Genomic DNA, 56,227 nt, shown 5'->3' with positions numbered 1-56,227 from the left:
GGGCGATGACGACCGATCGGCCGGGTGCACCGAAGGAACGGGCGGGAGCGACGGGCGCGGGGGGAGACGCGCGAACGGCGGGCGAAGGGCCGGCCAGGACTGTCCGAGTGGTTCCGCTCTGGGCGCGGCCGCGGACGGGGGTGGCCGGATGACGACCGAGGCCATGGACCCGGCGCAGGAGCGGCTGCGGCGCTGGCGGCTCGTGCTCGGGGGCGACACCGCCGACGGCACCGGCTGCGCGCTCGGCGGACGGGACGCTGCGATGGACGGGGCGCTGACCGCGCTCTACGGAAAGGGGGACAGGCAGGGCAAGCAGTCGGGGCGGGAGCGTTCCGCGGGGCTGGGGGCGTCCGCGCCGTCCGTGGCGCGGTGGCTCGGGGACATCCGGACCTACTTCCCGTCCTCCGTCGTACAGGTCATGCAACGCGACGCCATCGACCGGCTCGGCCTCGCCACGCTGTTGCTCGAACCGGAGATGCTGGAGGCGGTCGAGGCCGACGTGCATCTCGTCGGCACGCTGCTCTCCCTCAACAAGGCGATGCCGGAGACGACGAAGGAGACGGCACGTGCCGTCGTCCGCAAGGTCGTCGATGACCTCGAGAAGCGGCTCGCCACCCGCACCCGGGCCACCCTCACCGGCGCCCTCGACCGCAGTGCCCGCGTCAGCCGGCCGCGGCACCACGACATCGACTGGAACCGCACGATCGCGGCCAACCTCAAGCACTACCTGCCGGAGTACCGGACGATCGTGCCGGAGCGGCTCATCGGGTACGGGCGGGCCTCGCAGTCGGTGAAGAAGGAGGTCGTGCTCTGCATCGACCAGTCGGGATCGATGGCGGCGTCGGTGGTCTACGCGTCCGTGTTCGGCGCGGTGCTCGCCTCCATGCGGTCCATCGACACCCGGCTCGTCGTCTTCGACACCGCGGTCGTCGACCTCACCGACCAGCTCGACGACCCCGTCGACGTCCTGTTCGGCACCCAGCTGGGCGGCGGTACCGACATCAATCGGGCGCTGGCGTACTGCCAGTCGCAGATCACCCGGCCCGCGGAGACGGTCGTCGTGCTGATCAGCGACCTCTACGAGGGCGGCATACGCGACGAGATGCTGAAGCGGGTGGCGGCGATGAAGGCGTCGGGGGTGCAGTTCGTGGCGCTGCTCGCGCTCTCCGACGAGGGGGCGCCCGCGTACGACAGGGAGCACGCGGCCGCGCTCGCCGCCCTCGGCGCACCGGCCTTCGCCTGTACGCCCGATCTGTTCCCGGAGGTGATGGCCGCGGCGATCGAGAAGCGGCCGATACCGATCCCGGACACGGTGTAAGCGGGCGGGCGGACGGGCGGGTGTGCGGGTGTGCGGGGACTGGAACGGCGGGCCGTGACGAGGATCGAGCCCCATCGGGCAACGAACCCGGTCAGGCAACGAACCCGATCCGGCAACGAGCCCGGTCGGGCGGTGATTTGTCGATCCGGCGACATCCGGATGCGGCCGGCAAAAGGGACATGAGGTGCATCGGTAACGGGGGGCTTGCGTAACCTCCGCACTCCCGTGCGAGTATCGGTGCCGCGTCAGCGGTGCCCCGCGCACCGCCCGTCCCCACTGCACGTCCGAACCGCTCGCTCGTACCGCGTCGCACCGACTGGTTGCTCGACACGCGTGATGCGTTGCGCCCCACGGGAGGACCCGTCCCCTTGACCTGGCCGGCCACACTGCCTGGTGCCGCTCTGCGCAGTCTGCGCACCGCGGCTGGGCGGCGTGCGCTGCACCTGGTGCTGCTGGTGGGCGGGTTGTGCGCACTCGGGTTCCTCTGCGGAGGACAGGCGAGTGCGGCGGATGGCCTGACGGCAACCGCGACGGTGAGGTCGGGGACGACGGGGACGGTTGCCGCCACGCCGACGAAGGCGACCTCGGCCAAGCCCGCTCCCGCGGTCCCTGTTGTTCCGATCAGCCCGACCGTTCCGACGGGCCGGGCGGACACGTCGCTGTCGGCGAGCCCGGAGAACGACCTCGTCGAGGACGTGGTCGGCGCCGTGGACGGAGCTGTGCTGCGACCGGTCGGCGATCTCGTGGAGACGGTGACCGAGGAACTCGCGCAGCCGCACGCCCAGACGCCGCCGCTGCCGAGCCTGCCGCCCCTGCCCGCGCCCGAACTCCCCGACACCCCCGAACTCCCCGACGCCCCCGAACTGCCCGGAGCCCCTGGCCTGCCCGAGCTTCCGGGGCTGCCGAACCTGCCGTCCGGGTCCGAACTCCCCGGCCAGACACCGCCGGTCACGGCGGCGCCCGCGCCGAAGTCACCGGCGGCCGGCACGCACCCAGGTGACGACTCCGGGAAGGCCGCGGCGACGGCCACCGCGAGGTTCGCCGGTCCGCGCTCCGTCGCCGGTTCGCCCACGGCGGGTACGGCGACGCGGTCCGGCGGCCACCCTGCCGTGCGGGGCGCGCACGCACCCGTGCAGCAGGTGCCCGGCGATGACACGGATGGGCAGTTGGGCCACCGGTCGGTGGCGGACGGCGGTTCGTCGCGGCACGGGGACGCGCAGGCGGTGTCCCTGAACCACCGGGCGGCGGTGCGGCTCGTGGCCGGTGCCGCCGACCGGGCCGAGGCCTTCGAGACCCGGGACCGGTACCGGGACGTTCCGGTTTCCCCGGCGTAGGGCAGGACCTCCCCCCGCGCTGGATCTGTCGCGCGGGGGCGGAACCGGTCTACCCCTCGTCGAAGCCCTATCCGACGCCGCAGCGCCCGACCCCCGGGCAGCGCGGTCGGACCGGCACCGGAAGTGTCCCCAGCCCTCCGAAAGCACCCGAGTTCCGTCGCGGACGCGCCCCAGAGGCTCAGCCCAGGGGCTCAGCCCAGGGGCTTGCCGCAGAGGCCAGAGCCCCTCGCGGATCTCCCGGGAGCCTCGGACCCCCAGGATTCAAGGATCTGACGTACGCATGAACAAGAACATCCGCCGTTCCATCGTCATAGCCGCCGGCGTCACCGGCGCGTGGGCGCTCGGCTCCAGCGTGGCGAGCGCCGACGAGCTCCCCGCCTCCTCGCTGTCCGCGTCGGACACGACGACCGACGTCTCGGACGCCGTGACGGGCACGGTCGACGGCGTTGTCCCCGATGCGCGGGACACCGTCTCCGGAGTGACCTCGACCGTGGAGGACACCACCGCGGCCGCCGACACCGCAGGCCCCGTCGACCAGGCCGGCCACTACATCGCGGCGAAGGTCACCGCCCCGCAGACCACCACGGTCCCCAAGACCACCCCGGCCCCCAAGACCGTCACCGCCGCCCCCACCACCAACGCCGCCGCGAAGCTCAAGGGCGCCGCAGCCATCCAGGGCGCGAAGGCCGCCCGCGCCGCGCAGGCACAGGCCGGGGCCGCCCACGGGACCGCCGAGACCGCCCGGGTCACCGCCTCCGACGCGATCACCGACCCGACCACCCCGCAGGATGAGGTCGACCACCTCTTCGGCCCCCTCGCCGCTTTCGCCCCGGAGCTCGAGCGGGCCCTCGCCGCCGCCCAGACCAGGCTCCCGGCCGCGCGGTCGGCGGCCCGTACCGCCACCGGAGTCACCGGCGCCGCGCACGTCACCGGCACGATCGACGCCATACGCCGGCAGGTGACCGCCACCGCCTCCGCCGTCCCCGGCACCGTCTCCGCCGTCCCCGGCACCGTCACCCCGATCGTCGACGAGACGGTCGCCGCCGCCGGGCCCCCGGTGGCCGTTGCCGCCGTGGACGGGGTGCGGCCCGTCGCGGACCAGGTGGTGGCCGGGGTCGCCCCGGTCGCGGAGCGCACGGTGGGGGGAGTGGTCCCGGTCGCCACGCACACCGTGCGGGGCGTGGGCCCCGTGGCCACCGGCGCGGTGAGCGGGGTCGTCCCGATCGTCGGCGGCACCGCCGAGGCCGCGACCGCGCTCGCGTACGGCGTCGTGGCCGACGTCCTGCCCGTCGTCACCGCCACCGTCGATGACGCCCACGACCTCGTCGGCGCGGCGGCGCATGGCGTGACCCCCGTCGCCACCGGTGCCGTGGCCGGGCTGCACCCCGTCGTGGACGGGGTCGCCGCCGACGTGCCCGCGTACGGCGCCGGTCTGGCCGGACGGGTCGCCGTCGATGCCACGGGTGCCGTGCTGCCGCCTGTCGCGAACGCGGCGGTGCAGGGCGTGGTCCCGGTCGCGGGGCGGGCCGTCGCGGACGCGGGTGGTCTGGCGTACGGCGTGACCACCGGCGTCCGGCCTGTCGTAGGTGCCGTGCCGCCGCTCGCGTCCGGCGTGGGAGGGCACACCGCGGATCTGGCGTACGGCGTGACGGACGAGGTCGGGCCCTTCGCGGACGGTGTCACCGGCGCCGTCCGGCCCGTCGTCGGCACCGTGGCCCGGACGGTCCAGCCGGTGTCCGAGGGCGCCGGGGACCTCGCGTACGGCGTGACGGGCGAGGTCGCCCCCTTCGCGTACGGCGTGGTCGGCGATGTGCGGCCCGTCGTCGGCGGGGTCGCGCCGGTCGTCGGTCACACGGTCGACGGCGTGACCCCCCTGGCCCACAACGCCGTCACCGGTGCGTGGGGCGTCACCGAGGCGGTCACGCCCGCCTACGCCCAGCCGTACGGCATCTCGTACGACGCATGACCCCACCCCGTCGCAGCCGCGGCGGACAACAGACTCCGTGAGGACGTAGGACCCGGACGGCCGAAAGCCGTCGGTCTGTCCGGTCGAAGCCTCACGGTCGGGGAGGCGCGGTCCCCATTGGGGTGGGGACCGACCGCCCCGCGCCCCCAAAGGGGCTGTTCAAGGGGCCTCACCGGGTCAACCCCAGCCCGGTGAGGCCCTTCCCTCTGTGGCCCCCGACCCCTCACACCTGGCACACCGTGCCGGTGAGGGCGGCATCATGTGACAGGTATCACCGCTCAGGTGTGACCCTCGATTTAGGGGCCCTCCGCAACCAGCGATAACCTGCGAGACGGACATGCCGCGCGCTCGGACACCGTGTGCGCCTCCCTTGTGACAGACACGGTCGGACGTCACGTTGCCCTCGCGGCACGCCCACGCAGACAACGAACCGCGAGATCACTGATAGGGACGGAAGCGCGTGGACCTGTTCGAGTACCAGGCGAGGGACCTCTTCGCCAAGCACGATGTACCGGTGCTGGCCGGTGAAGTCATCGACACGCCTGAGGCGGCCCGCGCAGCCACCGAGCGTCTTGGTGGCAAGTCCGTCGTCAAGGCCCAGGTGAAGGTCGGCGGCCGTGGCAAGGCCGGTGGCGTGAAGCTGGCCGCCACCCCGGACGAGGCGGTCGAGCACGCGACCAACATCCTCGGCATGGACATCAAGGGCCACACGGTCCACAAGGTGATGATCGCCGAGACGGCGCCCGAGATCGTGGAGGAGTACTACGTCTCCTTCCTCCTCGACCGTGCCAACCGCACCTTCCTCTCCATCGCGTCCGTCGAGGGCGGCATGGAGATCGAGGAGGTGGCGGAGACCCGCCCCGAGGCCGTCGCCAAGACGCCGATCGACGCCAACGAGGGCGTGACCGAGGCCAAGGCCCGCGAGATCGTCGAGGCCGCGAAGTTCCCGGCCGAGGTCGCGGACAAGGTCGTCAACGTCCTCGTCAAGCTGTGGGACACCTTCATCAAGGAGGACGCCCTCCTGGTCGAGGTCAACCCGCTGGCGAAGGTCGCCTCCGGTGACGTCATCGCCCTGGACGGCAAGGTGTCCCTGGACGAGAACGCCGAGTTCCGTCAGCCGGAGCACGAGGCCCTCCAGGACAAGGACGCGGCCAACCCGCTCGAGGCCGCTGCCAAGGCCAAGAACCTCAACTACGTCAAGCTCGACGGTGAGGTCGGCATCATCGGCAACGGCGCGGGTCTCGTCATGAGCACCCTGGACGTCGTCGCGTACGCCGGTGAGAACCACGGTGGCGTCAAGCCGGCCAACTTCCTCGACATCGGCGGTGGCGCCTCCGCCGCCGTCATGGCGAACGGCCTGGAGATCATCCTCGGCGACCCCGACGTCAAGTCGGTCTTCGTCAACGTCTTCGGTGGCATCACCGCCTGTGACGAGGTCGCCAACGGCATCGTGCAGGCGCTGCAGCTGCTCGCGGACAAGGGCGAGGAAGTCACCAAGCCGCTGGTCGTCCGGCTGGACGGCAACAACGCCGAGCTGGGTCGCAAGATCCTCTCCGACGCCAACCACCCGCTGGTCCAGCGCGTGGACACCATGGACGGCGCGGCCGACAAGGCCGCCGAGCTCGCGGCTGCGAAGTAAGGAAGAGGGACAGACACAGCCATGGCTATCTTCCTCAACAAGGACAGCAAGGTCATCGTCCAGGGCATGACCGGTGCCACGGGCATGAAGCACACCAAGCTCATGCTGGCCGACGGCACGAACATCGTCGGTGGCGTGAACCCGCGCAAGGCGGGCACGTCGGTCGACATCGACGGCAACGAGATCCCGGTCTTCGGCACGGTTGCCGAGGCGATCGAGAAGACGGGCGCGAACGTATCCGTCCTCTTCGTCCCGCCGGCCTTCGCCAAGGCCGCCGTGGTCGAGGCGATCGACGCCGAGATCCCGCTCGCGGTCGTCATCACCGAGGGCATCGCGGTCCACGACTCGGCGGCGTTCTACGCCTACGCCGTCTCGAAGGGCAACAAGACCCGGATCATCGGCCCGAACTGCCCCGGTCTCATCACCCCGGGCCAGTCGAACGCCGGCATCATCCCGGGCGACATCACCAAGCCGGGCCGCATCGGTCTGGTCTCGAAGTCCGGCACGCTGACCTACCAGATGATGTACGAGCTGCGGGACATCGGCTTCTCGTCCGCCGTCGGCATCGGTGGCGACCCGGTCATCGGTACGACGCACATCGACGCGCTCGCCGCGTTCGAGGCCGACCCCGACACCGACCTGATCGTGATGATCGGTGAGATCGGCGGCGACGCCGAGGAGCGGGCCGCGGCGTTCATCAAGGAGAACGTGAAGAAGCCGGTCGTCGGCTACGTCGCGGGCTTCACCGCGCCCGAGGGCAAGACCATGGGCCACGCCGGCGCCATCGTCTCCGGCTCCTCCGGCACGGCCGCCGCGAAGCAGGAGGCCCTCGAGGCCGCCGGCGTCAAGGTCGGCAAGACGCCGACCGAGACGGCGAAGCTGGCGCGCGAGATTCTGGCCGGCTGAACAGCCGTTGCCTAACTGAGCGTTTGTGGGCCCGTTCCCCGGAGTGGGGGCGGGCCCACAGTGCGCTCAAGCATCTGCCTCGCGTCGTGGTCTGGCGGCTGCGGGCGCGTCGTGGCCGTTCGCGCGGTTCCCCGCGCCCCTGAGGTGCGTGCACCGGACCCACGCTTTCAGGGGCGCGGGGAACCGCGCGACCAAGCTCCCACCGGCCCGCGGGCTAACGACTCAGCGGTAGCACCCTCTCCGGGCCGCTCGTCATCGCGCCCCGCAGCTTCTCCCGCAGCTCCACCTCCGCCTCCGACAACGCGCCCTGCGCGACCCGCGGCGGCACGCCCTGGATCTCCGCGCCCGGGGCGATCGGTGGCTCGTAGTGCGTCGGAGCGGTCCGCACCGTCAACGCCGTCGTCCCGATCAACGCCACCGTGAACGCGATGGCCGCCCGCGTCCAGAAACGTGCCCGGCGTTCACCGCCCGTGCGCACCGTCGGCGGCTTCGCGGCGCGCAGCCGCTCCGTGGAGGCGAGTTCGGCCAGCCGTCGGTGCAGAGCGGCGGGGTCGGCCACTTCGGGGACGCGCGTGGCGACGACCTCGCGCGCGTGCAGCAGCCGGCCGGCCGCCGCCGGCGTGCTCGCCTCCGTCTCCGCGGCGGTCTCCGGCAGGTCGAGGCCGACACCGTCGTAGAGCAGAAGCGTGCGGCGGTAGGGCGGGGGGAGCTTGAGGAGTACGTCGAGCAGGGCGCGGTCGGAAGCGTCGGCGGGGGGTGGTTCGGGGTGCCGGTAGCGGGGGCGGAAGCGGTGCCAGGGGGAGAGGGCGTACTCGTACGCCGCGGCCCGGACCCAGCCCGCCGGGTCACGGTCGACGGCGACCTCGGGCCAGCGCTGCCAGGCGAGCTGGAAGGCCCGTTCGACGGATTCGCGGGCGAGTTCGCGTCGGCCGGTGAGCAGATAGGCCTGCCGCACGAGGGCGGGCGCGCAGAACGCGTAGAGCGCGTCGAACGCCTGAGCGGGCGTCAGGGGCTTGGCGGGGGGCGACTCGGCCCCGGCGGGAGTCGACTCGGGCTCGGCGGTGAGCGGCTCGCCCCCGCCCGTGGGCCCCATGGGCGCCTCGGGCTCGGGTCCCGCGACCGCCTGCGCGACCGCCACCGCCTGCGCAACCGCCACCGCCTGCGCGACCGCCACCGTCTCCGCGACGGCCGCCTCCCGCGCGCCCGCCCCCTCCTGTGTGACCGTCACCGTCTGCACGCCCGCCACCTCCTGAGGTGCCGTCACCTCGGCCCGCTGCCGCTCCTCCGCCAGGGTGCTCAGCAGGTGGGCGTACGTCTCCCGCTTCCGGCCCCGCGGGTTCGTGCGGCCGGACTCCCACGCTCGGACCGTCTCGGGGGTGACGCCCATCCGCTCCGCGACCTGAGCCCGCGTCAACGACCCGGCCTCGCGCAGGCGTCGGCGTTCCTTGGGTGGCGGCAGCGGGGTGGCAGGGCCCTGAGTCACAGCACGCCCCTTCGTACGAAAAAGTACATAGTCGTATATTGAGCGACACATCGGGGGTTCGCCTGTTACGACGAGAAAGCGCGTGTCGTTGGGAGCATGACGGTCGTGAACCAGATGACCGTTCGCCGATTTCCCCTGTCGTCCGTGCTCACCCGGGTGCGCGACCGCTCGCCCGGACTGGCCGCGGGCCTGCTGGGCGGCGTGTTCGCGGCCGGGCTCGGGCTCGGCTCGCTCGCCGTGCTGGTGATGGTGCTGTGGATCAGTTCGCCGTATCCCGACAGCGGCCCGGACGGGGCGCTGCACGTCGCCGCGGCGCTGTGGCTGCTGGCGCACGGGGCGGAACTGGTGCGCACCGACACGCTGTCCGGGGTCCCGGCACCGGTGGGGGTGACGCCGTTGCTGCTGCTCGCGCTGCCGGTGTGGCTGGTGCACCGGGCCGCGCGGGACGCGGTGGACGACGCCCCCGAGGCCACGGGAGGGGCGGCGTTCACGGGCGTGGTCCTCGGCTATCTCACCGTCGGGACAGGGGCCGCGCTGTATGCGGCCGGCGGCGAGCTGCGACCGGCGTGGGTGTGGACAGTGGTGTGCGTGCCCCTGGTCGTGGTCTCGGCGGCGGGCGCGGGGGTCTGGACGGCGTACGGGCGCCCACGCGAACCCGTGGACGACGTGCTGCTGCCACTGCCCGCGGGGATTCGGCGGCTGCTCCTCGACCCGGACGCCCGGAACCGTCTCGCTGCGGCGGTGCGCGCGGCCGGCGCGGGTGTGGTGGTGCTGGTGGGCGGTGGCACGCTGCTGCTGGGAACGTCCCTGGTGTGGCACGGCAACGCCACCCGGCTCTCCTTCCTCCAGCTGACGGAGGGCTGGTCGGGCCGGTTCGCGGTGCTGCTGCTGTGCGTCGCGCTGCTCCCCAACGCGGCCGTCTGGTCGGCCTCGTACGCGCTGGGGCCGGGCTTCGTGCTCGGGGCGGGGCATGTGGTCGGCCCCCTGTCGTCGGCGCCCGCGCCGCTCCTGCCGCCGTTCCCGCTGCTGGCGGCGGTCCCGGACGCGGGAGCGGGGACATGGCCGAACTGGGCCGCCGCCGGGGTGCCCCTGGTGGCCGGGGTGACGGTGGGCTGCTTCGTGGGACGGGCCGGGAGCCGACGCTCGGCCGGCGCCGGGTCCGGGGTGCCGACGATGAGAGGCGACGAGAAGAGGATGGGGGGAGAGGAGAAAGGGAGCGCCTCGCCTGCGGTCGCTCCCTGGTCCCGAGGTCGGACCGCCGGTACCGCCTGGCTGGCCGGCGTCCTGTGCGCGGCCGCGGTCGCGTTGCTCGCCGCGCTCGCGGGCGGTCCGCTCGGCGTCGCCGCGCTCGCCCGGTTCGGACCGGTGTGGTGGCTGACGGGTGCGGCGGCGCTGGCCTGGGTCTCGCTGGCGGCCATCCCGACGGCCGTGGGGGTACGGGCGTGGCGGTGCCGGGAACGGCGGGAGCGCGGGCCCGGGACGGAGGCGGTGTCCACCGGGCTGACGGCGGTGCCGGTGGTGTCGGTCGGTGCCCTACCGCCGCGGGGGGCCGGCGAGGAGCGGTTCGCGTCGGAGCCCGGCATCCGGGTGCCGCGGACACAGTCCCCCGCACCCGGTGGCTGGTTCTCGCGCAAGAAGGGCGCCCGCCCACCCGTACCGCAGTCCGCGACAGGCGGCGGCCGCCCCACGGCACCGTCGGACGAGGGCGCCACCCCGGCCGCCGCGAGAGCGACCTCTTCGCGCCGCTGGTTCTCCCGCGGCAAGCACGCCCGGCCGGCCCCCGCACCCGCAGCGCCGTACGGCCACGGCGAGGACGACCCCTCCTTCGAGCCGTACGACTTCCTGCCCGCCGACCCGCGGGCCTGGCCCGACGACGCCGAGCGGGACGCCTCCCGGCAGGCCCGGTGGGCGGCGCTCAAAGAGGTGTCGGCGCCTCCCGAGCCGCCGGAGTGAGGGTCAGCCGGTGCCGAAGACGTCCCGCAGCTGCTCCGGCAGCAGACGGTCGCAGGACTGCTTCGCCTCGTTGGTGAGAGCGTCGTTGGTGCAGGTGTAGAAGTCGCTGTAGACGAGCTGAAGCGCGAACGTGCCCGCCACCAGGGCGATCGCCAGCGACGAGGTGACCAGTCCGCTGATGGCCGCCGTCCGCTGCGGGCGGCCCCCCGTCTCAGGCGCCGAGGCGTCCGGGTCGGAGGTGCGCGGCTTGGCGCGCAGGGCGCTGATGCCCCAGTACAGGGCGAGCGCGCCGAGCAGCAGCGCGACGTACGGCCAGCTGAAGAGGGCGAAGAAGAACGCCCACATACCGCTCAGCAGGGAGTACCGCGCGTGGCGCTGGGCCGGGTCGGTCGGGTCCCAGCGCATGCCCCCGCCCTGGCCGGGACCGCCCTGGCCCTCGGGGCCGGAGCCGCTGCCGGGGCGGTCGCCGAAGTTGCCGGAGGAGCGGCCGGGCTGGCGGTCGCTCCACTGGCTGCCCCACGGCGACCGACGCCCCTCGTCGTCGTCGGACGAGTCGCCCGCCGGGCGGCGCGGCTGCCAGGGGCGGTCGGGGGTGCCCTCCGGCGGCGGCGCGAAGGGGTTGTCCTCCTCCGCCTTGCGGTCCGGCTGGTCCGAGGGCGCGTCGGGCGGTGAGGCGGGGCGCTCCCGCAGCAGCACGCCGCGGTGCTCCCCTCCCTGCGCCTGCTGCGGGGGGAGCGAAAGGAGTCGCAGGCTGCGGTCCGGCATCAAGTGAGCGTCTTCCCCTAGGTGATATGACGAGTGACGGCGACGATCGGACGGTGGAACGGCTGTCCGGTGTGGGCCTTCATCCGGGAAACGCACCGCACGACGACCACGTTCCCGACTCGGGCCGTAGCAGACGCTACCTCCCGGCCCCGCCCCCGTCCCGTGGGGGCCGCCCGGAGTGCCGGTATCGTTGCTGGCGTTCGGCCGCTTCGTAGACTTCCCCGTATCCCGGGGCGCGAAGCATTCGTACGAACGTACATAACGCACGTCCGGACGGCCGACCGTACGGAAAACGCTCCCCCGAGAAAGGGCCCCACCGTGGCCGCCAAGCCCGTGGCCAAGCGCCTCGTCGTGCTGGTCTCCGGATCAGGCACCAACCTCCAGGCGCTGCTCGACACCATCGGCCAGGTCGGCACGGACGCCTACGGTGCCGAGATCGTGGCGGTCGGCGCCGACCGCGACGGCATCGAGGGGCTCGCCCGTGCCGAGCGGGCCGGCATCCCGACCTTCGTCCGCAGGGTCAGGGACTACGGGACCCGCGAGGAGTGGGACGCCGCCCTCGCCGAGGCGACCGCCGCGTACGAGCCCGACCTGGTGGTCTCCGCCGGGTTCATGAAGATCGTGGGCAAGGAGTTCCTCGCGCGCTTCGGCGGGCGGTTCGTGAACACCCACCCCGCCCTGCTGCCCAGTTTCCCCGGCGCCCACGGCGTCCGTGACGCGCTCGCGTACGGCGCCCGGGTCACCGGCTGCACCGTCCACTTCGTCGACGACGGCGTCGACACCGGACCGATCATCGCCCAGGGCGTGGTCGAGGTCCGGGACGAGGACGACGAGAACGCTCTGCACGAGCGCATCAAGGAAGTCGAGCGAAGGCTGCTCGTCGATGTCGTGGGGCGGCTCGCCCGCAACGGCTATCGCATTGAGGGACGAAAGGTAGTTATCCAGTGACCGCCGAGAGCAACAAGCGGCCCATCCGACGGGCGCTCGTCAGCGTCTACGACAAGACGGGTCTGGAAGACCTCGCGCGCGGGCTGCACGAGGCGGGCGTGGAGCTCGTCTCCACCGGGTCCACCGCCGGCCGGATCGCCGCCGCCGGTGTCCCCGTCACCAAGGTCGAGGAGCTCACCGGCTTCCCCGAGTGCCTGGACGGCCGCGTCAAGACGCTGCACCCGCGCGTGCACGCCGGCATCCTCGCCGACCTGCGCCTGGAGGACCACCAGCGCCAGCTCGCCGAGCTGGGCGTCGAGCCGTTCGACCTGGTCGTCGTCAACCTCTACCCGTTCCGCGAGACCGTCGCCTCGGGCGCCTCGCCGGACGAGTGCGTCGAGCAGATCGACATCGGCGGCCCCTCGATGGTCCGGGCCGCCGCCAAGAACCACCCCTCGGTCGCCGTCGTCACCAGCCCCGCGCGGTACGCCGACGTCCTGAGCGCCGTCCAGGACGGCGGGTTCGACCTCACCACCCGCAAGCGGCTCGCGGCCGAGGCCTTCCAGCACACCGCGTCCTACGACGTGGCGGTCGCCTCCTGGTTCGCCTCCTCCTACGCGCCCGTGGACGAGTCGCGGTTCCCCGACTTCCTGGGCGCCACCTGGGAGCGCAAGAACACCCTCCGCTACGGCGAGAACCCGCACCAGCCGGCTGCCCTCTACGTCGACGGCAGCGACGGCGGCCTGGCCGAGGCCGAGCAGTTGCACGGCAAGGAGATGTCGTACAACAACTACACGGACACGGACGCCGCCCGCCGTGCCGCGTACGACCACGACGAGCCCGCCGTCGCGATCATCAAGCACGCCAACCCCTGCGGTATCGCGGTCGGCGCGGACGTCGCCGAGGCCCACCGCAAGGCACACGCGTGTGACCCGCTGTCGGCGTTCGGCGGCGTGATCGCGGTCAACCGTCCGGTGTCGAAGGAGATGGCCGAGCAGGTCGCCGAGATCTTCACCGAGGTCATCGTCGCGCCGGACTACGAGGAGGGGGCCCTGGAGGCCCTCGCCAAGAAGAAGAACATCCGCGTGCTGAAGGCCCCGGCCGCGCCCGCGAACCCGGTCGAGCTCAAGCTCGTCGACGGCGGCGCGCTCCTCCAGGTCACCGACCGCCTCCAGGCGGACGGTGACGACCCGGCGAACTGGACGCTGGCGACGGGTGAGGCGCTGAGCGCGGCCGAGCTCGCCGAGCTGTCGTTCGCCTGGAAGGCCTGCCGCGCGGTGAAGTCCAACGCCATCCTCCTCGCCAAGGACGGCGCCTCGGTCGGCGTCGGCATGGGGCAGGTCAACCGTGTCGACTCCGCCAAGCTGGCCGTGGAGCGGGCGGGTGCCGAGCGCGCGCAGGGCTCCTACGCCGCCTCCGACGCGTTCTTCCCCTTCCCCGACGGCCTGGAAATCCTGATCGAGGCCGGCGTGAAGGCGGTCGTGCAGCCGGGCGGCTCGGTCCGTGACGAACTGGTCGTGGAGGCCGCGAAGAAGGCGGGCGTGACGATGTACTTCACGGGGACCCGGCACTTCTTCCACTGAGCCCGATCCCGCTGCTTCCACTGTGCCGCGGCGCCCGGTCCTCGTGACCGGGCGCCGTTGTCAGTGCCGGATGAGAGCCTGGCGGCATGATCGTGGAACGCGCGTACGCCCATGTCGCCGAGGCGGCGGAGCCGGCCGGCCCCGCCCACTGGCCCTGGTCGGTGCCGTGCGTGCGGCAGCTCCTCGACGACGGCCTGCGGTTCACCGCCCCGGTCACCTTCCTGGTCGGGGAGAACGGCTCGGGCAAGTCGACCCTCGTGGAGGCCCTGGCGGAGGCCTTCGGACTCGACCCCTGGGGCGGCTCGGCGGGCCATCGCTACGCCGGTCCGCGGGAGCGCTCGCCGCTCGGCGACCGGATGCGGTTCGAGGCCACCAGGGCTGGACGCCGGATGCTCCAGGGCCCGCACACCCGGCGCCGGGGCTTCTTCCTGCGCGCCGAGACCGCGCTCGACGCGCTCGGCAGGGAGCAGCGCACCGGCCGTCTCACCGGCACCCCGGAGGAGATGAGCCACGGCGAGGGCTTTCTGATGGCGTTCCGCGAGCGCTTCCGCGAACCCGGCCTGTACGTCCTGGACGAGCCGGAGTCCGCGCTGTCCTTCGCCTCCTGCCTCGAACTCGTCGGCGTCCTCGACGACCTCTCCCGCGCGGGCGCCCAGATCATCTGCGCCACCCACTCACCCCTGCTCACGGCCCTGCCCGGCGCCGAGATCATCGAGGTCGGCGAGCACGGCATGCGGTCCGTGGAGTGGCACGAACTGGAGCTGGTCGAGCACTGGCGGCGCTATCTGGACGACCCGCGCGCGTATCTGCGGCACATAGTCGGCGGCTGAACCGCGCCCATCGCCCCTCGCCCCGCGCACCCGGCGGCCGGCCCGCACGTCGGCTCGCGTGCCACGCCCGTCGTCGTCAGGTCGAACTCCGCAGCGCCGCCCAGGTCTCGGCGCCCACCTCCCCGTCGGCCTCCAGCCCCTTCGCGCTCTGGAACTGCTTCACCGCGGTCTGGGTCCCCTTGCCGAACTTCCCGTCCACGCCCGAGTCGCCGACGGCGTAGCCGCGCCGGGTGAGCATGCACTGGACCTGGACCACGCGCTCGCCCTTGTCGCCCCTGCCGGTGAGCTCGGTGCCGGAGTAGTACGTGCACTCGGAGATCCAGGGCGGGTCGGCGGGGGCGGCCGCGGTCTCGCTGGCCGTGGCGGTGGGGGCACCGCCGTCACTCGTGGCTCCGCCCCCGCCCTGGGTGACCGTCGCGGAGGGGGTACGGCCGACCGGGCCGTCGTCGGAACCGGCCGCGGTCTCCCTGTCCCCGCCCGTCTCCTGTGCCGTGCCGCCCGGCCTGCCCGCGGAGCCGCTCGCGGCGGGCGGGGCGGAGGCGCGGGGCAGGGCCGAGGCGGCGTCGGCGTCGGAGGGGGCGCCGGCGGAGACCGTGGGGGACGGTCCGGCTGTCTCCTCGTGGGAGGAGCGGGTGAGTAAGAGCGCGCCCACGACCCCGACGGCCACCGCGAGGGCGGCGGCGAGGGCTAGGTAGGGCTTCCTCCGATTGCGGGGAGTGGAGGGCGCGGAGGGGGCGAACTCGCCCGGCGGGGTGGGGCCGGAGGGCGCGAACTCGCCCGGCGGGGTGGGGAGGGATGTCGCGTAGTGGTGGGCGGGCGGCCGTGGGGGAGCGGGGGTGGGGTCGGGTGCCGGGTCCGAGGCCGAGCCCGGGGCGGCGGGACCCGCGTGAGGCGCATCCGTACGCGCCCCCGCCACGCCCGGCGCCTCCGCCGCCCCCGGCACGCCCGACGCCCCCGGCACCCGGCCTCGGGCGCTCTGCCGTGTCGAGACCCTCTCCAGCCGCGCGCATGCCTCCTGCTGCTCCAGCAGGCGGGTGGCCAACGGTTCCTGCCAGGGCTCGGTGTCCCCGGGCCGTGCGCGCGCGGCGGCCTCGATCAGCTGCGCCGGGGTGGGACGCCCGGCGGGGTCCTTGGCGAGGCAGGCGGTCAGCAGCGCGGCCAACGGTTTGTCGACGGAGGTGAGTTCGGACATCACCTCCGCCCTGGGCTCCTCGAAGGCCACCCGGTGCATGACGCCGACGCCGGTGCCGTCGCCGAACGGGGTGTGCCCGGTGGCGGCGTAGATCAGTGTGCCCGCGAGGGAGAAGACGTCGGAGGCCCCGTCGCAGCGGCCCTCGCGCAGGTACTCGGGGGACATGAACGCCGGGGTGCCCACCCGGCTGCCGGTGCCGGTGATGGTGCTGCTGTCGACGGCCCGGGAGATGCCGAAGTCGATGACGTGCACGCCCCGCGGGGACAGCAGCACGTTGGACGGCTTGAGATCCCGGTGGACGACACCGGCGTCGGCCAGTGCCGCGAGGGCCTGCCCCAGCTCCGCCACCAGCCGCCACACACCGGCCTGTTCGAGCCTGCCGCCGTTGCGTACGGCGTCGGCGAGGTTGATGCCGGGGACGTACCGGGTGGCCATCCACAGCAGCTCGTCCTCGGACTCGAACCCGGTGCCGAGCAGCCGCGGGGCGTGCGGGGTGCTGACCCGCCCGTGCACGGCGGCCTCCCGCTCGAACCGCCGCCGGAACTCCGGGTCCTCGGCGTACTCGGGCCGGATCACCTTCACCGCGGCGAGGCCGGGGCCGTCGTCGGCGGGGCGGGCCAGATGGACCCGTCCCATCCCGCCGCTGCCGAGTCGCCCGAGCGGCACATACGGTCCGATGCGGGCGGGGTCGGCGGGCTGGAGCGGAGCGGCGCCGGCGCGTATGAGCTCGGCGTGGTACGGCGGCGTGGGGTGCCGCTGGTCCGTCATGAGTCCCCCGAGTGCTGTTCTGCCTCAACGCCCAGTGGCGTCACGCGAGTTGGATGAGGCTAGCGTGCCGGGGCGGCCTTGGACCCGCCGGTGACGGGACCGGCGGCCCGCAGTTCGGCCAAGGGGGAGGGCAAAATGCGCGGGGCGAGCAGCCCGCTGCGGACCAGGGCCGTGTCTCCCCGTGCGGATGAGACACGGCCCGGATGAGACATGACCCGGATGAGACACGGCCCGGATGAGACACGGCCCGGACGAGACACGGCCCGGACGAGACACGGCCCTTGGACAGGATCGGCGTGAACTGTCCGTTCGCGAACGCGAGTCCGGCGCGGTCGCCGTGCGGGTCAGTAGCGCGGGCGGGCGAACCAGGCAGTGCCGCTGGGGACGACCGGGGCGGCCGCGATGATGCCGCCGAACGCCAGCCACAGCAGCGGGCCGACGACCGCCGAGGCCAGACCGGAGTCGAGACCGACGAACAGGCCGAGGATGCCGACGATGGCACCGAGAGCGCCGTAGATCACGGTGGTGATCCGGATGCCCTGGCCGCCCCGGCTGAACTTGACGCCAAGGGTGATCGACAGGGCCGCCAGACCCGCGGCGAGCAGGGCGAAGACGCCGAAGACGCCGGCCGCCATGTCGGCGCCGTCGCTTCCGGTGCTGAACCCGAGCTCGTCGGCGCCGTCCGACACGTCGCTCGCGAACGCGGCGAAGTAGAGGAAGACCAGGGCGCCGATGATCTGCACGGCCGAGATGATGAACAAGAAGACGCGGGCCGTCACCAGCAGGCCCGGCATCGACTGCGGCACCATGTTGGCGCCCCCCGGGTAGCCGGGGTACGCCGGCTGCGGCGGGTAACCGGGGTAGGCCTGCTGCGGCTGCGGCGGATATCCGGGCGGCGGTCCCTGCTGCGGGTAGCCGTAACCGGGGGGAGCGGCGGGCGGCTGCTGGGGCGGGGGCCCATAGGGGTTGTTCGGGTCGCCGAAACTCATGGCGGTGTTTCCTCCGTAGACCGAATGTGCGGGGACGACGAGCGGCACGGTCGGAGGAAGGTTCTACAGATGCGGTTCGTCCCCCCGGTACAGCCCGCGGCACTGTGGCCACAATCGTTCTTCAGTGGCCGGTTCGTTGTCCAGCCGCAATCCCTATGTGTTGTGCAAGTGCAACATCGCTGATCATGAGTGGATACGCCGGGACAGGCGCCCGGGGACCCGGATTGGAACCGGGACCCCGTCATCCGCGAGGATGGGGTCATGACCGCCCAGATTCTCGATGGCAAGGCCACCGCAGCCGCGATCAAGTCCGATCTGACCGCCCGCGTGGCGGCGCTGAAGGAGAAGGGCGTCACGCCCGGCCTCGGCACGATCCTCGTCGGGGCCGACCCCGGCAGCCAGAAGTACGTCGCGGGCAAGCACCGCGACTGCGCGGAGGTCGGCATCGCCTCCATCCAGCGCGAACTGCCGGAGACGGCGACGCAGGAGGAGATCGAGGCGGTGGTGCGGGAGTTGAACGAGGACCCCGCCTGCACCGGCTACATCGTCCAGCTGCCGCTCCCCAAGGGCATCGACGAGAACCGCATCCTGGAGCTGATGGACCCGGACAAGGACGCCGACGGCCTCCACCCGATGAACCTCGGCCGCCTGGTCCTCAACGAGCCGGCCCCGCTGCCCTGCACTCCCAACGGTGTGCTCACCCTGCTGCGCCAGTACGGCGTGGAGATCAAGGGCGCCGAGGTCGTGGTCGTCGGCCGCGGCGTCACCATCGGCCGCCCGATGCCGCTGCTGCTGACCCGACGCAGCGAGAACGCGACCGTGACCCAGTGCCACACCGGCACCCGCGACCTGTCCGCGCACCTCAAGCGCGCCGACATCATCGTCGCCGCCGCCGGGTCCGCCCACCTCATCCGTCCCGAGGACGTGAAGCCCGGCGCCGCCGTCCTCGACGTCGGTGTCTCGCGCAGCGCCGAGGGCAAGATCGTGGGCGACGTGCACCCCGGCGTCGCCGAGGTCGCCGGGTTCATCTCCCCGAACCCCGGCGGTGTCGGCCCGATGACCCGGGCCCAGCTGCTCGTCAACGTGGTCGAGGCGGCGGAGCGCAGTGTCGGCTGACCAGGAGCAGAACGACATCGAGGTACGGGACGCGATCAGCGCGCCCGACGCCGAGGGCAGGCCGCGCCGGGTCACTCGCCGCTTCCCGCTGTTCACCAGGGACACCGCCCGTCCCGAGGGTGGCGGCCGGGCCGCGCCGAGCGACGCCCCGGCGCCCGCCCGGCAGTGGCCGATCCTCACGGTGCTGGCCGTGGTGGCGCTCGGCCTGCTGCTCACCGCCCTCGACGTCTTCCGCTACGGCACCCTGCTGATCGGCGCGGCGCTGGTCGCCGGTGCCGTGCTGCGCTGGATGGTGCGGGACGTGGGCATGCTCGCGGTGCGCTCCCGCTTCACGGACATCGTCACCTACGGCGTGCTGGGCACCGTGATCGTCCTGCTGTCGATGATGGCCCAGCCGGATCCCTGGCTGGAGATCCCGTTCCTGAAGGACACCCTGCACTTCACGGTCGACAGCTAGCCGCGCGGCCCACTGCCACGGCAACGGCGGCCCGTCCTCTCCCCCGAGCAAGGACGGGCCGCCGCCTGCGTCCACCTTCTTGCACGGCGAACGCCCTGTTCAACGCCTGTCAGTGCGCTGTGCCACGGAAGTGACCGTTCCGCTACGGTGTCCGGTCCCTGTCACCACGGGAACCGATCACCTCCCCGATGTCGTCCGACAGCGTGGAGGTGGGCTGGATGAGTGCCTGGCAGCCACTGCCGGACGAGCTGCCGCCGGAGGTGCGGCACTTCGTGGAGCAGCTGCGGCGGCTCAAGGACCGCACGGGCCTCAGCCTGGCCTCGCTGGGCGCGCGCACCGCGTACAGCAAGTCCTCCTGGCACCGCTATCTCAACGCCACGCAGCCACCACCGCGGCAGGCGGTGGCCGCCCTGTGCCGGGTCGTCGGGCTCGCGGCCCCGGACGTCGAACGCGTCAACGTCCGCTGGGAGCTCGCCGTCCAGGCCTGGCCCCGCCCGGCCGCCGCGCCGCCCCCGGCGGAGGGTGCCGAGGAGTACGAGGACGATCCCACGCTCCCTTGGTGGGACACCCCGCCGGCGGAGCGGCGGGAGGAGACGGGCGGCCGGCTGCTCCGGTACGCGGCGCTGCTGTTGCTGGCCCTGCTTGTCGTGACCGGCGTCGTCGTAGTGGCTTTTGGGTGAGTTTCCTGATAAGTGGCGAGTCTTACGGATTGTGTGCCTTCTGTGTGTCGATGTGCGGACAAGTTCGCGGATGTGTGACGAAGTCGCTCAACAACCGGGTTAGCGTGTCCGATCGGGATGGTCCGGGACGTCCCGTCGCGTGCAGACTGGACCGCGGCATGGTGAGCGTGCGACGGTGCATGCCCACAGCCCCGATGCACCCGTGCGCCCCCACCCCGGGAACTGAGATCCTTAGCGGGCGCATCCCTTTGGGTAGCCAGACGGGGACCTGAGCAGAGGGCACATGCGCGGGGGGAACACACCAGCACCAACCGGGGGGAAGAGGGGGGAAGCAATGCCTCGTTGGAGGGCCTTGCCCGATGAACTTGATCCACAGGTCAGGGAGTTCGCCAGCCAGCTCAGGCGGCTCGTGGACCGCAGCGGTCTGAGCGTCGCGGCGCTGGCCGACCGCACGGGTTACAGCAAGACGTCCTGGGAGCGTTATCTCAACGGCCGGCTGCTCGCGCCCAAGGGTGCGATCGTGGCGCTCGCCGAGGTCACCGGCACCAATCCGATCCACCTGACCACCATGTGGGAGCTCGCCGAGCGCGCCTGGAGCCGCTCGGAGATGCGCCACGACATGACCATGGAGGCCATCCGCATCTCGCAGGCGCGCGCCGCGCTCGGTGAGTTCGGGGCGCCTCCGGCGAGCGCCAAGGGCGGCAGGACGGCCCGCAAGAGCACCAGCGCCACGGCGACCCCGGGGGTGGCCGGGCCCGCGGGCGTGGCCCCGACGGTGCCGCCGCAGCCGACGGCGCCCGAGGTCAGGGACGCCACGCCCGGGAACCGGGACGGCGGCGACAGCGCGAACTCCTGGGGCCTGGCCGGATACAAGGGACCTTCCCCGACGGGCGGACGCGCCCCGGAGGGTACGGCCCGACCGGCACCGGCCTCGGCACCGACGCCCACGCCGATGCCGACCTCGGCCCCTGGCCCGTCGTACGGCGAACCCCCGCAGGGGCCCCGTCCCGCCGCTCGCGGCGGTGGCGGGGGCAGGCGGCGGCTGACGATGTTCCTCGCGGGCGTCGTCGGTGTGCTCGTGGTGGTCGGCGCCGCGTACTTCCTCACCGAGGGCGGCGGCGACAAGGAGAACGAGGGTCAGGGCGCCTCGCCCTCCCCGACCGCCACCACCTCCGTCGACCTCCCGCCCGGCGTCAAGTGCAGCGGCGACTCCTGCACCGGCAAGGACGCGGAGGCCATGGGGTGCAGCGGGGACCTGGTGACCACCGCCTCGACCGCCACCGTCGGCACGACGGTCGTGGAGGTCCGCTACAGCAAGACCTGCGGTACCGCGTGGGGCCGTATCACCCAGGCCGCGCAGGGCGACGAGGTCGTGGTGAGCGTCGGCAAGGCCGACAAGAACAAGCAGAACGGGTCGATCACCGCGGCCGGCGACACCATCGCGTACACGCCGATGGTCGCGGTGAAGGACGCCGGGGACGCCGTCGCCTGCGCCACGCTCGCGGCGGGGGAGAAGGGGTGCACCCGGTAGTCGCCGGGCCTTCGAGAACAATTCCGGGGCCGTCGGCATGGCCGGGCCGATCGTGGGCACGCGAACCGTACCCCCACGGGAATCCGGCCATGTCGGTACCCCCTTCGGCGGCCGCTCCCGTCCCCCTCTCCCGGACGGGCGGCCGCTTTTTTGCGTCTCTGTGGGGTGGGCCACAGGAACCCGGCGGTCCGTGATCCCGGATGCGCGATAGCCTGACCGGTGGATCTCTTGATGCCGAGAGATCGATCATTTGTACGTCCCGCACCCCGGGGCAGGGACGCCACCACCGACAGCTGTCATACGGAGAACTCCATGACCCGCACTCCCGTGAACGTCACCGTCACCGGCGCGGCCGGCCAGATCGGTTACGCCCTGCTCTTCCGCATCGCCTCCGGCCAGCTGCTCGGCGCGGACGTGCCGGTCAAGCTCCGCCTTCTGGAGATCACCCCGGCGCTCAAGGCCGCCGAGGGCACCGCCATGGAGCTGGACGACTGCGCGTTCCCGCTGCTCCAGGGCATCGAGATCACCGACGACCCGAACGTGGCCTTCGACGGCGCCAACGTAGCCCTGCTCGTGGGCGCCCGCCCGCGCACCAAGGGCATGGAGCGCGGTGACCTCCTGGAGGCCAACGGCGGCATCTTCAAGCCGCAGGGCAAGGCCATCAACGACCACGCCGCGGACGACATCAAGGTCCTCGTCGTCGGCAACCCGGCCAACACCAACGCCCTGATCGCCCAGGCCGCCGCCCCGGACGTGCCGGCCGAGCGCTTCACCGCGATGACCCGCCTGGACCACAACCGCGCGCTGACCCAGCTCGCGAAGAAGACGGGCACCACGGTCGCCGACATCAAGCGTCTGACGATCTGGGGCAACCACTCCGCCACGCAGTACCCCGACATCTTCCACGCGGAGATCGCCGGCAAGAACGCCGCCGAGGTCGTGAACGACGAGCAGTGGCTGGCCGACACCTTCATCCCGACCGTCGCCAAGCGCGGCGCCGCGATCATCGAGGCCCGTGGCGCGTCCTCCGCCGCCTCGGCCGCCAACGCCGCCATCGACCACGTCCACACCTGGGTCAACGGCACCGCCGACGGTGACTGGACCTCCATGGGCATTCCGTCGGACGGCTCCTACGGCGTCCCGGAGGGCCTGATCTCCTCCTTCCCCGTCACCGCCAAGGACGGCAAGTACGAGATCGTCCAGGGCCTGGACATCAACGAGTTCTCCCGCGCCCGGATCGACGCCTCCGTCGCCGAGCTCGCGGAGGAGCGCGAGGCGGTCCGCGCCCTCGGCCTCATCTGAGCCGACCTCTTCGAGAAGCGGCTTCCTTCGGGGGCGGCTTCTGTCACGAGCTTGCACGGGCCGTGTTCCGGTTTCTTCCGGAGCGGGGCCCGCGCCCGTTTTCACCGCTACCGTCAAGAACGTTACCCGCCAAGGTGATTCGGGGGGTTCGCGATGAACAGCGGATGGCACGGGAACGGCAACGACAGCGGCGACGCGAACGGCTACAGCTCGGGCTCCGACGAGCACGAGCCCAGCGAGGAGAGAGGCCAGGCGGCCTGGGGCCCACACGGGCAGACCGGCGCCGCGCCGCCCTGGGCCTCGGCGGAGACCCAGACCTCACCGGCGCCGCCGCCCTGGGCCGCGCCGCCGCAGCAGTCGCCGCCGACCCCGCCCTGGTCGTCGGCCCTGCCCCGGACGGGCGGCACACCGCACCCGCTGCCGCCCCCGCCGTACCCGCAACCGCCGCCCCCGGCCTACGTACCGCCGCCCTCCGCGCCGCCGTCCGTCAGTGGTCCGCGCCGGGTCCTGCTCGTGCTCACCGCGACGGCCGTGCTGGGGTCCGGCATCGGCGCCGGTGTCTGGTTCCTGACCCGGGAGGGGTCGACCGGCCCGGGGGCGACCCCGGGGGCGAGCGTCGCGGTCACGACCTCCGCACCGACCGAACCGTCGGCGCCGACCGAGCCGTCAGCGCCGTCCGGGACCACGCCCGCCGGGACCACCCCGTCGGCCTCGCCCCTCGCGTCCCCGTCGGCCACACCCGGTTCCGGTTACCGCCTGGCCGAGGACCCGGTCGGCTACAGGGTCTTCGTTCCCGAGGACTGGGCCCGCCGGCAGAAGCAGGGCGAGAAGGCCCCGGTGGTCTTCTACGACGCCCCCGCCGACGGCCGTCAGCTGCAGATCTTCCGGTTGTCGGAGGACAGCCCCGCCGACTCCCTGCGCCTGGCCGAGAAGGACCCGGGGTTCGGCTTCGCCCGCCAGCCCGGTTACCAGGCCCTCGGTCGCGACGAGGGCGAGACCTGGTCCGAACTGACCTACCGCTACACCGACGAGGCCAGCGGCGCGCGCCAGGTCATCGACCACCGCTTCCGGGCGGCCGACGGCGAGTCCTACGCGATCCGCGCCAGCGGCCCCGAGGAGCTGTCCCCGGCACTGGTCCGCGCGCCGCTGACCGCGGCGCTCGGCTCGTTCTGCCCGGGGGAGGGGCCCTGCCTCTGACCGGCACGGCCGGTGTCGGAGAGCCGAGGGCACAAGGCCCCGCGCTCCAGGGTCCTGGCCGGTCCGCCGAAGCGTGTCAGGTGCCCCGCAGTTCGTCCTGGAGCTTGCCGACGTCCACCGACTCGTCCGCCGAGGGTGTCGCGGTCGGCACCGGCTTGTCGTAGTCGGTGAAGGTCAGCGTCAGGTCGGTGCCGTCGCCTCGCTGGATCGCCTTGACCAGCCGGTGCGGGGAGTCCGAAGTGACGTACAGGACCGCCCTCTTGCCGTCCTCGGTGCCGGTCAGTGGGATCACCTTCGTGCCGTCGACGGTCGTCTTGTCGCCCTTGGTCAGCTTGCCGCCGTCGGAGGTGTCACCGCCGACGTCCCGCTGGAAGGCGGTCAGGTCGCAGGTGTCGGCCATGCCCTTGAGCATGGCGTCGTCCGTGGAGCCGTGGATGTAGCGGTTCTTGAAGAGCTCGGCGACCGCCTCGCCCTGACTGCCGGGCACCTGGGCCTTCCAGAAGGTCCGGTCCGGTTTCATCCACACCTCGTCGCCCTGTTTGACGATCTTGACGCTGCCGCCGCCCGAGCCCATCCGCATCGACCCCACGCAGTCGCCGTCCTGGTCGAGGGCGAGGTCCATCGACGTCGGCTGGGTCCTGCTGGTCGTCGCGCTCGTGCCGCGGTCCGTCAGGCGCAGCCGGACCGACTTGGCGTCGAGCAAATTGTCCTGGGCCTGGTCGGCCAGTTGCCGGGCGGTCAGATCGTCCCCGTCGTCGGCGCCGACGAGCACCGGCGAGAGCAGCAGTACGGTCGTCGCGCAGATCAGCGCTTTGCCTGCCATGCGTCACCTCCTGGCGCGCACGTGGTGGCCGTCACATGACCACCGTGCGCGGACCACTGTCCAGCGTACGGTTCGCCCGTATTTGTCCGCATGTCCAGTGACACGGCGCACTTTCGGGCATTGATTGCGCATGCAATTCCGGGCCGCGGGAATGCGACGACGGTCCTTGTGAGTGACACCCGTGTGACTCACGGGAACCGAACAGGAACGGAAGGCAACACCGATCATGGCCGGAGAACACGCACGACAAGCGCGACAGACGATCCACGCGGGCGGCGAGTGGCGAGAGGCCGCCTCGGGCGCGACCCGCGACATCATCGACCCGGCGGACGCCCAGCCCTTCGCCGTCGTCGCCGAGGGGGACGAGCAGGACGCCGACCTGGCGATCGCCGCCGCACGGCAGGCCTTCGACCACGGCGACTGGCCACGCACCCCCGTCTCCGAACGCGCCGCACTGCTGTACCGCGTCGCCGATCTCCTGGTTCGCGACCGCGAGCGGCTCGGTCTGCTGGAGAGCCGTGACGCGGGCAAGACCCTCGAAGAGGGCCGGGTCGACATCGACTGTGTCGCCGACGCCTTCCGCTACTTCGCCGGGCTCGTCGCCGCCGAGGCCCCCGGCCGGGTCGTCGACGCGGGCTCGCCCGACATCCACAGTGTCGTGGTCCACGAGCCGGTCGGCGTCTGCGCGCTGATCACCCCCTGGAACTACCCCCTGCTCCAGGCCAGTTGGAAGATCGCGCCGGCGCTCGCGGCCGGCAACACCTTCGTCGTCAAGCCGAGCGAGATCACGCCGATGACGACGATCGCGCTCATCGAGCTGCTGGTGGAGGCCGGTCTCCCCGCCGGTGTCGCCAACATCGTGACCGGGCCCGGCCATTCGGTCGGCGCCCGCTTCGCCGAGCACCCCGACGTCGACCTCATCTCCTTCACCGGCGGGCTCGTCAGCGGCACCAAGGTGGCGCGGGCCGCGGCTCCTTCGGTCAAGAAGGTCGCCCTCGAACTCGGCGGCAAGAACCCCAACGTGGTCTTCGCCGACGCCTGCGCCACCGAGGAGGGCTTCGACACCGCCGTCGACCAGGCCCTCAACGCGGCCTTCATCCACAGCGGCCAGGTCTGCTCGGCGGGCGCGCGACTCATCGTCGAGGAGTCCGTCCGGGACCGCTTCGTCGCCGAACTCGCCGCACGGGCCGGCCGCATCAGGCTCGGCCGCGGCACCGACGCCGACGTCGAGTGCGGGCCGCTCGTCTCCGAGCAGCAACGCGACAAGGTCGAGGGGTACGTCGCCTCGGCGCTGGCGGAGGGCGCCGTCCTGCGCACCGGCGGCAAGCGGCCGGAGGGCCTGGGCGCGGGCTACTTCTACGAGCCGACCGTCCTGGACGCCTGCCACCGCGAGATGCGGGTCGTCCGCGAGGAGGTCTTCGGTCCGGTCCTCACCGTCGAGACCTTCCGTACCGAGGACGAGGCGGTCTTCCTCGCCAACGACACCGAGTACGGCCTCGCCGGCGGCGTCTGGACCTCCGACGCCGGACGCGCGCGCCGGGTCGCCGGCCGGCTGCGCCACGGCACCGTCTGGATCAACGACTTCCACCCCTATCTCCCGCAGGCGGAGTGGGGCGGCTTCGGCAAGAGCGGCACCGGCCGTGAACTGGGCCCCGCCGGACTCGCCGAGTACCGCGAGACCAAGCACATCTACCAGAACCTCGCGCCCAAGCCTGTCCGCTGGTTCGCCGGCTGAACCCTTGCTCGTCCCCCCTGCACGTCCCTGGAGTACCCCCATGCACCAGTACGAATACGACTATGTCGTCGTCGGCGGTGGCACCGCCGGCTCCGTCATAGCCTCCCGACTCACCGAGAACCCCGACGTCACGGTCGCCGTCATCGAGGGCGGCCCCAGTGACGTCGGCCGCGACGACGTCCTCACCCTGCGCCGCTGGATGGGCCTGCTCGGCGGCGAACTCGACTACGACTACCCGACCGTGGAGCAGCCACGCGGCAACTCCCACATCCGGCACAGCCGCGCCCGCGTCCTCGGCGGCTGCTCCTCCCACAACACGCTGATCGCCTTCAAGCCGCTGCCCTCCGACTTCGACGAGTGGGAGGCGAACGGCGCCAAGGGCTGGGGCGCGGTGTCCATGGAGGCGTACTACGCGCGCCTGCTCAACAACATCGTCCCCGTCGACGAGAAGGACCGCAACGCCATCGCCCGCGACTTCGTCGACGCCGCCCAGACGGCCACCGGCGTCCCGCGCGTCGAGGGCTTCAACCGCAAGCCCTTCGACGACGGCGTCGGCTTCTTCGACCTCGCCTACCACCCCGAGAACAACAAGCGGTCCTCGGCGTCGGTGGCGTACCTGCACCCCGTGATGGACGAGCGGCCCAACCTGACGATCCTGCTGGAGACCTGGGCGTACCGGCTCGACCTGGACGGCACGCAGGTCCGCGGGGTGCACGTCCGGGACAAGGACGGCGAGGAGTACGTCGTACGGGCCCGCCGCGAGGTCGCCCTGTGCGCGGGCGCCGTCGACTCGCCCCGGCTGCTGCTGCACTCCGGCATCGGCCCGCGCGAGGACCTCGAGGCGCTCGGCATCCCCGTCGTCCACGACCTGCCCGGCGTCGGCGAGAACCTCCTCGACCACCCCGAGTCGGTGATCGTCTGGGAGACGAACGGCCCCATCCCCGAGAACTCCGCGATGGACTCCGACGCGGGCCTGTTCGTCCGCCGCGATCCCGCCCACCCGGGCCCTGACCTGATGTTCCACTTCTACCAGGTCCCCTTCACGGACAATCCTGAACGTCTGGGTTACGAACGCCCCTCCCACGGCGTCTCGATGACCCCGAACATCCCCAAGCCCAAGAGCCGCGGCCGGCTCTACCTGCAGAGCGCGGACCCCGCCGAGAAGCCCGCCCTCGACTTCCGGTACTTCACCGACGAGGACGACTACGACGCCCGCACGCTGGTCGACGGCATCCGCATCGCCCGCGAGATCGCGCGGACCGAGCCGCTGGCGGGCTGGCTCAAGCGCGAGGTGTGCCCCGGCCCGGACGTCACCGGTGACGAGGAGCTGAGCGAGTACGCCCGCAAGGTCGCGCACACCGTCTACCACCCGGCGGGGACCTGCCGGATGGGCGCCGTGGACGACGAACTCGCGGTCGTGGACCCGGAGTTGCGCGTTCGTGGCCTGGACGGCATCCGGATCGCCGATGCCTCCGTGTTCCCGACGATGACGGCCGTCAACCCGATGATCGGGGTGCTGATGGTCGGGGAGAAGGCCGTGGACCTGATCGGAGGTGGTGCGTGATGAGTACGACTGTCGAGACGACCGCGACCAGTGGAACCGGTGCGACCGGTACGACCGGCGAGAACCCGGTGTTCTCCGTCGACGGACTGTGGAAGGTCTTCGGACCGAAGGCCGACCGCGTCCCCGCCGACCCGGAGCTGACCTCCCTGACCCCCGCCGAACTCCGCTCCCGTACCGGTTGCACCGCCGCCGTCCGCGACGTCTCCTTCGACGTCCGCAAGGGCGAGGTCTTCGTGGTGATGGGCCTGTCGGGCTCCGGCAAGTCCACCCTGGTGCGCTGCCTGACCCGGCTCATCGAGCCGACCGCCGGCACGATCGCCATCGACGGCGAGGACGTCCGCGCCATGGACCGCGCCCGGCTGCGCGAACTGCGCCGCCACCGTGCCGCGATGGTCTTCCAGCACTTCGGCCTCCTCCCGCACCGCACCGTCCTCGACAACGTGGCCTACGGCCTGGAGATCCAGGGCATGGGCAAGGCCGAGCGCCGGGCCCGCGCCGCCGAGGTCGTGGCCAAGGTCGGCCTGGAGGGCATGGAACAGCGCCGGCCCAGCCAGCTCTCCGGCGGCCAGCAGCAGCGGGTGGGGCTCGCCCGCGCGCTCGCCGCCGACCCCGAAGTGCTGCTCTTCGACGAGCCGTTCAGCGCCCTGGACCCGCTGATCCGCCGGGACATGCAGGAGGAGGTCGTCCGGCTGCACCGCGAGGAGGGCCGCACGATGGTCTTCATCACCCATGACCTCAACGAGGCGCTGAAGCTGGGCGACCGCATCGCCCTCATGCGCGACGGGCGCGTGGTCCAGCTGGGCACCCCGGAGGAGATCGTGGGTTCCCCGGCCGACGACTACGTCCGCGAGTTCGTCCGGGACGTCCCGCGCGAACAGGTCATGACGGTCCGCAGGGCGATGCGGGCCGTGGCGGCGGGGGAGGCGGGCAGCGGTCCCGCCGTCGCGCCCGACGCCACGGTCTCCGAGGCCATCGAGGCGGTCGCACGGGCCGGGGCCCCGGCCCGGGTGGTGGACCAGGGCCGGTGTGTCGGGGTGGTGGACTCGGACACGCTGCTGGAGGTGGTGGCCGGCACCGCCGAGGAGAAGGAGGCGGTCTGATGGCTGCGATCAGCGCTCCCGCCCCCCGCACGCTCCCCGCGGTTCTCAAGAAACGCGCCGTCCACAAGCTCCTGCTGCTCGCCGCCGTCGCCGCGGTCCTCGTGCCCCTGGCGAACGCCCGCTGGGCCAGCGGCACCTGGCCGGACGCGCTGACCGTCGACCTCACCGACCCGCTCAGCCGGGCCAGCGACTGGATCGTCGACAACCGCGACAGCCACCCGCTGTTCCTCTACTTCTTCGGCCACGTCAGCAACGTGGTCGTGCTCTCCGTCCGCGCCGTCTACCTGGTGCTGCTGGCGGCCGGCTGGGCCGGGGTGACCGCGCTCGGCGCCCTCGTCGCCTGGCGGGTCGCGGGTCTGCGGCTCGCCCTCGGCACCGCGGTGGCGTTCCTCGCCTGCGGTCTGCTCGGCATGTGGGTCGCGACGATGCAGACGCTCGCCCTGATGGTCGTGGCGGTGCTCGCCTCGGTCGTCGTGGGCGCGTTCCTCGGACTCGCCGCCGGCCTGTCCGACCGCCTCGACCGCGCCCTGCGCCCGCTCCTGGACACCATGCAGGTGCTCCCGGCGTACGCCTACCTCCTCCCCGTCGTCATGGTCTTCGGCATGGGCGTCCCCGCGGCCGTCCTCGCCACCGTCGTCTACGCCGCCCCGCCCATGGCCCGCCTCACCGCCCTCGGTCTGCGCGGCGCCGACAAGTCGGTGCTGGAGGCGGTCGACTCGCTCGGCGCCACCGCGCGCCAGCGGCTGCTGACCGCCCGTATCCCGCTGGCCCGCAAGGAACTCCTCCTCGGCCTCAACCAGACGATCATGATGGCCCTGTCCATGGCGGTCATCGCGTCCGTCATCGGCGCCGGCGGCCTCGGTGACCGCGTCTACCAGGCCCTCGCCTCGGTCGACGTCGGCGCGGCCCTGGCGGCCGGCATCCCGATCGTGCTCCTCGCCGTCGTACTGGACCGCGTCACGGCCGCCGCGGGCAGCGGCTCACCGGAGCCCCGGCGCACCGCGGGCTGGGCCTACGCCCTGGTCGCCGCCCTCGCCGTCGCCGTGGCCGGACGTCTCCTCGGCCGGCTCGACTGGCCCGACGCCTGGGTCGTCCAGATCGCCCAGCCCGTCAACCGCGCCGTCGACTGGATGACCGCCCACCTCTACTCCGGCGTCCCCGTCATCGGCGGCACCGCCGACTGGGCCGCGCACTTCACCACCTGGGTCCTGGACCCGGTCCGGGACGGCCTGCAGTGGCTGCCCTGGTGGTCGGTGCTGCTCCTGGTCGCCACCCTCGCCTGGCTCATCGGCACCTGGCGCACCACGCTCACCGCGGTCCTCGCCATGGCCGCGATCGGCGTGCTCGGGGTGTGGGAGCCGGCCCTCGACACGCTCTCCCAGGTGCTGGCCGCCGTCGCGGTCACCCTCGTCATCGGCGTCGCCACCGGCATCGCGGCCGCCCGCAGCGACCGGATCGACCGAGTGCTCCGGCCCGTCCTGGACGTCTTCCAGACGATGCCGCAGTTCGTCTACCTGATCCCCGTGGTGGCCCTCTTCGGCGTGGGCCGGGCCCCGGCCGTCGCGGCCGCCGTGGTCTACGCGCTGCCCGCCGTCGTCCGCATCACCGCCCAGGGCCTGCGCCAGGTCGACCCGGCCGCCCTGGAGTCCTCCCACTCCCTCGGCGCGACCAGCTGGCAGCAGCTGCGCCAGGTCCAACTCCCGCTCGCCCGCCCGGCGTTGCTGCTCGCCGTCAACCAGGGCGTGGTCCTGGTCCTCGCCGTCGTCATCATCGGCGGCCTGGTCGGCGGCGGAGCGCTCGGGTACGACGCCGTCTTCGGCCTCGCCCAGGGCGACCTGGCCACCGGGCTGGTGGCCGGCGCGGCCATCGTCTGCCTCGGCCTGATGCTCGACCGGGTGACCCAGCCGACCGAACGCCGCGCGAGGAAGGGAGCCTGACATGCGCGTACCTACGACCGCCGTGGTGGCCGGCGCGGCCTCCCTGCTGCTGCTCACCGGCTGCGGCGCCGCCGACATGACCCAGCAGGCCTCGCCCTTCGCCAACGCGCAGGGCGCCAAGACCGTGAACCTGTCCGTGCAGTCCTGGGTCGGCGCCCAGGCCAACGTCGCCGTGGCCCAGTACCTGCTGGAGCACGAACTCGGCTACCGCGTCGACACCGTCCAGGTCGACGAGGTCCCCGCCTGGGACGCGCTCAGCCAGGGCCGGGTCGACGCGATCCTGGAGGACTGGGGCCACCCCGAGCAGGAACAGCGCTACGTCAAGGACAAGAAGACCATCGTCAACGGCGGCGGCCTCGGCGTCACCGGGCACATCGGCTGGTACGTCCCCACGTACTTCGCCAAGGAGCACCCGGACGTCACCGACTGGAAGAACCTCGACAAGTACGCCGACCAGATGCGCACCGCGGAGAGCGGCGGCAAGGGCCAGCTGATGGACGGCTCGCCCTCCTACGTCACCAACGACAAGGCGCTGGTGAAGAACCTGAAGCTGGACTACCAGGTGGTGTTCGCCGGTTCGGAGGCCGCGCAGATCACCCAGATCAGGCAGTTCGCCAAGGAGAAGAAGCCCTTCCTCACCTACTGGTACGCCCCGCAGTGGCTCTTCAAGAAGGTCCCCATGACCGAGGTGAAGCTGCCCGCGTACAAGGAGGGCTGCGACGCCGACCCGGAGAAGGTCGCCTGCGCCTATCCGCACACCCCGCTCCAGAAGTACCTCAACGCCGACTTCGCGAGCACCGGCGGCAAGGCGGCCGCGTTCCTGAAGAAGTTCAAGTGGACGACCGAGGACCAGAACGAGGTCTCCCTGATGATCGCCGACCAGAAGCTGACTCCTGAGCAGGCGGCGAAGAAGTGGGTGGAGGGGCACGCCTCCACCTGGAAGGCGTGGATCCCGTAAGAAGGCCACGCCTTCACCCTGGTGGCGCTCACCGCCCTCTCGCTCGTGGGGCGGGCCGCGCCGTCCGCGGAGCCGCAGGCAGGTGGACCTGCCGCGGCAAGCGGACGGCGCGGTGCGTCGGCACGCCGGTCACGCCGGCGGCTGGTCACGCCGTCGGCCGGTCACGCCGGCGCCCGGCCCCTCGGCGCCCGGTCACGTCGGCGTTCGGTCCCCCCGGCGTCCGGTCACCCCAGCTGGGCGGCCAGGTCGGCGAGGATCTCGGAGGAGCGCCGCTGGAGACCCGGCCCGAAGGTGATCCGGGTGGCGCCCCGCTCGCCGAGCTCGGCGGGGGTGAGGCCCGCACCGACCTGCGCGATCATGTTGATCGGGCCGTGGATACCCGACCGCAGCAACGGCAGCACCTTCGCCGGGGCGCCGATCGGGTACACGCAGTCGGCACCCGCGGCCGTGTACAACGCCGCCCGCTCGATGGCCGCTTCGGGATCGTCGACCCCGCGCACGAAGGTGTCGATCCGCGCGTTGACGAACAACTCGTCCCCCGCCGCGTACCGCACCTCGGCGAGCCACTCGGCGTGCTGGTGCGGGTCCTTGAGGACACCCCCGTTGGAGTCCTCAAGGTTGCAGCCCACGGCACCCGCCTCCAGCAGCCGCTCCACCAGCTCCTTCGGAGCCAGCCCGTAACCGCCCTCGACATCCGCGGACACCGGCACGTCCACGGACCGGGCGATCCGCGCCACCGCCGCGAACATCTCCTCCGCCGGGGTCTGCCCGTCCGCGTGCCCGAGCGCGGCGGCCACCCCCGCGCTCGGAGTCGCGAGCGCGGGAAAACCGGCGTCGACGAAGACCCGCGCGCTGGCCGCGTCCCAAGGTCCGGGCAGGACCAGCGGGTCGTCGTGCGCGGGCCGGCGGTGCAGTGCGCGGAAGATCTCCACCTTGCTCATGCTGTGTGCCCTCCCGGCGGGACGCGGCGGCTCACCATCACCCGGTTCCAGTTGTTGATGGCGACGATCAGACCCAGGAGATGGGCGAGCCGGTCGTCGTCGAAGTGCTTGGCGGCCCGCTCGTACACCTCGTCGGGCACGAACCCCTCGGTGAGCACGGTCACCGCCTCCGTCAGCGCCAGCGCCGCCCGCTCCCGCTCGTCGTAGACGTCCCCGGCCTCCTCCCAGGCGGCCAGCAGATCCAACTGCCGCTCGCTCACCCCGTGTTCACGAGCGATCCGCAGATGCATGTCGAGACAGAAGGCGCAGTGGTTGAGCTGCGAGGCCCGGATCACCACCAGCTCGGCCAGCGCGGGGTCCCCGAGCCCCTTCTTCGCGGCGGCGCTGAGTGCGGACATGGCCTGGCCGACCGCCTGGTCCAGCAGCGGGGTACGGGCCGTCACCGGTGCCCCGGCCGGTAGTGCCCGGGAACCAGCCGACAGCTCACGCCGAACCGGTTCCACGCGTTGATGACGGCGATCGCGGCGATCAACTGCGCCAGCTCGGGTTCCGTGAAGTGCCGGGCGGCCCGCTCGTACACCTCGTCCGGCACGAACCCCTCGGTGAGCACGGTCACCGCCTCCGTCAGCGCCAGCGCCGCGAGCTCCCGCTCGGTGTAGAAGTGCTCGGACTCCTCCCACGCGCTGAGCTGCACGATCCGCTCCACGCTCTCACCGGCCGCGAGCGCGTCCTTGCTGTGCATGTCGACACAGAGCGCACAGTGGTTGATCTGGGAGGCCCGGACCTTCACCAGCTCCAGCAGCTTCGCGTCGAGGCCCTTCCGCGCGGCGGCGTCGAGCCTGACCATCGCCTTGAAGACCTCGGGCGCCTGCTCGGCCCAGTTCAGTCGGGGTGTGTGTTCAGGGGCGTACTCCACGGTCGTGGGACTGTCTTCGATGTGCGTCGTCATGAGATCGACGCTAGGCGTGAGGCTGCCCACCGGTATGGTCCATTTCCATGCCGAATTCCTGGGCCACCTTGGGCGTCGACCTCCACCTGGAACCCACCGGTCCGGGTCTGCGCCGCGGTCTGACCGACGCCCTGCGCGAGGCCGTCCGCACCGGCCGCCTCGCCCCCGGCACCCGGTTGCCCTCCTCCCGCTCGCTCGCCACCGACCTCGGTATCGCCCGCAACACCGTCGCCGACGCCTACGCCGACCTGGTCGCCGAGGGCTGGCTCACCGCCAGGCAGGGCTCGGGCACGCGCGTGGCGGACCGCGCGGTGGCCCCGCCCTCCGGCACCGGCCCCGGCCGCCGTACCGCGCACCGCCCCGCCCACGACTTCCGCCCCGGCACCCCCGACCTGACCGCCTTCCCCCGCGCCGAGTGGCTGAAGGCCGCCCGCCGCGCGCTCCTCGCGGCCCCGCACCACTCCCTCGGCTACGGCGACCCGCGCGGCCTCGTCGAACTGCGCACCGCCCTCGCCGGCTACCTGGCCCGGGTACGGGGCGTCCGCACCGACCCCGACCACATCCTGATCACCGCGGGCTGCGCCCACGGTCTGCGGATCCTCGGCACCGTCCTGCGAGCGCGCGGCGTCCGCTCGGTCGCGGTGGAGTCCTACGGCCTGGACGTGCACTGGGACCAACTGTCCGCCGCGGGCCTGCGCGTGGAGCCCCTCCCCTTCGACGAACTCGGCACCGACCCGGGCCGGCCGGCCGGTGTCGGAGCCGTCCTTCTCACCCCCGCCCACCAGTTCCCCATGGGCGTGCCCCTGCACCGCGACCGGCGCACCGCGGTCGTCGACTGGGCCCGGCGCACCGGAGGCCTGGTCCTGGAGGACGACTACGACGGCGAGTTCCGCTACGACCGCCAGCCCGTCGGCGCCCTCCAGGGCCTCGACCCCGACCGTGTCGTCTACCTCGGCACGGCCAGCAAGGCCCTGGCCCCCGGCCTCCGCCTGGCCTGGACGGTCCTCCCGCAGGATCTCGCCGAGGCGGCCGCGGAGGCGAAGGGCAAGGTCGACACCTGCGGGGTGCTGGACCAGCTGACCCTGGCCGAGTTCATCACCTCCGGCGCCTACGACCGCCACGTCCGCGCCTCCCGCCTCCGCTACCGGCGCCGCCGGGACGCCCTCGTCGCGGCGCTGGCCGAGCACGCCCCCGACGTCCACGTCACCGGCATCGCCGCCGGCCTCCACGCCGTCCTCCGCCTGCCACCCGGCACCGAACACTCCGTGGTCCGGTCCGCCGCCTGGCAGGGCGTCGCCCTCCACGGCCTGTCCTACTTCCGCCACCCCCAGGCGGTCGCCGAGCGCCTGGACGCCCTGGTGGTCGGCTACGGAGCCCCGTCGGACCGGGGGTGGGCGGGCGCACTGGAGGCGCTGTGCAGGGTCATGCCGTAGGTCTGGGGTGCGCTGAGGTGGGTGAGGTGGGTGAGGTGGGTGAGGTGGGACGGGGCGCGGAGGTGAGTCTCCGGCCGGCCGCGCCCACGGGCAACGGTCACCCGCCCGCCGGCTCCCGCCCGGGCACCGGTCACACACCCGCCGGCTCCCGCCCGGGCACCGGTCACACGCCCGCCGGCTCCCGCGCCGGCGCTTCCCCGAACCGTGCCAGCCCCAGGGCTCCCGCCACCGCGACCAGGAAGCCCAGTACCGCCAGCCAGCCCAACCCCTCCCGGGTGCGGTCTCCCAGCCACACCACCCCCACCAGCGCGGGCCCGACCGTCTCCCCGATCACCATCGCGGCGGTCGCCACCGTCACCGACCCCCGTTGCAGGGCCGAGGTCAGACACAGGAACGCGGCGCCACCGCCGAGCACCAGGGCGTAGGCCGCCGGATTCGCGAGCAGCTCCGCCGGCGCGAGCGAGTCGATCAGCCGTACCGCGACCTCGACCACCCCGAAGCCGAACCCGGCCCCCAGTCCGAGCAGCGACGACCGCCCCCGCTCCGGCAACCGCCCGGCGGCGAGCCCGAGCAACAGCACCCCGACGGCGACGGCGAGCATCACGTACCGCAACGCGCCCGGCCCGCTCCGATCCCCCTCCGTCCCCGACGCGATCCCCAGCATCGCGAGCCCGGCACAGACCACCCCCACCGCACCCCACTCCGCCCGGCTCAACCGCACCCGCAGCAACCGCGCCGCGACCACCGCGGTCACGGCCAGACTCGCTGCCAACGCCGCTCCGACCGCGTAGATCGGCACCGACCGCAGCGCCGCGATCTGCAACAGGAACCCCAGCCCGTCCAGCGCCAGCCCCGCCACATACCGCCACTGCCGCACCGCCCGCAGCAGCAGCGCCGCCTCCCCACCACCCCCGCTCCCCGCGGCCCGCGCGGCAACCGCCTGCAGCACCGTCGCCGTACCGAAACAGACCGCCGCACCCAGCGCGCACACCATCCCAAAGAGCACGAAGCGACTGTAGGGGAGGGGACGTGACCGACGGGGTGCCTGCGGGGCGCTTGCCACCGATCTCTAGGCTGACCGCCGGACAACCGACAGCCGGACGACCGGCGGACACACCACGGGGAGACGGGACATGGCGGAAACACGGCGCCGACTGCGTTCGAGCACGGTCGTGCTCGGCGGCATGGGAGTCGTCGCGGCGGCACTCACCTCCTGTGGCTCGGAGCCCGACCGCCGTTGCGTCGACCGCGACAGCTACACCTACGAGGGCTACAAGATCGTCGCCGACAAGAACTGCAACTCCGGCAGCTCCGGCTCCTCCTCCGGCAAGAGCCGTAAGAAGAAGACCGGCAGGACCGGCACCGCCGACGCCGCCTGGTACTACGACGGCGACGTCAGCGGCGGCTACGCCGACCGCGGCACCTTCAGCAGGAGCGAGGCCGTCGACCGCGGCGGCTTCGGCTGCTCCAGCGGCAGCGGCGGCGGCTGAGCGGGCGCAGGGCGACGAGCGGACGCGACCCATGGAACGCCGTACCACCGAACCCCGCCCCGGCTGGCAGCGGACCGTCGAGGAACAGGGGCTCATCTACCCCCTGACCCGCTACCCCGATGACTCACTGCGCCCCTACTGGGACGAGAGCGCCTACTACGTCTTCTCCCTCGACGAGATCGAGGCACTGGAGGAGGTCGTCGAGGAACTCCACCGCATGTGTCTGCGGGCGGCGGACCACATCGTGACGACCGGACGCTTCGCCGACCTCGGCATCACCGACCCGCGGGTCGCCGACGCGGTCGCCGAGGCCTGGCGCCGGCGCGCCGAACTCCCGTCCCTCTACGGCCGCTTCGACCTGCGTTACGACGGCACCGGCCCGGCCAAGCTCCTGGAGTACAACGCCGACACCCCCACCTCGCTCGTCGAGGCCGCCTCCCCCCAGTGGTTCTGGATGGAGGAGCGCTTCCCCGGCGCCGACCAGTGGAACTCCCTCCACGAGCGGCTGATCGCCGCCTGGCGGAAGCAGGCCGCGCTGCTCCCGCCCGGCAGCCCGCTGTACTTCGCCTACTCCTCGGCCGACGAACTCGGCGAGGACCTGATGACGGTCGCCTACCTCCAGGAGACGGCCGCACAGGCGGGCCTGGACACCGCCTGGATCTCCATGGAGGAGATCGGCTGGGACCGACTGTCCGGCCGCTTCGTCGACAAGCAGCTGCGGTTCATCCGCAGCTGCTTCAAGCTCTACCCCTGGGAGTGGCTGACCACCGACCGCTTCGCCGGCCACGTCCTGGACACGCTCGACAACGGCGGCGGCACCGGCACCACCCTGTGGATCGAACCCGCCTGGAAGATGCTGCTGAGCAACAAGGCGCTCCTGGCGATCCTCTGGGAGCTGTACCCGGGCCACCCGAACCTCCTGCCCGCGTATCTCGACGGGCCACGGGAGTTGGCCGGATCGAAGGGGTACGTCGCCAAGCCACTGCTGGGCCGGGAGGGAGCCGGGGTGACCCTCCACGCACCGGGTGCCCCTGCCCCCGCGCCGCGCGAAGAACCCTGCTGCTACCAGGAGTTGGCTCCGCTGCCGGACTTCGACGGCAACCATGTCGTGCTCGGCACCTGGGTCGTCGAGAACGAGTCCGCGGGCCTCGGCATCCGGGAGTCGGCCGGACCGGTCACTGACGAATACGCGCGCTTCCTGCCCCACGTGATCCTCTGACGCGACACAATGATCGGTTGGAGACGAACGGAGAGGGGCGATCGGTGAGCGACACCGCCACGGCGCAGAACGGATACGTGTTCGACCCGTCCTGGGAGCGCGAACACAGCCGACTCAGCGCGCTGGAGGAGATCTACGACAGCCAGAGCCGCCATCGGCTGTCCGCACTGGGGGTGGCCGAGGGCTGGCGCTGCCTCGAGGTGGGCTGCGGCGCCGGCAGCATCGCGCGCTGGCTGGCCCGGGAGGTCGGCGCCGCAGGACGGGTCCTCGCCGTCGACCTCGACACGCGTTTCGCCGCATCCCACGGGCTGTCCAACCTGGAGGTGCGACAGCACGACATCCTGGCGGACCCGCTCCACGACGAGCCCTTCGACCTCGTGCACGCGCGAGCCGTGCTGGAGCACCTCTCCGACCGCGACGAGGCCCTGCGCCGCATGACCGCCGCGACCCGCCCCGGCGGCTGGGTGGTGGTGGAGGACTTCGACATCGACGGGCCCATGTACCCGGCCGCCGCCCGCTACTACCCGCCCGAGTACATGGAGGTGGCCGAGCGCCTCGGCCGCGCGCTGCGAGCCGCCTTCGGCGCCGCGGGGGTGGACCCCGGCACCGGCCGCCGCCTGCCGCAGGCCCTGACCGACGCCGGGCTCACCGAGGTCCGCGCGGAGGTCTACGCCCCGGTCCTGACGGGTGGCACCGCCGCCTTCTTCCCCCTCACCCTGCGCTCCCTGCGACCGCGCCTGCTGGAGACGGGCGAGGTGACCGACGCGGACATCGAAGACGTGATCACCATGACCAAGCGCCAGGGCACCACCTACATCCCCAACTTCATCGTCGTCGCCTGGGGCCGCAAACCGTCCTGACCGGCGCCGCCCCGGAAGGGGCGGCCGCACGCTCGCATGGTGGACGCGGGACCGACGCCGCCCGGCGCGCCCGGTAGGCTGGCCGACAGGCCGTGACTGGCGCGCTGGGATGGGACGGACCATCGGGGAGCGGCCTGTGAGTGATCAAGTGCCGTGCGCCTGGGCCGAGCCGTGAATCGTGACCGCAACCCGCCACGCCATCCGGAGGCCGCACATGTCGGAGCAGCAGCCCCTCTCCACCCAGTCCACCGCCTTCCGCGCCGCCCTCGACGTGATCCGCGCCGTCGAGCCGCGCGTCGCCGACGCCATCGGCCAGGAGGTGCACGACCAGCGCGAGATGCTCAAGCTGATCGCCTCCGAGAACTACGCCTCCCCGGCCACTCTCCTGGCGATGGGCAACTGGTTCAGCGACAAGTACGCCGAGGGCACCATCGGGCGCCGCTTCTACGCCGGCTGTCGCAACGTCGACACCGTCGAGTCGCTCGCCGCCGAGCACGCCAAGGAACTCTTCGGCGCCCGTCACGCCTACGTCCAGCCCCACTCCGGCATCGACGCCAACCTCGTCGCCTTCTGGTCCATCCTTGCCGACCGCGTCGAGGTGCCCTTCCTGGAGAAGGCCGGCGTCCGTCAGGTCAACGACCTCACCGACGCCGACTGGGCCGAGCTCCGCCAGGCCTTCGGCAACCAGCGCATGCTCGGCATGTCCCTGGACGCCGGCGGCCACCTCACCCACGGCTTCCGCCCCAACATCTCCGGCAAGATGTTCGACCAGCGCTCCTACGGCACGGACCCGGCGACCGGGCTGATCGACTACGACGCACTGCGGGTGTCCGCCCGTGAGTTCAAGCCGCTCATCATCGTCGCCGGCTACTCCGCCTACCCCCGCCTGGTGAACTTCCGCATCATGCGCGAGATCGCCGACGAGGTCGGCGCGACCCTGATGGTGGACATGGCGCACTTCGCCGGCCTGGTCGCGGGCAAGGTGCTGACCGGCGACTTCGACCCGGTCCCGCACGCCCAGATCGTCACCACCACCACCCACAAGTCGCTGCGCGGCCCCCGCGGCGGCATGGTCCTGTGCGACGACTCCCTCAAGGACCAGGTCGACCGCGGCTGCCCGATGGTCCTCGGCGGCCCGCTCCCGCACGTCATGGCCGCCAAGGCCGTCGCCCTGGCCGAGGCCCGGCAGCCCGCCTTCCAGGACTACGCCCAGCGGATCGTCGACAACTCCCGCGCCCTCGCCGAGGGCCTGATGCGCCGGGGCGCCACCCTGGTGACCGGCGGCACCGACAACCACCTCAACCTGATCGACGTCGCCACCTCCTACGGCCTCACCGGACGCCAGGCCGAGGCCGCCCTCCTCGACTCCGGCATCGTCACCAACCGCAACGCCATCCCGGCCGACCCCAACGGCGCCTGGTACACCTCCGGCATCCGCATCGGCACCCCCGCCCTGACCACCCGCGGTCTGGGCACCGCCGAGATGGACGAGGTCGCCGGCCTCATCGACCGCGTCCTCACCACCGCCGAGGCGGGCACCACCAAGTCGGGAGCGCCCTCCAAGGCCGCGCACGTCCTCGACGCCAAGGTCGCGGACGAGATCTCGCACCGCGCCACCGACCTCGTGGCGGGCTTCCCGCTCTACCCCGAGATCGACCTGGGCTGATCAACGCTCTCTTGAGTTGTCAAAGACCGGCGACTCTCACAGGTCGATGAGTTCCTGACGTGGTTCCTCCCGCGGCGGTCCGGCTCCCCGCCGGCCCGCCGCGCGGCCTATCAGCAGCGTCCCGCCGACCCCGGCCGCGCACCCGACCGCGAGGCCCGGCAGCGACCACCACCAGTCGGTGTCACCGGACGCCCCCGGCTGCCGGGCCTGGGCCGCCGCCCGCGCCGACGCGGTCGCCTCCGGTGCCGTCCCGTCCGTCCCGTCCGTGTCCCAGGGCGGTGGGTACTCCACCGCGGACCCTCCGGCGGAGGAGGCTTTGCCCGTCACCCCCAGGTCCTTCAGGAGGTCCCGGAGCACGGCCGGCTGGTCCGCCCGGTGCCAGGAGCCGTTCGGCGAGGCGCCCCGGTTCGCCGCCGTGTGTATCCAGACCGCCTGGGAGTCCACCGCCGGGTAGACCCGGTCGACCCGATAGGGCGTCACGTCGTGCAGCATCCATGTGACGTTGATCTGCGGGCCGGTGACCAGATCGGCCTCGGGCGGCTTGCCCGCCGTGCCCTGACCCGCCGCACCGAGAACCCGCTGCAACACGTCGTACTCCCGGTCGGAGTAGTACAGCGACGCCGTCTCCGCGCTCTCCGGCGACACGATCAGCACGCTGGTCGGCCCGCCGGCCGCGGCGGACCCGGCGCCCCACAAGGTGAACCCGAACGCCGTCGCCCACACCCCTGCCAGCGACGCCAGGCGACGCCCGCCCCGCCTGCCACGCACCCATTCCTGCATCACAACCCCCGCCAGCCGATGCCCTGCGGCCCGCCCCCGTCGCCGCGAGCCGCGTGTCACTTCTGGTACACCGCCCGGCCCGCCGAGGTTCCCACCCGGCCCGCACTATTTCGGCGAGGTCGTCGGCGAGGTCGCGATCTCCACCGCCCGCGCGCTCGACGGCACGCCCTCCAGCCGCAGCGTCACCTGCTCGGTGCCCACCGCACGGCTCCACAGCAGCGTCGGACCGGCCGTCCGCTCCCGCCGCGTGTAGTGCTCGCCGTCCGCGTCCACCAGCCAGAAGCTCAGCAGGTGAGGGCGCGGAAACCACAGGGCCGTGTCGTGCACCGCGCCCGCGTCCGAGGAGGCGGTGTCGAGCGAGATCCACTCCGGCTGCTCCCGCACGGTTTTGGCGAAGGTGATGTCCAGACCCGCCGCGAACTGGTCCAGCCGGATCGTGTCCCCGCGCTCACGCCAGCACAGGCTGACCAGGAAGCGCCCCTGCCGCTCAGCGGTCACCGCCACCGCGTCCGGGGTGCCGAGCGCCTCGGGCACCAGCGGTGCGAAGCCGGCCCGCCGCTCGGCCTGCGCGAGGGACACCGAGTGCCCGCAGCCGGGCACCTCGGCGCCGGGCGAGGGCACCGCCGACGGGTCGTAGCGCACCTCGACGCCGCCGAAGCCGAACCAGTCGTAGACCGCGGCCCGCACCGGCGGTGTGAGGACGAGCACGGTCAGCACACCGCACAGGGCCGCGGTCAGGGAGCGCCACCGCAGCCGCGTCCACCGCCGCACCGCGGTCAGCCGCTCACGGCCGCGCGAAGGCTCGGCCACCGGGACCGGCACCTGCTCGGCGAGTATCTGCCCCAGTACCCGCTCCACCATCGTCTCGGAGTCGAGGGCGTCCCCGCCCCCGGGCGCGTCCAGGGACCTGCCCAGCGCCCGCAGCTCCTCCGGCAGCCCGGAGGCACCGCCCACGGGCCCCCGCGCGCGATCACGCCCCCCCGGCCCCGGGCCCCGGTCACCGCCGCGACCGCGGGGACCGCGGCCACCGGCGCCCTGGGGCCCACCGCCGCCCTCACCGCCGTACGGCTTCCGTCCCTCACTCACGGTCGTCACCTCCTTCCCGAGGCTCGAAATCCGGCAGCAACCGGCCCAGTTTCCGCAGTGCGCGGTTCAGCCGGGACTTCACCGTGCCCCGGGGCCAGCCCAGGGACTGGGCCGTCTCGGACTCGTCCAGCTCCAGCAGATAGCGGTGGATGACGACCAGCCGGTGCTCCTCGCTCAGCTTCTCCAGGGCGGACAGCAGGGCCACGCGACGCTCCGTCTCGAGGGTCGCGACCGCCGGGTCCGCCGATTCCGGTATCAGCGGCTCCGCCTCCACGAAGGCCGCCTCCCGGCCGGCGAGCGTGCGCTGCCGGGCCGCCGTACGCACTGTGTTCCTCGTCTCATTGGCGACGATCGACAGCAGCCACGGCCGGAACGCCGCCCCGTCCTTGAACCTGCCCAGCGCGCAGTACGCCTTGACGAAGGCCTGCTGCACCACGTCCTCCGCGTCCGCACCCGCCCCGAGTGCCGCGGCAGCCCGGAGCGCGATGCCCGTGTGGGCGCGCACCAGCTCCGCATACGCCTCCGGCTCCCCGGCGCGTACACGGGCGATCACCGCGGCCTCATCGACGATGCGGCCCCCCTCCCGCGTTCTCACACTCTTGTTACACCGCAGGAGAGGGATCGGTTCCCATCTGTTTCCGACCAGTTCCGGATCGGGGCCCGACACCTGAGAGAATGGTGAGCATGGCCTCTGATCGTCCCCGCGTGCTCTCCGGAATCCAGCCCACCGCAGGCTCGTTCCACCTCGGCAACTACCTCGGTGCCGTCCGTCAGTGGGTGGCCCTGCAGGAGTCCCACGACGCGTTCTACATGGTCGTCGACCTGCACGCGATCACGATTCCGCAGGATCCGGCCGAGCTGCGCGCCAACACCCGGCTCGCCGCCGCCCAGCTGCTCGCCGCGGGCCTCGACCCCGAGCGCTGCACGCTGTTCGTCCAGAGCCACGTTCCCGAGCACGCCCAGCTCGCCTGGGTCATGAACTGCCTGACCGGGTTCGGCGAGGCCTCCCGCATGACCCAGTTCAAGGACAAGTCCGCCAAGCAGGGCGCGGAGCGGGCCTCGGTGGGCCTGTTCACGTACCCCGTCCTCCAGGTCGCGGACATCCTGCTTTACCAGGCCAACGAGGTCCCCGTGGGCGAGGACCAGCGCCAGCACATCGAGCTCACCCGTGACCTCGCCACGCGCTTCAACGGCCGCTTCGGGGAGACCTTCACGCTGCCGAAGCCGTACATCCTCAAGGAGACGGCGAAGATCTACGACCTTCAGGACCCGTCGATCAAGATGAGCAAGTCGGCCTCCACGCCGAAGGGCCTCATCAACCTCCTCGACGAGCCGAAGACCACCGCCAAGAAGGTCAAGAGCGCGGTCACCGACACCGACACCGTCATCCGCTACGACGCCGAGAACAAGCCGGGCGTCAGCAACCTGCTCACCATCTACTCGACCCTCACCGGTGCGGGAATCGCGGAACTGGAGCAGAAGTACGACGGCAAGGGCTACGGTGCGCTCAAGACGGACCTCGCCGAGGTCATGGTCGAGTTCGTGACGCCGTTCCGGGAGCGCACCCAGCAGTATCTGGACGACCCCGAGACGCTGGACTCGATCCTGGCCAAGGGTGCGGAGAAAGCGCGCGCGGTCGCCGCGGAGACGCTGGCCCAGGCCTACGACCGGGTCGGTTTCCTGCCCGCCAAGCACTGAGGCGCGAGCCCGCACAGACGTACCACTGGACAGAGCGCTGCACATCACTACGGTTGCGCCTGCCCACAGCGCAGCCGTGGCCGTACAGTCGATAGCCGTACGGTCGGGACGAATCCGACAGAAGACCGTCAGAGGACAGTCCGAAGACAGTCCGACAGAAGACAGGGAGACGACGTGGGGACCGTAACGATCGGCGTGTCGATCGCGGTCCCGGAGCCTCACGGCAGCCAGCTCCAGCAGCTGCGCGCGGGCTTCGGCGACGCCGCTGCTCACGGCATCCCCACGCATGTCACGCTGCTGCCGCCGACCGAGGTCGACGACACCGCGCTGCCCGCCATCGAGGCGCACCTCACCGAGGTCGCCGCGACCGGCCGGCCGTTCCCGATGAAGCTGTCCGGCACCGGCACCTTCCGGCCGCTGTCGCCGGTGGTCTACGTCCAGGTCGTCGAAGGCGCCGAGGCGTGCACCTGGCTCCAGAAGCAGGTCCGTGACGCCTCCGGTCCGGTGGCGCGCGAACTCCAGTTCCCGTACCACCCGCATGTCACGATCGCCCATGGCATCGAGGACGAGGCCATGGACCGCGCCTACGAGGAGCTGTCCGGCTACGCCGCCGAGTGGCCCTGCACCGGCTTCGCCCTCTACGAACAGGGCGCCGACGGCATATGGCGCAAGCTCCACGAGTACGCCTTCGGCGGGACGGTGGTGCCCCAGCAGGCGTCGGCCCCGGCGGAACAGGGCACGGTGGAGCAGGGCACGACGGCCCCCTAGCGGCGCTGTCCCTGGTCGCTCCGCCCCTGGCCCTCCCGCCTCCCGCCGACTGGATCCCCACAGGCGTACGCGCTGCCTACGTGCTGCCGTCGAGCGACACCCGCGCGTACGCGCTCCCGGCCTCGCCGGGAGCCCTAGATCGGCAGCCGCCGGAAGACCTCCCGCGGCAGGTGCCGCAGCGCCGACATCACCAGCCGGAGCGCGCCCGGCACCCACACCGTCTCCGAGCGGCGCCGCAGCCCGAGCTCGATCGCCGTCGCGACGGCCTCCGGAGTCGTCGCGAGCGGCGACTCGGGGAGGCCCGCGGTCATCTTCGACCGTACGAACCCGGGGCGTACGACCATGACGTGCGCGCCGGTGCCGTGCAGCGCGTCGCCCAGCCCCTGGGCGAAGACGTCGAGGCCGGCCTTGCTGGAGCCGTAGATGAAGTTGGAGCGGCGGGCCCGCTCGCCGGCGACCGAGGACAGCACCACGAGCGAGCCGTGCCCCTGGGTCTGCAACGCGCGCGCGGAGACCAGACCGGCCGACACCGCGCCGGTGTAGTTGGTCTGCGCGACCCGTACCGCGCTCACCGGCTCGCGCTCGTCGTGCGCCTGGTCGCCGAGGAGCCCGAAGGCGAGCAGCACCATGTCGATGTCGCCCTCCGCGAAGACCTTGCCGAGGACCGCCTCGTGCGACTCGGGGTCGAGCGCGTCGAAGGCGACGGTGTGCACGTCGGCGCCCAGGGCGCGCAGCTCGGCCGCGGAGTGCTCCAGCGCGGGCGAAGGGCGCCCCGCCAGCCACACCGTGCGGAGGCGCCGGGCGACGAGGCGGCGCGCGGTGGCCAGCGCGATCTCGGACGTGCCGCCGAGGACGAGCAGGGACTGGGGGAGGCCGAAGGCGTCCTTCACGACAGCAGCTCCTAGAGGTTGCGCGGGTGGGTCAGAGGGAGAGGCGGCGCGACAGGTCCGAGACGAACACCGCGCGCGGGTCCGTCTCGGCGCGCAGGGCCCGGAAGTCGTCGAGGCGCGGGTACATCGCCGCGAGCAGTTCGGGTCGCAGTCGGGAGTCCTTGGCGAGGTAGACGCGGCCCCCGGCGGCGGCCACCTCCTCGTCCAGTTCGTCGAGGAGGGCGCCGAGGCCCGGCAGGCTCGCCGGGAGGTCCAGTGCGAGCGTCCAGCCGGGCATCGGGAAGGAGAGCCAGCCGGGGTCGGCGTCGCCGAAGCGTTTGAGGACGGCGAGGAAGGACGGGCAGCGGCGTCGTGAGAGGCGGCGCACGACCCGGCGCAGGGTCTCCTCCTGGCCGTACCCGACGACGAACTGGTACTGCACGAAACCGCCGCGCCCGTAGACGCGGTTCCAGTGCGGCACGCCGTCCAGGGGGTGGAAGAACGCGGCGAGGCTCTGGAGCCGGCCGGTACGCGCGCGGGGCGCCTTGCGGTACCAGAGCTCGTTGAACAGGCCCACGCTGGTCCGGGTGAGCAGGCGCTCCGGGAGGTGGGCGGGCACGGCCGGGAACCGGGGGGTGCGGAAGGCCAGGGGGTCTCTTCGCGCGCGCGTGCCCAGTGCCTCCAGGGGGGCGTGGTCGCCTCGGGTCAGCACCGCGCGGCCGGTCGCCGCGCCGCGCGCGAGCAGGTCGATCCAGGCGACCGAGTAGCGGTACTGGTGGTCGGTGGCCGACAACCGGGCCATCAGGTCGTCCAGGTCCCGGGCCCGCTCGGAGTCGACCGACATCAACGACGTCCCGACCGGCTGGAGTTGCACCGTCGCGGTCAGGATCACGCCGGTCAGCCCCATGCCGCCGGTGGTGGCGTCGAACAGGGGGGTGCCGCGGCCGACCGTGCGGATCTCCCCGTCGGCGGTGAGGAGTTCGAACGACAGGACGTGCCGCGAGAAGGAGCCGGAGACGTGGTGGTTCTTGCCGTGGATGTCGGCGCCGATCGCCCCGCCGACCGTGACGTAGCGCGTGCCGGGGGACACCGGTACGAACCAGCCGAGCGGCAGCAGAACCCGCATCAGGCGGTGCAGGGAGACGCCCGCGTCGCACAGCACGGTGCCGCCCGCGGCGTCGATGGCGTGGACGCGGTCCAGGCCCGTCATGTCGAGCACCGCGCCACCGGCGTTCTGCGCGGCGTCCCCGTACGCCCGTCCCAGGCCTCTGGCGATGCCTCCGCGGGCTCCGCAGCCCCGGACGGCGGCCGCGGCCTCCTCGTAACTCCGTGGGCGGATCAGGCGGGCCGTGGTGGGTGCCGTGCGGCCCCATCCCGTGACGGAAACGGTCTCGGCAGACATGCCGGTGACCGTATCGCCCTTAAGTGGGCAATGGTTTTCAAACATCCCGAGACATACATCCTCTCCCCGAAATGGGTGATTAATGGGATGTCGCTCAATATTGCCGGAGTTATGGCCGTGTTGACGTGAACAGTGACTCCACATGGACCCCCTCGACGACCTCGACGACATGGATCACCGAATCCTTTCGGCGCTCCGGGCGTGCGGTACCGACCCGCGCGTCGCGCGTGCCGCGCGGGCCCTGTCCCGGGCCGGCGAGCACGGGGCGCTGTGGCTTGCGGTGGGCCTCGCGGGGGCCGCCGTGGACGGCGCGCGGCGCGGTGCCTGGGTGCGGGCGACGGCCCTCACCGCGGGCGCGCACGTCGTCAGCATGGGCGTGAAAAGGGTGGTGCGCCGCCCCCGCCCCGCGCACGTCACCCCCCTCGTGCACACCCTCGGCCGGCACTCCTTCCCGAGCTCGCACGCGACCTCCGCCGCGGCCGCCGCGGTCGCCTTCGGCGCCCTGGGCGCGCGCGGGGCTCGGTCCGCGCCCCCTCGCCGCGCACCCCTCCCCGCAGGCACCGTCCCGGCCCGCACCGCAACCACCATTCCCGCCCTCGCCGTACGCGCCCTCCCTCCCCTCGCCGTCGCGATGTGCCTCTCCCGGCTGGTCGTCGGCGTCCACTACCCGTCGGACGTCGCGGCGGGCGCGGCCCTGGGGGCGCTCACGGCGTGTGCGGGCACGCGCTGGACGAGAGGGGGAGTGGATGCCTGAGACCGCGCCGCTCAGGAACAGCGCGCACCCCGACAACGCGGCGCTTCTGGAGCAGCGCACGTCCACGAGCCGCACCTCACCACCCCGTGACGGCTCCCTGCTGGGAGGTCTCGTCAGGACCGCCCGTCCCAAGCAGTGGGTCAAGAACATCCTCGTCATCGCCGCGCCGGCCGCCGCGGGACAGCTCTTCACCACGCACGCCCTCACCCGACTCGCCCTGGTCTTCGCCCTGTTCACGGCCTGCGCCGCCGCGATCTACCTGATCAACGACGCCCGTGACGCCGAGGCCGACCGAGCCCACCCCACCAAACGCCACCGCCCGGTCGCCGCCGGCCAGGTCCCCGTGCCCCTCGCGTACGCCGTGGGAGTCACCTTGGGCGCCCTGGCGCTCTCCGCGGCCGTCTGGCTCACCCCGCCCCTCGTCCCGGCGCTGCTGACCGCCTATCTGGGCATGCAACTGGCGTACTGCGTCAGCCTCAAGCACGTCCTCGTCGTCGACCTGGTCGTCGTCACGACCGGGTTCCTGATGCGGGCGATGGTCGGCGGGCTGGCGCTCGGCATCCCGCTGTCGCGCTGGTTCCTGATCACGACCGGCTTCGGGGCGCTGTTCATGGTGGCGGCCAAGCGCTACTCGGAAGCGGTGCAGATGGCCGGGAAGGCGGGCGCCACGCGCGCGTTGCTCACCGAGTACACCCCCGGGTACCTGCGGTTCGTCTGGCAGCTGGCGGCCGGGGTCGCCGTCCTCGGGTACTGCCTGTGGGCACTGGAGGAGGGCGGGGCGCACACCGGTCTGCTGCCGTGGCGCCAGCTGTCCGTGGTCGCGTTCATCCTCGCGGTCCTGCGCTACGCCGTCTTCGCCGACCGCGGCACGGCCGGCGAACCCGAGGAGGTCGTCCTCGGCGACCGGGCCCTCGCGCTGGTCGGCCTGGTCTGGCTCGCCATGTACGGGCTGGCGGTGGCCCATTGGTGAGCACACGCGCGTGCACCCGCTCCCGGGGTATCCGCACAGTGGTCTTCCGTATGTTCGGCACCGAGGTCATCGAGGGCAGAGTCGGATCATGGACTGGCTGAAGAAACTCCCCGTGGTGGGGCCCGCCGTGGCCCGGCTGATGGTCACGCACGCGTGGCGGTCGTACGAGCGTCTGGACCGGGTGAAGTGGACGCGGCTCGCCGCCGCGATGACGTTCATCAGCTTCGTCGCGCTGTTCCCGCTGCTGACCGTGGCCGCCGCGGTCGCCGCCGCGACCCTCAGCACCCAGCAGCAGAACACGCTGGAGGACAAGATCGCCGACCAGGTGCCCGGCATCTCCGAGCAGCTGAACATCGACGGCCTGGTCGCGAACGCCGGCACGGTCGGCCTCATCGCCGGCGCCGTCCTGCTGTTCACCGGCATCGGCTGGGTCGGTTCCATGCGCGAGTGTCTGCGCGCGGTGTGGGAGCTCCCGGACGAGGAGGAGAACCCGCTGCTGAGCAAGGCCAAGGACGCGGGCGTGCTGCTCGGCCTCGGCGGCGCGCTGCTCGTCACGATCGCCGCGTCCGCCGTCGGCTCCGCCCTGGTCGGCTGGATCAGTGACGAGATCGGCATCGACCGGGAGGGCTGGGGCGCGGTCCTGCTGCGCACCGCCGCGTTCCTGATCGCCGTACTCGCCGACTTCCTGCTGCTGCTCTACGCCCTCACCCTGTTGCCCGGCGTCCAGCCGCAGCGCCGCCGGCTGCTGGTGGCGGCACTGATCGGCGCGGTCGGGTTCGAGCTGCTGAAGCTGCTGCTGAGCGGCTATATGCAGGGTGTGGCCGCGAAGAGCATGTACGGCGCGTTCGGGGTGCCGGTCGCCCTGCTGCTGTGGATCAACTTCACCTCGAAGCTGGTGCTGTTCTGCGCCGCCTGGACGGCGACGCAGAGCAAGGAGGACGAACTGCCCGAGGTCAGCGCCGACGCCGTACCAGATCCGGCAGTGGCCACCGGCGGTTGACCAGGAACGCGCCCGCCGCCAGCAGCACCAGCACCCCGCCGGTGATCGCGAGCGCGACGCCGATGCCGCCCGAGCTCTTCTCCACCCCGGCGGCCACCGGCTTGCCCGCGTCGGACGCGGAGGCGGACGCCGAGGCGCCGCCGGCCTGGCCGCTGTCGTTCGACTCCGGCTGGGCGCTGGACCGCGCACCCTTGGGTGCCACCAGCTCACCCACCGGCTCGACCTTGCCCGCGGCCTGGAAGCCCCAGTCGAAGAGCTGGGCGGTCTCCTTGTAGACCTCGTTGTGCTCGTCCTTCTCCGGGTTCATCACGGTGACGAGGAGTACCTTGCCGCCCCGCTCCGCGACGCCGGTGAAGGTCGCGCCCGCGTTGGTGGTGTTGCCGTTCTTGACGCCCGCGATGCCCGGGTAGACGTCGATGTCGGTGTCACCGGCCAGCAGCCTGTTGGTGTTGCGGATCTCGAAGGACCCGCGGACCGTCTTGCCCTTCTTGGTCTTCTTCGTCTCGCCGGGGAACTTCGCCTTGACGGTCGAGCAGTACTCGCGGAAGTCCTTCTTCTGCAGACCGGAGCGGGCGAACAGCGTCAGGTCGTACGCGCTCGACACCTGGCCCTCGGCGTCGTAGCCGTCGGGGCTGACCACCGTGGTGTCGAAGGCCTGGAGCTCCTCGGCGTGGGCGTTCATCTCGGCGACCGTGTTCTTCACGCCGCCGTTCATCGCGGACAGCACATGCACGGCGTCGTTGCCGGACTGAAGGAACACGCCGAGCCACAGGTCGTGGACGGTGTAGCTCTCGTCCTCCTTTATCCCCACCATGCTGGAGCCGGCGCCGACGCCCGCCAGGTCGGAGGGGACCACCCGGTGCTTGAGCGTGCTGGGGAACTTCGGCAGGACGGTGTCGGCGAACAGCATCTTCAGGGTGCTCGCCGGGGCCAGCCGCCAGTGGGGGTTGTGGGCGGCCAGCACGTCCCCGGACTCGGCGTCCGCCACGATCCACGAGCGCGCGCTGAGGTCCTTGGGCAGCACCGGCACGCCGCTCGCCAGGTTCACCTGCGTCCCGGCCTGCCCGAGGCGGGCGCCGCCGACGGTCGACATGGCCGCGGGGGGCGTGGCCGAGGGGGAGGCCGAACCGGAGGGTTTCGGACCGGGGGCCGCGAAGGCGGGGGCGGCGGTGAGCGCGAAGGACGTCACGGCGGCGGAAACGACCAGCAGGGAGCGCCTGGCGGTCTTCAGGGGTGCGGGCACGAGCGGAAACGTACATGCCGGGGGCCGGGAAGTCCCGTCGCCCGCCCCACCCCGGACGCGGAACCGGACACCTGGCGGAGATACTGGGCGTATGAAGCTCAGCCGCCCCGTCTCCTGGTTCCTGCTCGCCTTCGGGGTGTGGAGCTGGGTCATCTGGATCACTTTCGTCAAGAATCTCGTCAAGGACGGCAGCGGGCTCGCGTTCGACGACGCGGGCGACCCGACCGCGTACTTCTGGGTGCACCTGCTGCTCGCCGTCGTTTCCTTCGTATTGGGGACGGTCGTCGGGGGCATCGGGTTGCGCGGAGTGCGCGCACTGCGCCGGACGTCATAGCCGGCGACCGGTCGGCAGCAGGTCCGCTCCAACCGACAACAGGGGGATACGACTCCGTGGTCTTCGTCTTCGCGCTGCTCGCCCTGGGCGTTCTGGTCGCGGGCAACTGGTATGTGTGGCGCCGGTTGTTCCGTGACACCACCGAGCGTCCGGGAGGGGTGCGCCGCGCGGGCGCGGCGCTGATCGCGGGCGGCTGGCTGATGGCGATCGGTGCCCTCGCGGCGGAGCGCGCCGGCGCGCCGTTCTGGCTCCAGCGGGTGCTGGCGTGGCCCGGCTTCCTGTGGCTCGCGCTGTCGATCTACCTGCTGCTCGGCGTGGTGGCGGGTGAGGTCCTACGCCCCCTGCTGCGCCGTCTCCTCGAACGGCGCGACCGGCGACGGGCGTCCGTCGAGGCGGCCCTGCCGCGGCCGGAGCCCGTACCGCGGCCGGAGTCCGTGCCGGTGGGCGCGCCCCCCGAGGAGCCGCGGGAGGCCGCCGCGCACGGCACCGTGGAATCCGAGGCGGGCGGGCCCTCTGAGGAGCCGCGGGAGGCCGCCTCGCAAGGCGCTGGGGCATCCGCCGCGGCAGGCGCCCCGGGGACGCCGCCGCCCTCCCGTCGCCTCTTCGTCTCCCGGGTCGCGGCCGGTGCCGCGGCCGCCGCCGCGCTCGGCACCGTCGGGTACGGGACGTACGGCGTGCTGCGGGGGCCGAAGGTCAAGCGGGTGACCGTACCGCTGGCCAAGCTGCCGCGCTCGGCGCACGGTTACCGCATCGCCGTGGTGAGCGACATCCACCTCGGGCCCGTCCTCGGCCGCGGTTTCGCGCAGACGGTCGTCGACACCATCAACTCCACCCAGCCCGACCTGATCGCGGTCGTCGGCGACCTGGTCGACGGCAGCGTGAAGGACCTCGGCCCCGCCGCGGCCCCTCTCGCCCGACTGCGGGCCAGGCACGGCACGTTCTTCGTCACCGGCAACCACGAGTACTTCTCCGGCGCCGAGCAGTGGGTGCGGGAGGTACGCCGGCTCGGCATGCGCCCGCTGGAGAACGACCGTACGGAACTGCCGTACTTCGACCTGGCCGGCGTCAACGACATCGCGGGCGCGAGCGAGGGGCAGGGCCCCGACTTCGCCAGGGCGCTCGGCGACCGGGACACGGCACGCGCGTGCGTGCTCCTCGCCCACCAGCCGGTCCAGATCCACGACGCCGTCGACCATGGCGTGGACCTCCAGCTCTCCGGCCACACCCACGGCGGTCAGCTCTGGCCCGGCAACTTCGTCGCGGCCGCCGCGAACCCGACCGTCGCGGGGCTGGAACGGTACGGCGACACCCAGCTCTACGTCAGCCGCGGCGCCGGCGCCTGGGGGCCGCCGACCCGGGTGGGCGCCCCGTCGGACATCACGGTGATCGAGCTGGCGTCGCGGCAGGCCTGAGAGGGCGTCCTGGAGGACGGCGCGGGCCTGGGGAGCACCCGGTGCCTCTGGACGTCGGTCCCGACGCCGGAGGTGGCCGTGCCTTTCGGGCGCCCGGGGTCTTCCGGCTGTGGTGGCTCACCTGGATCTGAGCCGATCACGCGGCATCGACATTCGCCGGAGTGACGCGGGGTACCACCCCTACGCGGCACCATGTGGCGGAGGTGTGTGCGGGGTGAGGAGCAAACGTGTTGAGACGCAACTCCTTCCGGCTGCCCCGGCATCCGGCTTCCGTCGGCCTCGCCCGGCGCCGGGTACGGGACCATCTGGCCGACTGGGGGCACCGGACCGACGATCCGGCCCTGGCGGACGCCGTCCTGCTGGTGTCCGAGCTGGCCACCAACGTCGTACGCCACGGGCTCCTGCTGGAGCGTGAGTTCGAGGTCGCGGTGACCGCGCTGGCCGACGGTTCCTGCCTCATAGAGGTCTCCGACGAGGGGCGGCTGGAGCCGCGGCTCAGGGTGGTCGGCGAGTTCGAGGAGGCCGGGCGGGGGCTGCACCTGGTGGAGAACATCGCCGCCGCGTGGGGCGTGTGGAGCCGGGGCCGGCACGGCAAGACCATCTGGGCCCTGGTGCCGGCCCACACCTGACGGCCCCCGACTACGCCCGCGCCGGCAGCAGGACCGTCACCGCCATCCCCTCGCCCGGTGCCGTGCGGACCGCCACCCGGCCGCCGTGGGCCTCGACGACCCCCTGCACGATCGCCATGCCGAGCCCGCTGCCCGCGCCCCCGCCGGCCCGGAAGAACCGGTCGAAGACGCGCGCGGCGTCCTCCTCGCGGAGCCCGGGCCCCTCGTCCTCGACGTACAGCCGCACCACCCCGTCCGCCCGCTCCACCCCGAGCCGGACCGGCACGTCGGCCGGCGTGTGGGTGCGCACGTTGCCCACGAGGTTGCCCAGCACCTGCCGCAGCCCCGACTCGTCGGCCCGCACCAGCAGCGCACCCCCGGCGTCCACACCGACGGGCCGGTCCGGCTGCTGCACCCGCAGATCCTCGGCGGCGTCCCGCACCAGACGGCTCAGGTCCACGTTGCGGAAGCGCAGTTCGGGCTGCTGGTCGAGGCGGGCCAGCATGAGCAGCTCGTCGACCAGCCGGCCCATCCGGTCCGTCTCCGCCAGCACCCGCTCCCAGGCCCGCTTGCGCTCGGCTTCCTCGCGCAGCATGCCCTTGTCGTACAGCTGGAGGTAGCCGCGTATCGCCGACAGCGGGGTGCGCAGCTCGTGCGAGGCGTCGGCGACGAAGCGGCGCAGCTGGGACGCGCTGTCCTCGCGCGTGCGGTACGCCGACTCCACCTGCTGGAGCATGGAGTTGAGGGCGACCCGCAGCTGCTCCACCTCCAGCGTCGCCTCCCGGCTGGAGGGCACCCGCCGGGTCAGGTCCCCCTCGGCTATCGCCGACGAGGTCTCCACCATGTCCTCCAGCGGCCGCATCCGGCGCCGCACACTGAACATCGTCAGACAGGCCAGTAGCACCAGCAGCAGCGTGCCGATGGCGAGATCGAGCTTGACGGCCTTGCCGACGCCCCGGTGCACGGCCTCGGTGGAGGTGGCCAGCAGGACGTACGTGCCGTCGGCGAGGCGGGCCGCGGTCGCCCGGTAGGCGTCACCGCGCACGTGGACGTCGTGCGGCTCGGTGTCGGCGGCCAGCGCGCGCGGGTCGCCCACGGCGGACGCGAGGTCCCGCTGGACGTCGCTCGGCGTGTACCCGGCCAGGGAGAGCGTCCCGCCCCGCTCGTCGACGAGCGTGAGCAGCTCGTCCGGCCGGGGGTCCGCCACGCTCTGCCGCATGAACTGCTCGCGCACTATCGCCAGCTCGCTCAGGCCCTCGATCATCTCCAGCGTGAGCTGCGAACCGCCGAGGGAGCTGCGGGTCTGGGAGAGTTCGCCGTCGATCTGGTCGAGCAGGTAGTACCGCATGCCCATCACGCTCACCGCGGTCGCCGCGACGATGCCGAGCGCCAGCACCACCACGTTGGCCAGCGTCAGCCGGGCGCGCAGCGAGTGCCGCGACAGGGAGCGCGGAAACCTCATGCGAGCCCGTATCCGACGCCCCGCCGGGTGGTGATGACCGGCGGCCCCAGCGCGTCCAGCTTGCGCCGCAGATAGCTGATGTAGGTCTCCACGACGGTCGACTCGGCCGGCGCGTGCTCGTACTGCCAGACGTGGCGCAGGAGTTGCTCCTTGGACACGATCCGGCCGCCGTTGCGTACCAGGAACCGCAGCAGCGCGTACTCGGTGGGGGTCAGCTCCACCGTCCGCCCCGCGCGGTGCACGCTGTACGTCGTCTCGTCCAGCTCCAGGTCGCCGTAGGTCAGCGGCGGCCGCTGCGGCAGCACGTCGGCGCGCCGGGTGCGGCGCAGGACGGCGGTGACCCGGGCGACGACCTCGTCGATGTTGAACGGCTTGGTGATGTAGTCGTCGCCGAAGCCGAGGGCGCCGACGATCTCGCCCGGCGCGTCGCGCGCGGTGAGGAAGACCAGCGCCAGGTCGGGCTGTTCGTCGCGCAGCCGGCGGCCGAGAGCGCGCCCGTCGCCGTCGGGCAGCATGACGTCGAGCAGCGCCACGTCGGGCCGGGTGCGCTCGGCGAGTGTCAGGGCCTCACGGACGGTGCCCGCGATCATCACCTCGAAGCGGTGGTAGCGCAGCGCGATGGCGAGGACGTCCGCGATGCTCTCCTCGTCCTCCACGACCAGCACGGTGCCAGAAGCCGTCGTCATGCCCCCAGTATCGGCGGCGCCACTGACAGCCGGGCCGCCTCGGCGCTTTGGAGTTCCTTGAGAGTCGCTCGCCCGCGGTGTGCACGGGTGCGTGCCGGAGCCAATCCTGGTGCCCAGGACCTGGGGGACCAACCGACGACCGACTGGGGAGTGTTGTTTCGTGGCGGCATTGGCACGGTGGTGCTATCGACACCGGCTGGTGGTCCTGTTCTTGTGGCTGGGGGCCGTTTTCGGTCTGGGCTTCGCGGGTTCGTCCGCGGGCACGGACTACGCGAACGAGTTCTCCCTCCCGGACACGGACTCCAAGCGCGCGTACGACCTGATGGAGAAGGCCTTCCCGCAGAGCGCGGGCGACACCGACACCGTGGTGTGGAAGGTCGACGAGGGTTCTGTACGGGACGAGTCCGTACGGTCCCGGATCGAACCCGCGCTCAAGGAGATCGGCGCGATGAAGGGGGTCGGCGAGGTCACCGACCCCTACGCGGCGGGCGGCGCGGCGCAGATCAGTGAGAACGGCCGGATCGCCTACGCCCAGGTGACCTTC

The 56,227-nt window shown here is 72.5% G+C and carries 52 protein-coding genes and 1 riboswitch (2 of these 53 running past the window's edge); of the genes, 35 read left to right on the top strand and 17 right to left on the bottom strand.

All coding sequences use genetic code 11. The features are described from left to right. From ACZ56U_RS25530 to sucD, 6 genes are all read left to right on the top strand, one after another. Positions 1-9 carry the final stretch of a DUF5682 family protein gene (locus ACZ56U_RS25530; RefSeq protein WP_469086431.1) on the top strand. The gene continues 2,475 nt to the left of window position 1, outside the view, so only the last 9 of its 2,484 coding nucleotides appear in the window; its start codon lies beyond the left edge, outside the window; its stop codon occupies positions 7-9. A 139-nt stretch (positions 10-148) separates the two neighbouring features. Beyond that, positions 149-1,318: a VWA domain-containing protein gene (locus tag ACZ56U_RS25525; RefSeq protein ID WP_391234589.1), complete on the top strand. Its 1,170-nt coding sequence runs from the start codon at positions 149-151 to the stop codon at positions 1,316-1,318. Positions 1,319-1,686: 368 nt separating this feature from the next. Further along, positions 1,687-2,652: a hypothetical protein gene (locus ACZ56U_RS25520; RefSeq protein WP_469086313.1), complete on the top strand. Its 966-nt coding sequence runs from the start codon at positions 1,687-1,689 to the stop codon at positions 2,650-2,652. A 280-nt stretch (positions 2,653-2,932) separates the two neighbouring features. Then, complete coding sequence (locus ACZ56U_RS25515; protein WP_469086312.1) at positions 2,933-4,618, top strand: hypothetical protein; 1,686 nt, start codon at positions 2,933-2,935, stop codon at positions 4,616-4,618. A 460-nt stretch (positions 4,619-5,078) separates the two neighbouring features. Further along, a complete protein-coding gene (sucC, locus tag ACZ56U_RS25510) occupies positions 5,079-6,257 on the top strand; it encodes an ADP-forming succinate--CoA ligase subunit beta (protein WP_391234595.1) in 1,179 nt (392 codons plus the stop codon). Between the two features lie 21 nt (positions 6,258-6,278). Continuing rightward, positions 6,279-7,163, top strand: a complete 885-nt coding sequence (gene sucD / locus ACZ56U_RS25505; RefSeq protein ID WP_469086311.1) for a succinate--CoA ligase subunit alpha — start codon at positions 6,279-6,281, stop codon at positions 7,161-7,163. A 214-nt stretch (positions 7,164-7,377) separates the two neighbouring features. Here sucD and ACZ56U_RS25500 read toward each other — a convergent pair whose 3' ends face one another. Continuing rightward, a complete protein-coding gene (locus ACZ56U_RS25500) occupies positions 7,378-8,646 on the bottom strand; it encodes a helix-turn-helix domain-containing protein (RefSeq protein WP_469086310.1) in 1,269 nt (422 codons plus the stop codon). A gap of 96 nt (positions 8,647-8,742) precedes the next feature. Here ACZ56U_RS25500 and ACZ56U_RS25495 point away from each other — a divergent pair, with 96 nt between their 5' ends. Beyond that, entirely contained in the window at positions 8,743-10,599 is a 1,857-nt protein-coding gene (locus tag ACZ56U_RS25495; RefSeq protein ID WP_469086309.1) for a cell division protein PerM, read from the top strand. A 3-nt stretch (positions 10,600-10,602) separates the two neighbouring features. Here ACZ56U_RS25495 and ACZ56U_RS25490 read toward each other — a convergent pair whose 3' ends face one another. Continuing rightward, positions 10,603-11,364, bottom strand: a complete 762-nt coding sequence (locus tag ACZ56U_RS25490; RefSeq protein WP_469086308.1) for a hypothetical protein — start codon at positions 11,362-11,364, stop codon at positions 10,603-10,605. 318 nt (positions 11,365-11,682) lie between these two features. Here ACZ56U_RS25490 and purN point away from each other — a divergent pair, with 318 nt between their 5' ends. From purN to ACZ56U_RS25475, 3 genes are all read left to right on the top strand, one after another. After that, positions 11,683-12,312 (top strand): phosphoribosylglycinamide formyltransferase, encoded by a 630-nt coding sequence (gene purN / locus ACZ56U_RS25485; protein ID WP_469086307.1) that lies wholly within the window; start codon positions 11,683-11,685, stop codon positions 12,310-12,312. After that, positions 12,309-13,874 (top strand): bifunctional phosphoribosylaminoimidazolecarboxamide formyltransferase/IMP cyclohydrolase, encoded by a 1,566-nt coding sequence (gene purH / locus ACZ56U_RS25480; RefSeq protein WP_469086306.1) that lies wholly within the window; start codon positions 12,309-12,311, stop codon positions 13,872-13,874. Before purN ends, purH begins: the two co-directional genes overlap by 4 nt. Before the next feature lie 86 nt (positions 13,875-13,960). Further along, a complete protein-coding gene (locus ACZ56U_RS25475) occupies positions 13,961-14,704 on the top strand; it encodes an AAA family ATPase (protein ID WP_469086305.1) in 744 nt (247 codons plus the stop codon). 76 nt (positions 14,705-14,780) lie between these two features. Here ACZ56U_RS25475 and ACZ56U_RS25470 read toward each other — a convergent pair whose 3' ends face one another. Then, a complete protein-coding gene (locus ACZ56U_RS25470; RefSeq protein WP_469086304.1) occupies positions 14,781-16,664 on the bottom strand; it encodes a protein kinase domain-containing protein in 1,884 nt (627 codons plus the stop codon). 344 nt (positions 16,665-17,008) lie between these two features. Then, positions 17,009-17,653 (bottom strand): hypothetical protein, encoded by a 645-nt coding sequence (locus tag ACZ56U_RS25465; protein ID WP_469086303.1) that lies wholly within the window; start codon positions 17,651-17,653, stop codon positions 17,009-17,011. Positions 17,654-17,914: 261 nt separating this feature from the next. On the opposite strand from ACZ56U_RS25465, the gene ACZ56U_RS25460 reads away from it, so the two are divergent. The 6 genes from ACZ56U_RS25460 to ACZ56U_RS25435 all read left to right on the top strand — a co-directional run bounded on the left by ACZ56U_RS25460 (position 17,915) and on the right by ACZ56U_RS25435 (position 23,936). After that, positions 17,915-18,769, top strand: coding sequence for a bifunctional methylenetetrahydrofolate dehydrogenase/methenyltetrahydrofolate cyclohydrolase (locus tag ACZ56U_RS25460; RefSeq protein ID WP_469086302.1), 855 nt, complete (start codon positions 17,915-17,917; stop codon positions 18,767-18,769). Continuing rightward, complete coding sequence (locus ACZ56U_RS25455) at positions 18,759-19,226, top strand: DUF3017 domain-containing protein (RefSeq protein ID WP_469086301.1); 468 nt, start codon at positions 18,759-18,761, stop codon at positions 19,224-19,226. Before ACZ56U_RS25460 ends, ACZ56U_RS25455 begins: the two co-directional genes overlap by 11 nt. 218 nt (positions 19,227-19,444) lie before the next feature. Then, on the top strand, positions 19,445-19,906 hold the full coding sequence (locus ACZ56U_RS25450; protein ID WP_469086300.1) for a helix-turn-helix domain-containing protein: 462 nt from the start codon (positions 19,445-19,447) through the stop codon (positions 19,904-19,906). A 334-nt stretch (positions 19,907-20,240) separates the two neighbouring features. Beyond that, positions 20,241-21,437, top strand: coding sequence for a helix-turn-helix domain-containing protein (locus ACZ56U_RS25445; protein ID WP_469086299.1), 1,197 nt, complete (start codon positions 20,241-20,243; stop codon positions 21,435-21,437). Positions 21,438-21,749: 312 nt separating this feature from the next. Next, positions 21,750-22,739 carry a malate dehydrogenase gene (locus ACZ56U_RS25440; protein WP_469086298.1) on the top strand — a complete coding sequence of 330 codons (990 nt, stop codon included), beginning with the start codon at positions 21,750-21,752 and terminating at the stop codon, positions 22,737-22,739. Between the two features lie 153 nt (positions 22,740-22,892). Continuing rightward, positions 22,893-23,936, top strand: coding sequence for a hypothetical protein (locus tag ACZ56U_RS25435; RefSeq protein WP_469086297.1), 1,044 nt, complete (start codon positions 22,893-22,895; stop codon positions 23,934-23,936). Positions 23,937-24,012: 76 nt separating this feature from the next. On the opposite strand, the gene ACZ56U_RS25430 is transcribed toward ACZ56U_RS25435, so the two are convergent. Beyond that, positions 24,013-24,759, bottom strand: coding sequence for a hypothetical protein (locus ACZ56U_RS25430; protein WP_469086296.1), 747 nt, complete (start codon positions 24,757-24,759; stop codon positions 24,013-24,015). Between the two features lie 226 nt (positions 24,760-24,985). Here ACZ56U_RS25430 and ACZ56U_RS25425 point away from each other — a divergent pair, with 226 nt between their 5' ends. The 5 genes from ACZ56U_RS25425 to ACZ56U_RS25405 are packed head-to-tail and all read left to right on the top strand — an operon-like array spanning position 24,986 to position 32,053. Next, positions 24,986-26,494, top strand: coding sequence for an aldehyde dehydrogenase family protein (locus tag ACZ56U_RS25425; RefSeq protein ID WP_469086295.1), 1,509 nt, complete (start codon positions 24,986-24,988; stop codon positions 26,492-26,494). Positions 26,495-26,534: 40 nt separating this feature from the next. Beyond that, positions 26,535-28,058 carry a GMC family oxidoreductase gene (locus ACZ56U_RS25420; protein WP_469086294.1) on the top strand — a complete coding sequence of 508 codons (1,524 nt, stop codon included), beginning with the start codon at positions 26,535-26,537 and terminating at the stop codon, positions 28,056-28,058. Beyond that, positions 28,058-29,158, top strand: a complete 1,101-nt coding sequence (locus ACZ56U_RS25415; RefSeq protein WP_469086293.1) for a quaternary amine ABC transporter ATP-binding protein — start codon at positions 28,058-28,060, stop codon at positions 29,156-29,158. The genes ACZ56U_RS25420 and ACZ56U_RS25415 overlap by 1 nt, the downstream gene beginning before the upstream one ends. Beyond that, positions 29,158-31,095 carry an ABC transporter permease gene (locus tag ACZ56U_RS25410; protein ID WP_469086292.1) on the top strand — a complete coding sequence of 646 codons (1,938 nt, stop codon included), beginning with the start codon at positions 29,158-29,160 and terminating at the stop codon, positions 31,093-31,095. The genes ACZ56U_RS25415 and ACZ56U_RS25410 overlap by 1 nt, the downstream gene beginning before the upstream one ends. Position 31,096: 1 nt before the next feature. Continuing rightward, on the top strand, positions 31,097-32,053 hold the full coding sequence (locus ACZ56U_RS25405) for an ABC transporter substrate-binding protein (protein ID WP_469086291.1): 957 nt from the start codon (positions 31,097-31,099) through the stop codon (positions 32,051-32,053). A 224-nt stretch (positions 32,054-32,277) separates the two neighbouring features. Here the strand turns inward: ACZ56U_RS25405 and ACZ56U_RS25400 are convergent, their stop codons facing one another. The 3 genes from ACZ56U_RS25400 to ACZ56U_RS25390 are packed head-to-tail and all read right to left on the bottom strand — an operon-like array spanning position 32,278 to position 33,943. After that, positions 32,278-32,994 carry an isocitrate lyase/PEP mutase family protein gene (locus ACZ56U_RS25400; RefSeq protein ID WP_469086290.1) on the bottom strand — a complete coding sequence of 239 codons (717 nt, stop codon included), beginning with the start codon at positions 32,992-32,994 and terminating at the stop codon, positions 32,278-32,280. After that, positions 32,991-33,437 (bottom strand): carboxymuconolactone decarboxylase family protein, encoded by a 447-nt coding sequence (locus ACZ56U_RS25395; protein ID WP_469086289.1) that lies wholly within the window; start codon positions 33,435-33,437, stop codon positions 32,991-32,993. The genes ACZ56U_RS25400 and ACZ56U_RS25395 overlap by 4 nt, the downstream gene beginning before the upstream one ends. Next, positions 33,434-33,943: a carboxymuconolactone decarboxylase family protein gene (locus ACZ56U_RS25390; RefSeq protein WP_469086288.1), complete on the bottom strand. Its 510-nt coding sequence runs from the start codon at positions 33,941-33,943 to the stop codon at positions 33,434-33,436. The genes ACZ56U_RS25395 and ACZ56U_RS25390 overlap by 4 nt, the downstream gene beginning before the upstream one ends. 47 nt (positions 33,944-33,990) lie before the next feature. On the opposite strand from ACZ56U_RS25390, the gene pdxR reads away from it, so the two are divergent. Then, a complete protein-coding gene (pdxR, locus tag ACZ56U_RS25385; protein ID WP_469086287.1) occupies positions 33,991-35,376 on the top strand; it encodes a MocR-like pyridoxine biosynthesis transcription factor PdxR in 1,386 nt (461 codons plus the stop codon). Between the two features lie 163 nt (positions 35,377-35,539). Here the strand turns inward: pdxR and ACZ56U_RS25380 are convergent, their stop codons facing one another. After that, complete coding sequence (locus tag ACZ56U_RS25380) at positions 35,540-36,370, bottom strand: DMT family protein (RefSeq protein ID WP_469086430.1); 831 nt, start codon at positions 36,368-36,370, stop codon at positions 35,540-35,542. Positions 36,371-36,509: 139 nt separating this feature from the next. Here ACZ56U_RS25380 and ACZ56U_RS25375 point away from each other — a divergent pair, with 139 nt between their 5' ends. The 4 genes from ACZ56U_RS25375 (at position 36,510) to ACZ56U_RS25360 (ending at position 40,611) form a co-directional block, all read left to right on the top strand. After that, on the top strand, positions 36,510-36,866 hold the full coding sequence (locus ACZ56U_RS25375) for a hypothetical protein (RefSeq protein WP_469086286.1): 357 nt from the start codon (positions 36,510-36,512) through the stop codon (positions 36,864-36,866). 31 nt (positions 36,867-36,897) lie between these two features. Then, positions 36,898-38,085: a glutathionylspermidine synthase family protein gene (locus ACZ56U_RS25370; RefSeq protein WP_469086285.1), complete on the top strand. Its 1,188-nt coding sequence runs from the start codon at positions 36,898-36,900 to the stop codon at positions 38,083-38,085. A 44-nt stretch (positions 38,086-38,129) separates the two neighbouring features. After that, entirely contained in the window at positions 38,130-38,945 is an 816-nt protein-coding gene (locus ACZ56U_RS25365; RefSeq protein WP_469086284.1) for a methyltransferase domain-containing protein, read from the top strand. Between the two features lie 82 nt (positions 38,946-39,027). Next, positions 39,028-39,117, top strand: a riboswitch (ZMP/ZTP riboswitch). A gap of 42 nt (positions 39,118-39,159) precedes the next feature. Then, the gene (locus ACZ56U_RS25360) at positions 39,160-40,611 is read left to right on the top strand and encodes a glycine hydroxymethyltransferase (RefSeq protein WP_469086283.1); all 1,452 of its coding nucleotides are present in this window, start codon (positions 39,160-39,162) and stop codon (positions 40,609-40,611) included. A gap of 36 nt (positions 40,612-40,647) precedes the next feature. On the opposite strand, the gene ACZ56U_RS25355 is transcribed toward ACZ56U_RS25360, so the two are convergent. The 3 genes from ACZ56U_RS25355 to ACZ56U_RS25345 all read right to left on the bottom strand — a co-directional run bounded on the left by ACZ56U_RS25355 (position 40,648) and on the right by ACZ56U_RS25345 (position 43,030). Next, positions 40,648-41,379 (bottom strand): hypothetical protein, encoded by a 732-nt coding sequence (locus tag ACZ56U_RS25355; protein ID WP_469086282.1) that lies wholly within the window; start codon positions 41,377-41,379, stop codon positions 40,648-40,650. Between the two features lie 117 nt (positions 41,380-41,496). After that, positions 41,497-42,345 carry a hypothetical protein gene (locus ACZ56U_RS25350; RefSeq protein WP_469086429.1) on the bottom strand — a complete coding sequence of 283 codons (849 nt, stop codon included), beginning with the start codon at positions 42,343-42,345 and terminating at the stop codon, positions 41,497-41,499. A gap of 124 nt (positions 42,346-42,469) precedes the next feature. Then, entirely contained in the window at positions 42,470-43,030 is a 561-nt protein-coding gene (locus tag ACZ56U_RS25345) for an RNA polymerase sigma factor (protein ID WP_469086281.1), read from the bottom strand. Between the two features lie 131 nt (positions 43,031-43,161). On the opposite strand from ACZ56U_RS25345, the gene trpS reads away from it, so the two are divergent. Together trpS and ACZ56U_RS25335 are read left to right on the top strand one after the other, a co-directional pair. Beyond that, positions 43,162-44,175, top strand: coding sequence for a tryptophan--tRNA ligase (gene trpS / locus ACZ56U_RS25340; RefSeq protein WP_469086280.1), 1,014 nt, complete (start codon positions 43,162-43,164; stop codon positions 44,173-44,175). Between the two features lie 174 nt (positions 44,176-44,349). Further along, positions 44,350-44,943: a 2'-5' RNA ligase family protein gene (locus ACZ56U_RS25335; protein WP_469086279.1), complete on the top strand. Its 594-nt coding sequence runs from the start codon at positions 44,350-44,352 to the stop codon at positions 44,941-44,943. Positions 44,944-45,077: 134 nt separating this feature from the next. Here the strand turns inward: ACZ56U_RS25335 and ACZ56U_RS25330 are convergent, their stop codons facing one another. Further along, positions 45,078-45,833 carry a decaprenylphospho-beta-D-erythro-pentofuranosid-2-ulose 2-reductase gene (locus tag ACZ56U_RS25330; RefSeq protein ID WP_469086278.1) on the bottom strand — a complete coding sequence of 252 codons (756 nt, stop codon included), beginning with the start codon at positions 45,831-45,833 and terminating at the stop codon, positions 45,078-45,080. 31 nt (positions 45,834-45,864) lie between these two features. Then, on the bottom strand, positions 45,865-47,214 hold the full coding sequence (locus ACZ56U_RS25325; protein WP_469086277.1) for an FAD-binding protein: 1,350 nt from the start codon (positions 47,212-47,214) through the stop codon (positions 45,865-45,867). Positions 47,215-47,356: 142 nt separating this feature from the next. On the opposite strand from ACZ56U_RS25325, the gene ACZ56U_RS25320 reads away from it, so the two are divergent. From ACZ56U_RS25320 to ACZ56U_RS25310, 3 genes are all read left to right on the top strand, one after another. Further along, on the top strand, positions 47,357-47,968 hold the full coding sequence (locus ACZ56U_RS25320) for a phosphatase PAP2 family protein (protein WP_469086276.1): 612 nt from the start codon (positions 47,357-47,359) through the stop codon (positions 47,966-47,968). Next, positions 47,961-48,938 carry a decaprenyl-phosphate phosphoribosyltransferase gene (locus tag ACZ56U_RS25315; protein ID WP_469086275.1) on the top strand — a complete coding sequence of 326 codons (978 nt, stop codon included), beginning with the start codon at positions 47,961-47,963 and terminating at the stop codon, positions 48,936-48,938. Before ACZ56U_RS25320 ends, ACZ56U_RS25315 begins: the two co-directional genes overlap by 8 nt. Before the next feature lie 88 nt (positions 48,939-49,026). Continuing rightward, positions 49,027-49,938, top strand: a complete 912-nt coding sequence (locus ACZ56U_RS25310) for a YihY/virulence factor BrkB family protein (protein ID WP_469086274.1) — start codon at positions 49,027-49,029, stop codon at positions 49,936-49,938. Here ACZ56U_RS25310 and ACZ56U_RS25305 read toward each other — a convergent pair. Next, positions 49,892-51,181, bottom strand: coding sequence for a D-alanyl-D-alanine carboxypeptidase family protein (locus ACZ56U_RS25305; RefSeq protein WP_469086273.1), 1,290 nt, complete (start codon positions 51,179-51,181; stop codon positions 49,892-49,894). The genes ACZ56U_RS25310 and ACZ56U_RS25305 overlap by 47 nt on opposite strands. A gap of 91 nt (positions 51,182-51,272) precedes the next feature. Between ACZ56U_RS25305 and ACZ56U_RS25300 the strand changes: the two genes are divergently transcribed. From ACZ56U_RS25300 to ACZ56U_RS25290, 3 genes are all read left to right on the top strand, one after another. Further along, positions 51,273-51,515 carry an SCO4848 family membrane protein gene (locus ACZ56U_RS25300; RefSeq protein ID WP_289922017.1) on the top strand — a complete coding sequence of 81 codons (243 nt, stop codon included), beginning with the start codon at positions 51,273-51,275 and terminating at the stop codon, positions 51,513-51,515. Positions 51,516-51,571: 56 nt separating this feature from the next. Continuing rightward, complete coding sequence (locus ACZ56U_RS25295) at positions 51,572-52,927, top strand: metallophosphoesterase (RefSeq protein WP_469086272.1); 1,356 nt, start codon at positions 51,572-51,574, stop codon at positions 52,925-52,927. 227 nt (positions 52,928-53,154) lie between these two features. Beyond that, positions 53,155-53,556 carry an ATP-binding protein gene (locus tag ACZ56U_RS25290; protein ID WP_469086271.1) on the top strand — a complete coding sequence of 134 codons (402 nt, stop codon included), beginning with the start codon at positions 53,155-53,157 and terminating at the stop codon, positions 53,554-53,556. 10 nt (positions 53,557-53,566) lie between these two features. On the opposite strand, the gene ACZ56U_RS25285 is transcribed toward ACZ56U_RS25290, so the two are convergent. Both ACZ56U_RS25285 and ACZ56U_RS25280 read right to left on the bottom strand, forming a co-directional pair. Next, positions 53,567-54,997, bottom strand: coding sequence for a sensor histidine kinase (locus ACZ56U_RS25285; protein WP_469086270.1), 1,431 nt, complete (start codon positions 54,995-54,997; stop codon positions 53,567-53,569). Then, the gene (locus ACZ56U_RS25280; RefSeq protein ID WP_469086269.1) at positions 54,994-55,683 is read right to left on the bottom strand and encodes a response regulator transcription factor; all 690 of its coding nucleotides are present in this window, start codon (positions 55,681-55,683) and stop codon (positions 54,994-54,996) included. The genes ACZ56U_RS25285 and ACZ56U_RS25280 overlap by 4 nt, the downstream gene beginning before the upstream one ends. A gap of 169 nt (positions 55,684-55,852) precedes the next feature. Between ACZ56U_RS25280 and ACZ56U_RS25275 the strand changes: the two genes are divergently transcribed. Beyond that, positions 55,853-56,227, top strand: partial view of an MMPL family transporter gene (locus ACZ56U_RS25275; RefSeq protein WP_469086428.1) — the 5' end (the start) only. The gene runs 2,034 nt beyond the window's last position; only the first 375 of its 2,409 coding nucleotides appear in the window; its start codon is at positions 55,853-55,855; its stop codon lies off the right edge, out of view.

Source organism: Streptomyces sp. NPDC034103 (genome assembly GCF_055575395.1).
Note: the sequence above shows the minus strand (reverse complement) of the source record. Positions and strands in the feature narration are given on the sequence as shown.

What these genes read in the sequence shown, in the direction of transcription:
- pdxR (WP_469086287.1), top strand. Translation starts at nt 33,991, where the DNA reads ATGCCGAATTCCTGGGCCACCTTGGGCGTCGACCTCCACCTGGAACCC.
- ACZ56U_RS25490 (WP_469086308.1), bottom strand. Translation starts at nt 11,364, where the DNA reads ATGCCGGACCGCAGCCTGCGACTCCTTTCGCTCCCCCCGCAGCAGGCG.
- ACZ56U_RS25405 (WP_469086291.1), top strand. Translation starts at nt 31,097, where the DNA reads ATGCGCGTACCTACGACCGCCGTGGTGGCCGGCGCGGCCTCCCTGCTG.
- ACZ56U_RS25445 (WP_469086299.1), top strand. Translation starts at nt 20,241, where the DNA reads ATGCCTCGTTGGAGGGCCTTGCCCGATGAACTTGATCCACAGGTCAGG.
- trpS (WP_469086280.1), top strand. Translation starts at nt 43,162, where the DNA reads ATGGCCTCTGATCGTCCCCGCGTGCTCTCCGGAATCCAGCCCACCGCA.
- ACZ56U_RS25415 (WP_469086293.1), top strand. Translation starts at nt 28,058, where the DNA reads ATGAGTACGACTGTCGAGACGACCGCGACCAGTGGAACCGGTGCGACC.
- ACZ56U_RS25475 (WP_469086305.1), top strand. Translation starts at nt 13,961, where the DNA reads ATGATCGTGGAACGCGCGTACGCCCATGTCGCCGAGGCGGCGGAGCCG.
- ACZ56U_RS25430 (WP_469086296.1), bottom strand. Translation starts at nt 24,759, where the DNA reads ATGGCAGGCAAAGCGCTGATCTGCGCGACGACCGTACTGCTGCTCTCG.
- ACZ56U_RS25315 (WP_469086275.1), top strand. Translation starts at nt 47,961, where the DNA reads ATGCCTGAGACCGCGCCGCTCAGGAACAGCGCGCACCCCGACAACGCG.
- ACZ56U_RS25360 (WP_469086283.1), top strand. Translation starts at nt 39,160, where the DNA reads ATGTCGGAGCAGCAGCCCCTCTCCACCCAGTCCACCGCCTTCCGCGCC.
- sucD (WP_469086311.1), top strand. Translation starts at nt 6,279, where the DNA reads ATGGCTATCTTCCTCAACAAGGACAGCAAGGTCATCGTCCAGGGCATG.
- ACZ56U_RS25325 (WP_469086277.1), bottom strand. Translation starts at nt 47,214, where the DNA reads ATGTCTGCCGAGACCGTTTCCGTCACGGGATGGGGCCGCACGGCACCC.
- ACZ56U_RS25400 (WP_469086290.1), bottom strand. Translation starts at nt 32,994, where the DNA reads ATGAGCAAGGTGGAGATCTTCCGCGCACTGCACCGCCGGCCCGCGCAC.
- ACZ56U_RS25515 (WP_469086312.1), top strand. Translation starts at nt 2,933, where the DNA reads ATGAACAAGAACATCCGCCGTTCCATCGTCATAGCCGCCGGCGTCACC.
- ACZ56U_RS25320 (WP_469086276.1), top strand. Translation starts at nt 47,357, where the DNA reads ATGGACCCCCTCGACGACCTCGACGACATGGATCACCGAATCCTTTCG.
- ACZ56U_RS25495 (WP_469086309.1), top strand. Translation starts at nt 8,743, where the DNA reads ATGACGGTCGTGAACCAGATGACCGTTCGCCGATTTCCCCTGTCGTCC.
- ACZ56U_RS25460 (WP_469086302.1), top strand. Translation starts at nt 17,915, where the DNA reads ATGACCGCCCAGATTCTCGATGGCAAGGCCACCGCAGCCGCGATCAAG.
- ACZ56U_RS25300 (WP_289922017.1), top strand. Translation starts at nt 51,273, where the DNA reads ATGAAGCTCAGCCGCCCCGTCTCCTGGTTCCTGCTCGCCTTCGGGGTG.
- ACZ56U_RS25280 (WP_469086269.1), bottom strand. Translation starts at nt 55,683, where the DNA reads ATGACGACGGCTTCTGGCACCGTGCTGGTCGTGGAGGACGAGGAGAGC.
- ACZ56U_RS25375 (WP_469086286.1), top strand. Translation starts at nt 36,510, where the DNA reads ATGGCGGAAACACGGCGCCGACTGCGTTCGAGCACGGTCGTGCTCGGC.
- ACZ56U_RS25285 (WP_469086270.1), bottom strand. Translation starts at nt 54,997, where the DNA reads ATGAGGTTTCCGCGCTCCCTGTCGCGGCACTCGCTGCGCGCCCGGCTG.
- ACZ56U_RS25310 (WP_469086274.1), top strand. Translation starts at nt 49,027, where the DNA reads ATGGACTGGCTGAAGAAACTCCCCGTGGTGGGGCCCGCCGTGGCCCGG.
- ACZ56U_RS25420 (WP_469086294.1), top strand. Translation starts at nt 26,535, where the DNA reads ATGCACCAGTACGAATACGACTATGTCGTCGTCGGCGGTGGCACCGCC.
- ACZ56U_RS25525 (WP_391234589.1), top strand. Translation starts at nt 149, where the DNA reads ATGACGACCGAGGCCATGGACCCGGCGCAGGAGCGGCTGCGGCGCTGG.
- ACZ56U_RS25390 (WP_469086288.1), bottom strand. Translation starts at nt 33,943, where the DNA reads ATGACGACGCACATCGAAGACAGTCCCACGACCGTGGAGTACGCCCCT.
- ACZ56U_RS25425 (WP_469086295.1), top strand. Translation starts at nt 24,986, where the DNA reads ATGGCCGGAGAACACGCACGACAAGCGCGACAGACGATCCACGCGGGC.
- ACZ56U_RS25450 (WP_469086300.1), top strand. Translation starts at nt 19,445, where the DNA reads ATGAGTGCCTGGCAGCCACTGCCGGACGAGCTGCCGCCGGAGGTGCGG.
- ACZ56U_RS25370 (WP_469086285.1), top strand. Translation starts at nt 36,898, where the DNA reads ATGGAACGCCGTACCACCGAACCCCGCCCCGGCTGGCAGCGGACCGTC.
- ACZ56U_RS25435 (WP_469086297.1), top strand. Translation starts at nt 22,893, where the DNA reads ATGAACAGCGGATGGCACGGGAACGGCAACGACAGCGGCGACGCGAAC.
- ACZ56U_RS25380 (WP_469086430.1), bottom strand. Translation starts at nt 36,370, where the DNA reads ATGGTGTGCGCGCTGGGTGCGGCGGTCTGTTTCGGTACGGCGACGGTG.
- ACZ56U_RS25470 (WP_469086304.1), bottom strand. Translation starts at nt 16,664, where the DNA reads ATGACGGACCAGCGGCACCCCACGCCGCCGTACCACGCCGAGCTCATA.
- ACZ56U_RS25410 (WP_469086292.1), top strand. Translation starts at nt 29,158, where the DNA reads ATGGCTGCGATCAGCGCTCCCGCCCCCCGCACGCTCCCCGCGGTTCTC.
- ACZ56U_RS25440 (WP_469086298.1), top strand. Translation starts at nt 21,750, where the DNA reads ATGACCCGCACTCCCGTGAACGTCACCGTCACCGGCGCGGCCGGCCAG.
- ACZ56U_RS25465 (WP_469086303.1), bottom strand. Translation starts at nt 17,653, where the DNA reads ATGAGTTTCGGCGACCCGAACAACCCCTATGGGCCCCCGCCCCAGCAG.